General features: G+C 36.5%; 41 protein-coding genes and 3 riboswitches (1 of these 44 running past the window's edge). Of the genes, 21 read left to right on the top strand and 20 right to left on the bottom strand.

Features of this window, described 5'->3' with window-relative positions; translation table 11 throughout:
- The 8 genes from GUB10_RS13455 to GUB10_RS13490 all read left to right on the top strand — a co-directional run.
- Positions 1-1158: hypothetical protein (locus GUB10_RS13455; RefSeq protein ID WP_193711982.1), on the top strand; the 1158-nt coding region annotated here is incomplete at its 5' end.
- Between the two features lie 89 nt (positions 1159-1247).
- Positions 1248-3845: a DUF11 domain-containing protein gene (locus tag GUB10_RS13460; RefSeq protein WP_193711983.1), complete on the top strand. Its 2598-nt coding sequence runs from the start codon at positions 1248-1250 to the stop codon at positions 3843-3845.
- Positions 3846-4224: 379 nt separating this feature from the next.
- A complete protein-coding gene (locus tag GUB10_RS13465) occupies positions 4225-5460 on the top strand; it encodes a gliding motility-associated C-terminal domain-containing protein (RefSeq protein WP_193711984.1) in 1236 nt (411 codons plus the stop codon).
- A gap of 110 nt (positions 5461-5570) precedes the next feature.
- A complete protein-coding gene (locus GUB10_RS13470; protein ID WP_193711985.1) occupies positions 5571-6500 on the top strand; it encodes a type IX secretion system membrane protein PorP/SprF in 930 nt (309 codons plus the stop codon).
- 19 nt (positions 6501-6519) lie between these two features.
- Positions 6520-8451, top strand: coding sequence for an OmpA family protein (locus tag GUB10_RS13475; RefSeq protein ID WP_193711986.1), 1932 nt, complete (start codon positions 6520-6522; stop codon positions 8449-8451).
- Between the two features lie 143 nt (positions 8452-8594).
- Positions 8595-8788: riboswitch (TPP riboswitch) on the top strand.
- A 58-nt stretch (positions 8789-8846) separates the two neighbouring features.
- Positions 8847-9446 (top strand): nicotinamide riboside transporter PnuC, encoded by a 600-nt coding sequence (gene pnuC / locus GUB10_RS13480; protein WP_193711987.1) that lies wholly within the window; start codon positions 8847-8849, stop codon positions 9444-9446.
- 66 nt (positions 9447-9512) lie between these two features.
- Entirely contained in the window at positions 9513-10520 is a 1008-nt protein-coding gene (locus GUB10_RS13485) for an acyl-CoA dehydrogenase (RefSeq protein WP_193711988.1), read from the top strand.
- Between the two features lie 145 nt (positions 10521-10665).
- A complete protein-coding gene (locus GUB10_RS13490; RefSeq protein ID WP_193711989.1) occupies positions 10666-10926 on the top strand; it encodes a hypothetical protein in 261 nt (86 codons plus the stop codon).
- 313 nt (positions 10927-11239) lie between these two features.
- Here the strand turns inward: GUB10_RS13490 and GUB10_RS13495 are convergent, their stop codons facing one another.
- The 3 genes from GUB10_RS13495 to GUB10_RS13505 form a co-directional block, all read right to left on the bottom strand.
- The gene (locus GUB10_RS13495; protein WP_227740416.1) at positions 11240-12469 is read right to left on the bottom strand and encodes a hypothetical protein; all 1230 of its coding nucleotides are present in this window, start codon (positions 12467-12469) and stop codon (positions 11240-11242) included.
- A gap of 201 nt (positions 12470-12670) precedes the next feature.
- Positions 12671-16261, bottom strand: coding sequence for a metallophosphatase (locus tag GUB10_RS13500; RefSeq protein ID WP_193711990.1), 3591 nt, complete (start codon positions 16259-16261; stop codon positions 12671-12673).
- Positions 16262-16386: 125 nt separating this feature from the next.
- Positions 16387-16836, bottom strand: a complete 450-nt coding sequence (locus GUB10_RS13505; protein WP_193711991.1) for a nucleoside deaminase — start codon at positions 16834-16836, stop codon at positions 16387-16389.
- 97 nt (positions 16837-16933) lie between these two features.
- Between GUB10_RS13505 and dxs the strand changes: the two genes are divergently transcribed.
- Together dxs and GUB10_RS13515 are read left to right on the top strand one after the other, a co-directional pair.
- Positions 16934-18712, top strand: a complete 1779-nt coding sequence (gene dxs, locus GUB10_RS13510) for a 1-deoxy-D-xylulose-5-phosphate synthase (protein ID WP_193711992.1) — start codon at positions 16934-16936, stop codon at positions 18710-18712.
- Positions 18713-18744: 32 nt separating this feature from the next.
- The gene (locus tag GUB10_RS13515; protein ID WP_193711993.1) at positions 18745-19767 is read left to right on the top strand and encodes a DUF3078 domain-containing protein; all 1023 of its coding nucleotides are present in this window, start codon (positions 18745-18747) and stop codon (positions 19765-19767) included.
- 78 nt (positions 19768-19845) lie between these two features.
- Here GUB10_RS13515 and GUB10_RS13520 read toward each other — a convergent pair whose 3' ends face one another.
- The 5 genes from GUB10_RS13520 to GUB10_RS13540 form a co-directional block, all read right to left on the bottom strand.
- Complete coding sequence (locus GUB10_RS13520; RefSeq protein ID WP_193712036.1) at positions 19846-21192, bottom strand: deoxyguanosinetriphosphate triphosphohydrolase; 1347 nt, start codon at positions 21190-21192, stop codon at positions 19846-19848.
- Positions 21193-21487: 295 nt separating this feature from the next.
- On the bottom strand, positions 21488-22420 hold the full coding sequence (locus GUB10_RS13525) for a ribonucleotide-diphosphate reductase subunit beta (protein WP_193711994.1): 933 nt from the start codon (positions 22418-22420) through the stop codon (positions 21488-21490).
- A 557-nt stretch (positions 22421-22977) separates the two neighbouring features.
- A complete protein-coding gene (locus GUB10_RS13530; protein WP_193711995.1) occupies positions 22978-23331 on the bottom strand; it encodes a DUF4870 domain-containing protein in 354 nt (117 codons plus the stop codon).
- Between the two features lie 8 nt (positions 23332-23339).
- Entirely contained in the window at positions 23340-24164 is an 825-nt protein-coding gene (locus tag GUB10_RS13535) for a DUF4412 domain-containing protein (RefSeq protein WP_193711996.1), read from the bottom strand.
- A 216-nt stretch (positions 24165-24380) separates the two neighbouring features.
- Complete coding sequence (locus tag GUB10_RS13540; protein WP_193711997.1) at positions 24381-24944, bottom strand: DUF3109 family protein; 564 nt, start codon at positions 24942-24944, stop codon at positions 24381-24383.
- 134 nt (positions 24945-25078) lie between these two features.
- On the opposite strand from GUB10_RS13540, the gene GUB10_RS13545 reads away from it, so the two are divergent.
- Genes GUB10_RS13545 through GUB10_RS13555 form a run of 3 tightly spaced genes read left to right on the top strand, consistent with a single transcriptional unit; the run spans position 25079 to position 26461 of the window.
- Positions 25079-25660 (top strand): MarC family protein, encoded by a 582-nt coding sequence (locus GUB10_RS13545; protein WP_193711998.1) that lies wholly within the window; start codon positions 25079-25081, stop codon positions 25658-25660.
- Positions 25657-25854 carry a hypothetical protein gene (locus GUB10_RS13550; RefSeq protein WP_193711999.1) on the top strand — a complete coding sequence of 66 codons (198 nt, stop codon included), beginning with the start codon at positions 25657-25659 and terminating at the stop codon, positions 25852-25854. Before GUB10_RS13545 ends, GUB10_RS13550 begins: the two co-directional genes overlap by 4 nt.
- 1 nt (position 25855) lies before the next feature.
- On the top strand, positions 25856-26461 hold the full coding sequence (locus GUB10_RS13555) for an FAD-dependent oxidoreductase (RefSeq protein ID WP_193712000.1): 606 nt from the start codon (positions 25856-25858) through the stop codon (positions 26459-26461).
- A gap of 306 nt (positions 26462-26767) precedes the next feature.
- Here GUB10_RS13555 and GUB10_RS13560 read toward each other — a convergent pair whose 3' ends face one another.
- Genes GUB10_RS13560 through GUB10_RS13570 form a run of 3 tightly spaced genes read right to left on the bottom strand, consistent with a single transcriptional unit; the run spans position 26768 to position 29433 of the window.
- Positions 26768-28357 carry a S41 family peptidase gene (locus GUB10_RS13560; RefSeq protein ID WP_193712001.1) on the bottom strand — a complete coding sequence of 530 codons (1590 nt, stop codon included), beginning with the start codon at positions 28355-28357 and terminating at the stop codon, positions 26768-26770.
- Complete coding sequence (locus GUB10_RS13565) at positions 28354-28785, bottom strand: dCMP deaminase family protein (RefSeq protein WP_193712002.1); 432 nt, start codon at positions 28783-28785, stop codon at positions 28354-28356. The genes GUB10_RS13560 and GUB10_RS13565 overlap by 4 nt, the downstream gene beginning before the upstream one ends.
- Before the next feature lie 57 nt (positions 28786-28842).
- Positions 28843-29433: a HupE/UreJ family protein gene (locus tag GUB10_RS13570; RefSeq protein ID WP_193712003.1), complete on the bottom strand. Its 591-nt coding sequence runs from the start codon at positions 29431-29433 to the stop codon at positions 28843-28845.
- A 551-nt stretch (positions 29434-29984) separates the two neighbouring features.
- Here GUB10_RS13570 and GUB10_RS13575 point away from each other — a divergent pair.
- On the top strand, positions 29985-30551 hold the full coding sequence (locus GUB10_RS13575; protein WP_193712004.1) for a PAS domain-containing protein: 567 nt from the start codon (positions 29985-29987) through the stop codon (positions 30549-30551).
- A 10-nt stretch (positions 30552-30561) separates the two neighbouring features.
- Here GUB10_RS13575 and GUB10_RS13580 read toward each other — a convergent pair whose 3' ends face one another.
- The 9 genes from GUB10_RS13580 to nrfH form a co-directional block, all read right to left on the bottom strand.
- A complete protein-coding gene (locus tag GUB10_RS13580; protein WP_193712005.1) occupies positions 30562-31848 on the bottom strand; it encodes a hypothetical protein in 1287 nt (428 codons plus the stop codon).
- A gap of 292 nt (positions 31849-32140) precedes the next feature.
- Positions 32141-32944, bottom strand: coding sequence for a hypothetical protein (locus GUB10_RS13585; protein ID WP_193712006.1), 804 nt, complete (start codon positions 32942-32944; stop codon positions 32141-32143).
- Between the two features lie 117 nt (positions 32945-33061).
- A complete protein-coding gene (locus GUB10_RS13590) occupies positions 33062-33826 on the bottom strand; it encodes a LytTR family DNA-binding domain-containing protein (protein WP_193712007.1) in 765 nt (254 codons plus the stop codon).
- An 11-nt stretch (positions 33827-33837) separates the two neighbouring features.
- Positions 33838-35556 carry a histidine kinase gene (locus GUB10_RS13595; RefSeq protein ID WP_193712008.1) on the bottom strand — a complete coding sequence of 573 codons (1719 nt, stop codon included), beginning with the start codon at positions 35554-35556 and terminating at the stop codon, positions 33838-33840.
- Positions 35557-35964: 408 nt separating this feature from the next.
- Positions 35965-37110 carry a PKD domain-containing protein gene (locus GUB10_RS13600; RefSeq protein ID WP_193712009.1) on the bottom strand — a complete coding sequence of 382 codons (1146 nt, stop codon included), beginning with the start codon at positions 37108-37110 and terminating at the stop codon, positions 35965-35967.
- Positions 37111-37218: 108 nt separating this feature from the next.
- A riboswitch (cobalamin riboswitch) is annotated at positions 37219-37422 on the bottom strand.
- A gap of 335 nt (positions 37423-37757) precedes the next feature.
- Positions 37758-39032 carry an alginate export family protein gene (locus GUB10_RS13605; protein WP_193712010.1) on the bottom strand — a complete coding sequence of 425 codons (1275 nt, stop codon included), beginning with the start codon at positions 39030-39032 and terminating at the stop codon, positions 37758-37760.
- A 162-nt stretch (positions 39033-39194) separates the two neighbouring features.
- Complete coding sequence (gene ccsA / locus GUB10_RS13610) at positions 39195-42341, bottom strand: cytochrome c biogenesis protein (protein WP_227740418.1); 3147 nt, start codon at positions 42339-42341, stop codon at positions 39195-39197.
- Positions 42342-42612: 271 nt separating this feature from the next.
- Positions 42613-44115 carry an ammonia-forming cytochrome c nitrite reductase gene (gene nrfA, locus GUB10_RS13615; RefSeq protein ID WP_193712011.1) on the bottom strand — a complete coding sequence of 501 codons (1503 nt, stop codon included), beginning with the start codon at positions 44113-44115 and terminating at the stop codon, positions 42613-42615.
- The gene (nrfH, locus tag GUB10_RS13620; RefSeq protein WP_193712012.1) at positions 44112-44720 is read right to left on the bottom strand and encodes a cytochrome c nitrite reductase small subunit; all 609 of its coding nucleotides are present in this window, start codon (positions 44718-44720) and stop codon (positions 44112-44114) included. Before nrfH ends, nrfA begins: the two co-directional genes overlap by 4 nt.
- Positions 44721-45241: 521 nt before the next feature.
- Positions 45242-45429, top strand: a riboswitch (cobalamin riboswitch).
- Positions 45430-45606: 177 nt separating this feature from the next.
- Between nrfH and metE the strand changes: the two genes are divergently transcribed.
- From metE to GUB10_RS13655, 7 genes are all read left to right on the top strand, one after another.
- Positions 45607-47913, top strand: a complete 2307-nt coding sequence (metE, locus tag GUB10_RS13625) for a 5-methyltetrahydropteroyltriglutamate--homocysteine S-methyltransferase (protein WP_193712013.1) — start codon at positions 45607-45609, stop codon at positions 47911-47913.
- A gap of 24 nt (positions 47914-47937) precedes the next feature.
- Positions 47938-48198, top strand: a complete 261-nt coding sequence (locus GUB10_RS13630; protein WP_193712014.1) for a cysteine-rich CWC family protein — start codon at positions 47938-47940, stop codon at positions 48196-48198.
- Between the two features lie 568 nt (positions 48199-48766).
- Positions 48767-49303, top strand: coding sequence for an RNA polymerase sigma factor (locus GUB10_RS13635; RefSeq protein ID WP_193712015.1), 537 nt, complete (start codon positions 48767-48769; stop codon positions 49301-49303).
- Positions 49304-49380: 77 nt separating this feature from the next.
- The gene (locus tag GUB10_RS13640) at positions 49381-50502 is read left to right on the top strand and encodes a FecR family protein (protein WP_193712016.1); all 1122 of its coding nucleotides are present in this window, start codon (positions 49381-49383) and stop codon (positions 50500-50502) included.
- Between the two features lie 109 nt (positions 50503-50611).
- A complete protein-coding gene (locus GUB10_RS13645) occupies positions 50612-54046 on the top strand; it encodes a TonB-dependent receptor (RefSeq protein WP_193712017.1) in 3435 nt (1144 codons plus the stop codon).
- 10 nt (positions 54047-54056) lie between these two features.
- Positions 54057-55397 (top strand): RagB/SusD family nutrient uptake outer membrane protein, encoded by a 1341-nt coding sequence (locus tag GUB10_RS13650; RefSeq protein WP_193712018.1) that lies wholly within the window; start codon positions 54057-54059, stop codon positions 55395-55397.
- Positions 55398-55495: 98 nt separating this feature from the next.
- Positions 55496-57671, top strand: the 5' portion of a protein-coding gene (locus GUB10_RS13655; RefSeq protein WP_193712019.1) for a pitrilysin family protein. Its footprint extends 638 nt past the window's final position; 2176 of the gene's 2814 nt are visible here — the first part of the coding sequence; its start codon is at positions 55496-55498; its stop codon lies beyond the right edge, outside the window.

The raw sequence follows: 57671 nt of genomic DNA on the forward strand, positions 1-57671 counted from the left end.
ACTTCAGTAAGTGTAACCGATGGGGTGTATACTTTTACAAATGGTAATGGTGATGTAATTACGACTATCGATACCAATGCAAGTGCTTCCGGTTATGACAATACCAATTCAGGTTTAACCTCTACTAATGTACAGGATGCTTTAGATGAAATTCAGTCTAACCTGGATAATACTACCGATGTTTTAGTTGATAATGGCAACGGCACCTATACGCATACCGCTGTAGACGGTACGGAGGTGATTATTGATGCCAATACTACTTCAGTAAGTGTAACCGATGGAGTTTATACTTTTACTGATGCTTCTGGGAATACTATTACAACTATCGATACCAATGCAAGTGCAGTTTCCTTCGATAATACGACCAATATATTGACAGCAACAAATGTTCAGACTGCAATTGAGGAGTTGTTGGCCACAGTAAATACCAGTGAAGGAGATTTAAGTCTTGATGGAGGTCTGGAGTTTATAAGCGGGACAGACGGACTTTCGAAATTGTTGGCAGATGCCGGAATACAAGTAGCAGATGCTGGGATTTCTACAGCTAAACTAGCCGATGGAGCGGTTACTACAAATAAAATACAAGGCGTAGGTAATGATCAAATAATGGCTACCGATGCTACAGGAAATGTAACCTGGATAGATAAATCTGGAGTGGGTGAAATCCTGGAAGCCAAAAATGGATTGACGAAATCTGCCTTAGATATTAAATTAGGAGGAGCTTTAATTGAGCCTACAAGCATTACGACCGATGCAACAAACACATTGGCAGTAGCAGGCTTGCAACCGGGTACTGCTAACGATCAATTGGTAGTTGCAGAAGCTGATGGTACTTTAAGGCAAGTGAAGTCTGCAATGCCAAAGTTTTTCTATATGCCAAGTGTAGTTTTTGATACTTCGACTCAAGGTACAAGCTTTACACGTAATCTACACCAGGAATATGTGAATCAATTTGGCTCGCCAATGGTTAGCAGTGCAGGTGCTTCAGCAGCAATCCCAACTTTACCGGCTAACGAGTTGGAATATCATATTACTTATTACGATACTACTGTGTTTGCAAATGTAAGTGTAGATGGCAATGGTGTACTAACTTATGATATTATAAGCTCTACAAACAGTGCAGCATCCTTTATGAACATTGTATTTGTGGTGAAATAGTAGTACAAGATAGAGCCTACAAGGTTTTTGGAAGCCTTGTAGGTTTGTTTGAAACCAGAAATTTAAAGTCAAATTTTAAAATTAACAATTTGAAAAACATAATACATATACTAATTACTGGTATTGTTTTTTTGCTCGCCACTTTTAAGGTTTCAGCACAGTTTACCATTACAGATGACTTTAAGGGCAGTGGTTCCCCCGATGTCATCCTGGGTGATGAAGCTTATCTAACATCAGGTGTGTCTGACCCTGTAAATGCTGGTTGGTTGCGTTTAACGGAAGCTTCGGAAAGCCAAAAAGGTTATGCCTATGTCAATAAATCCTTTCCGTCAACTTTGGGTGTGTTGGTGGATTTTGAATTTACAATGTGGCGAGACCAGGATGATAATACCTATAATGGAGCAGATGGGTTTAGTGTCTTTTTATTCGACGCCAATTACGGCCCTGGAAATTTTGCTTTAGGTGCCTATGGAAGTTCTTTGGGATATGCAAACAATACTGCTACCAACCCTAGAACTCCTGGTCTTACTGGAGGTTATGTGGGCATTGGTTTTGATGCTTATGGAAACTATGTAAGAAATTCTGAAGGAAAAAACGGAGGGTCATCACAGCTGAGTCCCAATTCTGTAGCACTTAGAGGGCCAACTACTTCTGCGAATCCAGATGATCCTAACACTAATAAATATTTAGATGGAGTAACAATTTTAGGTAATGGCAATATTGTCGATGCTCTTAATGAGCAAGGAAATGCTCAAGATGATGTAGTTGACTATAATACTACGGTAGGCTCTCGACCAAGCTATGCCAACTTTTATCGTCGAATTCAAGTTGAAATAACTCCTACTGGAAATAGTACTTATAACATTACCGTACGCTGGGCAACAACTCAAGGAGATGTTTTTACAGAATTGATTAATTATACTACTTCAGATATTCCACCAGAGTTATTAAAATTGGGCTTCGCAGCTTCTACTGGCGGTGGGTTCAACTATCACGAAATTCGAAACCTTTTGGTTACAACCCCAGGGAATTTGAGGGTGAATAAATTGGCAGATAAGAATGTGTTGCGTTCTGTTGCCGGTTCGGGTAATGAGAATGAAATTACCTATATAATAGAGGTGAACAATGATACCCCAGCAGCAATTTCAAATATTGATATAGAAGACCAACTTACTGATGGGGAAGGAAATCCTATTCCCAACGGGATGCTTAATATTACAGACATTAGCCATAATGGTTTCACCAATGCTAATTTACCTACACCTACTCCTGGAGCACCTATAACTTCCGGGAATTTTAATGGAACCGTAGGTTTGCCGGCAAACAGCACCGGAACTATTACGGTAAAAGCCATTTTGAACGAAATTCCCACTGGGAACTTACTACAAAACACGGTCAATATTGGTAATAATGAAGTTACCGATCCCGATTTGGGTAATAATACTTCTACTGTAAACACCCCTGTTATAGCAGAGGGTGTGGACTTAACCATCAAAAAAGATACCGATCAGCAGTGTTTGGATGCCACCAATGGTAATGATTTTATTATAAGGGTTTCTAACTTAGGAACGGAAGATTTGAACTACAGTAGTACCAACGATGTGGTAGTGACTGATGAAATACCGGCAGGTGCAACACTTACCAATAACAGTACCGGTTGGACGCATAGTAGTAATGGTAATATTCATACATTTACTTTAAATGGTACTGGTACTTTAGGCTCAGGAAGGTCTGCACCGCCAATTATGTTTACCATAGATGGGGTTTCTTCCGGTTATACCAATACAGCACAAGTAGAATTTAATGGTTCAGGGAGTAATATAGAGCCTCCAGAAAACCTTGGGAACAATAGTTCTTCAATAAATATAGCCTCACAGCCTAATGCTCCTAGTGTGCCGGAAGCCGGTTATATTGAAGTTTGTCAGGGGGAAACCATTCCAACAAGTAATATTGCTGATCCCGGATATACCCTTACCTGGTATCTGAACGAAGGAGGTTCACCAATAATTCCTGATACCTCCACACCGGGTTACAATACCTATTATTTAAGTCAGAGCGAAGGGGGTTGTGAAAGTGAATTAACCGAAATATTGGTCCTGGTTAAAGATGCTTCTCTTCCCGAAAGTATGGGGGGATGTGATACGGGATGGTGCGTGGAAGATGTTGAAGGGGAAAGTTTTAGTTTATCGGATGGAGAATCGGTAACTTTTAATCAACCAGCTACTAATTATGGTTTCCAGTTTGATATTTATACTCTAGACAATTCATTTAACCTGGAGATTAACGATACCAAATTGGCTGTAAACGAACTTGAGTTTCAATCGGAAAACACAAACGGAATCAACGTTCGTTTTGCCGATGGTGATGAATTTGAAACGGACACAGAAGGAGATATATGGCAAATGACAGGAAGTGCATCAGCCCCTCTTATACGGGTGGTTATAGGTCCTACTGGCTCGGTAGCCCTCTATGCAAGTAAAGTTTCGGGAGGGCCGTTGTTTCCTTTGGTTTTAATCAATGATAACGAATTTAATAATATTCCATGGAACTCCACAGGTACAAATACGATTACTGGAACACAAAACGTAGTGGGAGCTACTACTATGACGGGCTATGGTAGTGGGAAAAATAAGACATCCTGTTTAATAATCACCAATCCTATGTTGCCTTCAAAAGCAAGAAACTAATGAATATTCTAAAGCACATATGTATGGCTAAGGGTTTTTATGAATATCGGAAGAATATCTCTCTCTTAAGTAAGGTAAGAGATACCACATTTTTAATATCTGGAATAGCCGATTTTATATACATAGGCAATATGCTGCCCGTGGTAATAAAAAAACAACCTAGATATATCTATTGCTCCTGTTCTCTATAAATTATGAATATAAATGTAGAGATCAACCCGCCTGGACTTAGAATGAAGCTAATGGGGACCGGAGCTTTTGGATGCTGAATGTTTTTTCAAACAATGAAAAATAGAATAGCAAAAAATAAAGAATTTGAATATCTAATGTGCCTGGTATCAATGGCAGGCATATTTTTAATATTAATCTACCTTAAATTATGCGCTTATTAATACTTATAATACTTGTCTTTCCTTTGGCGGTTATTGCTCAAACAAGCAACAAAGGAACACTCTACGTAAGTGAGGGTACTGAGTTTTCAACAGTAGAGCGTTTTAACAACTTAGAATATGCTGAGTTTTATAACGATGGCGAATCATTTATCTACAGTCATTTTAACAATGATGGTGTTGTAGATTTTTATGGTGAAACCGGTACAACCCGGTTTACCGGGAATAATCTGCAGCAAATTTCTGGAGGGGAAGCAAGTTACTTTTACAATGTCATTTTTGAGAATAACAGTGAGGCTGCTCCCTTCCAATTATCTGGCGATATACACATAGCCGGGGAGTCCAATTTTTTTCAGGGGGTTGTAGATAATGATAATTACGGTGGAAGCTTCACTTTTGGCGAAACTGCAGGCCATACCAATACCTCTAATGCCAGTCATGTAGATGGTCATGTAATTCATTATGGAACCGAAGATTTTAAGTTTCCAATTGGGGATGGAGGCTTTTACCGGTTTGCAGGTACAGCCGAAATGGAAAACACCAACAGTATTGTAGAAGCTAAATACTACCTGGAGAATAGCGATGCTTTATATCCACACGATTTACGTTCAGAATTCGTGGAAATAATTAATAAGAACGAGTATTGGGCTATAGAGAATATTGGCGATTCAGAAGAAACATTCATCAGTCTTTCGTGGAACGATGAAACCACGCCTTCAGAGATTCTGGCCACACCCCGGGAAGAAGCAATTCATATTGTAAGATGGGATGAAATGGAGAATAGATGGGTAGATGAAGGAGGAATAGTTAATAATGCCAATCAAACTGTTTCTACCATGGTAGATAAATTTGGCGTTTTTACCCTGGCAAGAATCAATGAAGTAAGTGTAATTCCGTGTCAAATTGCAGTTTATAATGCAGTTACTCCAAATGGCGATGGAGTTAACGATTATTTCTCTATAACCTCTGGAGCTTCTAATACATGTACAGAGAATATTACAGTAGAAGTTTATAACAGATGGGGTGTGAAGGTTTTTGAAACTGATAATTATGGGGAACAGGGAGATTTGTTTGATGGCTACTCCCGCGGAAGACTTAATGTTAATGGAAATGAACAATTGCCTTCAGGTACTTATTTCTACATACTCAAATTTGATTATTCAGTAGGGAACCAAGAAATAGACACCTTTAAAAAGGCAGGTTATTTATACCTAAATGCTAATTAATTAATGGATATCCCGGGAGAAGTTTCCGGGAGATTGGCCAGGAAATTATTTGTGGTTTCGAGGCAGGCTTCGAAACAATTAAACCTCAATTATCGAGTAAAAAAAATAGAATGGGAATAAATATTAAAAGAATACTTTTTTTCTTACTGTGTAGTATTGTTGTTTGCCTCCAGGAGGTAAATGCCCAGCAAGATTCTCAATATAGCCAGTATATGTATAATACGGTTAGTATTAATCCGGGTTATGCAGGTAGCAGGGGTATGTTGAGTACATTTGGGATGTACCGTAACCAATGGGTAGGGCTTGAAGGAGCTCCTGAAACTCTTAACTTTTCTGTTAATTCCCCAATTGGAATTAAACGAGTAGGGGTAGGGCTAAGTTTTATTAGTGATCGTATTGGGCCTTCTTCGGAAGATATTCTAACCGCCGATTTCTCTTATTCAATTCCCGTTTTTAATCCGGAAACAAAACTTTCTTTCGGCTTAAAAGCAGGTATCAATATGTTTAGCCTTGATGTTAACAAATTGGATATCGAAAATCCAAACGACGTGAACCTTATAAATAGAAACCTTACTTCTCCGGTAGTAGGAATTGGTTTTTACCTACACTCAAAGAAGTGGTATTTTGGAGTTTCAACCCCAAATATGCTTGAAACCGAGCATTATGATGAAATCGCTGTTTCAACAGCTACAGAGAAATTACATTTTTATGCCATTGGAGGCTATGTTTTTAACTTAAATAAGGATTTAAAATTAAAACCTGCTTTTTTGGTTAAAGCGGTTTCAGGGGCGCCTTTGGCCGTAGATGTTTCAGCCAATTTCCAACTTTATAATCGTTTTAGCCTGGGAGCTTCCTACCGCTGGGATGCTGCTATAGGTGCTCTTGCCGGATTTAATGTTTCAGATAATATTATGATTGGTTATGCTTACGATTATGACACTACGCCTTTACAAAGGTATAACTCCGGCTCTCATGAGATCTTTCTAAGATTTGAATTAGGAACACGCGTGCGTAATAGTGTTAACCCAAGATTCTTTTAATTAGTTAATAGCCCACTTTATGATTAAGAATTTTCAATACCTGTATATATTTTTCTTTTTGTGTTCAACTTCCACGGTAATGGCCCAGGAGGCGAAACTGGATAAGGCTAATGAAGCTTTTAATGAATATGAATATATTAATGCCCGCGACATTTATTTGGAGGTTGCTGAAAAGGGGTTTGAGTCTGAAGAACTTTTTCAAAGACTGGGGGACTCTTATTATTTCAATGCAGCCTACGATGATGCCGTTAGCTGGTATGAAAGGTTGTTTGATTTTGAAGAAGATCAGGAAACATCCTATCTAAGGCGGTATGCCCAGGCTTTAAAAGCAACCGGGAATGATGAGAAAGCGAAGCATTATTATAATTTGTTTAAAAGTAAAAATGGCGGGACACAGTCTTCTAGCGTCGAACTTAGTGCTGAAGATTATTTAGAATTAATAGATAAGAATTCTGATAGGTATCGTATCAAAAAATTAAACAAAATTAATTCTGGTGGAATTGAGTTTGGGCATTTCTATCAGGATGGAGATTTAATCTATGCCTCTACCAGGGATACCGGGATTTTTGTAAAGAGAAAAAGTGCCTGGGACGGACTTAGCTTTCTTAATCTTTACTCGGTAGCGATTAACAAAGATTCGGTATTAAATAAGCCCAAAAAATTAAAAAGAGGTATTTCCGGGAAATTCCATGAATCTTCTGCAGTGATAAGTAAAGATGGCGAAACCATGTACTTCACAAAAAACAATGCAGATGCCAAAAATAAATCCGAGAGCAAATATTTAAAGATTTATAGAACAAGAAAAAAGGATGGCAAATGGCAGGAGCCCGAAGATTTGGCTATAAATAGTGATGCCTTTTCTACGGCGCATCCGGCACTGGATAGTGAGGAAAAATACCTTTATTTCTCATCTAATCGTCCCGGAGGTTTTGGCAATTCAGATTTATATAGGGTTGCAATCCTAAAAACAGGTGAGTTGGGAGAGCCCGAGAATTTAGGTGCAAAAATTAATACAGAAGGTAAAGAGACTTTTCCTTTTGTGTCTAAAAACAACGAGTTATATTTTTCATCTGACGGGCATTTCGGATTGGGAGGATTGGACGTTTTCTATATTAAGATAGAAAACCCCGGCTTTGGAGATTTATTGAATGTTGGGGAACCAATTAATTCTTATGCCGATGACTTTTCGTTTGGTGTTGATACCCAAACCAAAAACGGTTTCTTTAGTTCCAATCGTACAAATAATGGAGATTTTGCTTATGCTGATATCTATTTTCTTAAGGAAAACTCAGAAATAGTAAATTTCTATAAAGCTACTATTACAGGGCAGGTAAAGGAAGAAGGAACAATGAAGCCTATTCCCCATACTACCATCACCCTATATAAAGATGATGATAGTGTCTATAAATTGGTAGAAACCGATAGTGAAGGGAATTATAGTGTGGTAGCTAATTATTTTAATTCTTATAGGCTTCGTGCCGAAAAGGAAAACTTTGATGCCAGGGATCATATAAGTGAAAGAAAAAAAGAAGCACAAAAAATCGATTTTCAGTTGAAGCGTAACAGCTTAGCTTTAGTCCCGGGAACCGATATTAGCAAAGTGCTAAACATTAAGCATATTTTATTCGATTTTGATAAATGGGATATAAGAAAAGATGCCCGGGTAGAACTGGAGAAGCTTCTTGCCGTTATGCAAAAGTATCCAAAGTTAAAAATTGAGATTAGATCGCATACTGATAGTAGGGGCTCTGATGCCTATAATAAAAAGCTGTCTGAGAGAAGGGCGAAGTCTACCATGGAATATCTTATAGAAAACAATATTGATGCAAATAGGTTAAAGGCAAAAGGATATGGAGAAGAGAGGCTTTTAAATGAATGTAAAAACGGAGTGAACTGTAGTAAAGAAAAGCATCAGGAAAACCGCCGATCGGAATTTATTATACTCGAATAGGAAACGAGCCTTCCGGGTGTATAAATTAAGAAGCTTGGAAGGCTATTTAATAAGCTATTTATTGTCTGTATAAACTCTGACGAAATTCTATATTTATTTAAACCACAAATACTACTAAATCTTCATAAATAAGCTATAGCTTTGTGCCTGAAATGGGGTGCTTGCTTTAAGGCAGGCTGAGATGATACCCAGGGAGTTTTACTCGACATTTGAGATTAATTTTTTTCTCGAATCAAGATTCATTTTCTAAAATGTTTCTTTGGGCTTTGTCCCAGATGTATTATACTCTGAACCTGATCTGGATAATGCCAGCGAAGGGATTTTTCAATGCTGATATTGTATTTCTGCAATTTTAGTTATCTCACCACCTCATTTCATTGTAAAATTAAATTACCATGATAGAGGATTTCTTTACAAAAATTGTTTGGTTGCAAGCTTTGGGGACTACTTTTGGAGTGGTGCAGGTACTGTTGGCAAGAAAAAACAATATCCATAATTATTTATTCGGAATTGCCTCTATCCTAATAGGCCTCTATGTTCTTTACCAGTCAAAATTATATGCCGATATTCTTTTAAGCCTTTATTATTTGGTGATGAGTATCTATGGCTGGTTTTTTTGGAAATTTGGTCGCCAAAAGGAGGAAACCCCAATTTCTTACGCCAGTAAATTAGAATATGTAAAAGCCATAGGAATTGTTATAGGCTGTTTTAGCTTAATGAGTTATTGGCTGCGTTTTTATACCAATTCTGATGTTCCTTTTTGGGACGCCTGGGTGAGTGCATTTGCCTGGGCAGGCATGTGGCTCATGGCCAAAAGAAAAATGGAGAACTGGATTTTCCTGAATATTAGCAATATTATTTCTATCCCATTGCTTATTTATAAAGATTTATATGTGTATGCAGCATTAACAGTTTTCTTGTTTATTGTAGGAACTTCGGGCTATTTTAAATGGCGAAAAATTGTTAAAACCAAGCAGGCGCAATTAGCAGCATAATAAACAACCCTATAATTTGCAATCCATTTTAAAGAATATGAATTTAATTTTCTAAATTTTTGTTTCATGATACAACCGCACCAAGAGCTTACCAAATTGTGTTTAGGGAAAGACATTTTTCCGGAAAAAGTTTTAAACTGGCTGGCCAAAGAGAATCTTTGGAACATTTGGGTACCCAAAAATTACGGAGGACTTGAACTTTTGCTTTCTGAAGGACTTTCCAGGCTTCAGGAACTGGCAAGAATTGATGGTAGCCTGGGTTGGACACTTACACTTTGTAGTGGTGCCAATTATTTTATTGGAAACCTAAAACCGCAAGCGGCAGGCGAAATATTTCAAGGTTCTAAAGCTCCTGTTTTAGGAGGTAGCGGAGGTGTTTTTGGCAAAGCTGTAAAAATTGGGGATATGTATAAAGTATCTGGTACCTGGCGTTATGCTACCGGTGCAGAGTACCTAAGCCATTTTACTTTAAATGCCGAAATTCACGAACATGGTAAAGCTGTAAAGAATGAGGATGGTTCACCAAAAGTTCTGTCTTTTGTGATTCCCCGGGAAAAAGTTAGCATAGTGAAAGATTGGAATAGTATGGGTTTAAAAGCTTCAAGCACTCACTCCTTTATCGTTGAGGATGTTTTGGTCTCTAAGCGGTTCAGTTTTATCTATAATGAGTTTCACCAGCCGCAGGATATTTTTAAAATTCCTTTTTCGGTATTTGCCGACCTAACACTTTGGGTGAATTATATTGGTATGGCAGAACATTTCCTGGCTGAAGCACATAAAATTAAAATGAATAAAAGCCTGGAGTCTTTGGCCAATATACTCTCTGTATCTAATTCAAAAGTTGCCGGGTTTGCAAAAACAATAGAGTCTAATATTAGATGTGAGGTGGAGATTCATCAAAAATATAGGGAAGAAGTACATATTTCGGCGTCAGATTCGGTAAAAAACCTGTCAAAAAGTATAATTGAAATATATCCCTATTTGGGAGTTAAAGCAAGTAGGAATAACGAGCCTTTAAATCAGGTGTTTTGCGATTATTTTACCGCCACACAACACCATATTTTTACCAGGTAAGCTCAGAGTTTTGTCCTGGGGTAATTTGCTTGAAATTCAACTTAACACTCACTTAAAAATCAGGTGCTAAGGTTTAATTTTTAATTAACCTATACCAGTTTGTTTGCGATTAATTTTGCTTAAAATAATAGTAAAAAAAATACTCATGAATTTAAGTGAAAAAAACAATTTAGCGTTAGATACCTTGAAATTTCCGGTTAATTATGACCATAGAAATCAAACTATTTGGGATGCCAAGGGAATGATGGTTTGCGATATTCGCGGATGGGGAAAGATTCAGTTTATGAGCAAATCTGAAGACCGTCAGGATGCCATAGGAGAATTAATAGCCAACTTACTCAATAAATACCATAGAAATATAAATGCAAAAATAGACGAGGAGCTTTTTAGAATGTTGGCTTCTTAATCTCAGGATTTTTAATTTTTCAGTAGAGTTTCAAGGAAATTTAACTCCTTGAAATTCAATGAACTTTTTAAAGCTTGTGAAAATCGTTGATGATTACCAATTTTGTTGTTATCAGCGGTAAGCCTGCTAATCTATTTATTTCTTTAAATGATACTGTGCCTAAACAATAAAAGCTTCGAGTCGTTTGGCAATAATAAAGAACAACTTCAGTATATTCAGCATCACAAGAACAGCTATTTTAGCTATAAAAAATGAACTTAAAGAATAATTAATAATCTTAGGTTCTTAAATTCCCTTCAAATCCATAGAAGCACTAAGCTGCTTTGGTTATGGTTTTTCTCCCGGTCACTTCTTGCTTTAATCTAAAAACAGTATCTTTTTCGTAAGCCATAAAATAATAGATTACAAAGAACAAGAAATACATAATCATTGATTTTTGCCTTAGGATGATTCCTAAATTAGACATTACAAAGGTCATGGCGAATGAGCTGGTGAAAAACAGGATTAAGCTCAATTTTACGTTTGCCGGAGCGGTTTTTAGAAACCCAAAGAAACTCTTTTTAAATAGTTTACCAAACAATATCAAATAGATTAAATTCTCTATTGATACAATTATGCCAAGAATTCCCGGCGCATCAAAAAATAGGGGCCTAAACCAGAAGGTAAAGAATTTTTCTACTATTGAGTATTCGGTCATGGGTACGCCCGAAGTGGCATTGTCTAAATCTTTTGCCCTATTTTCGGTAAAAGAAAGAAAATCGGCGATTAAGTTTTGAGAATTTCCAAGGTTCATTACCCCAAGAATTTGTTTGTGGAATAGCAGTAAAACACCGGTAATTGCTCCTACAAAAATGGCTTTTTGTTTTAAGCTGATTTGATTTTTATTTAAAAAAATACTTAACATTCCTGCTCCGGCTAATAATAGGAACATATGTGGCCTAATAGCAAAGACCAATAGCGACCCCAAACTTAGACTAAAAAATCTTGTTTTTGGTTCTTTAAGTGCATAAGCAAATAACATTAAACCCAGAAAAATAGGTGCTCCCTTACCTAAAGAAGCTGTCCAGAAATGCATGTTGGGCAGAAACAGAATAAGCGTGAGAAAATCTATTCTTTTAAACAATTTTATATTTAAAGTAATATTTTCTTTAAAAAACAGGTATGCGTAAACAAAGCCCAGAAAACCAATCCAGCTAAATAGTAGCATCATCATCTCATAGCTAAATCCGAAGAAATTTATAAAAGGATAGGATAGAAAATCTATAAAAGATGTTCCGGTATCCAGAAAGCCGCCCCAGGTTTTGCCTTCTGTGCCGGGCACACGAAAATACCTTTTAGAATCTGAAGGATTAAAAAAGGCATAACTATAGTAAATTCCGGCAAAGACTAAGTGATAAAAGAAAAGCTTGTTCATTAATCCTGTAGAGAAAAACTCGTGCTTTCTGTTTAGCTTTTTAAAAATTTCCTGATTTAAAAGATGCAAAAATGGGATTAGCATTAATGCTTGAAGTAGGTTAAGTATCAAATTGGTTTCTGGGGCCATGATAAAACTGTTTATCTTCTTGAAACCAATATTCTTACCTAAATACTCAAATTAAGATAGCTTTAAGCTTTGTGTTAATAATTAACTGAATTTTAGGTGTTTGTGCTTAATTATATTTAGATGTGCTATTGTTCTAATTTTAGAACCTGTTGTTTTCTACATTTTTATTTCCACAGGTTTGTGGAAATAAGGAATATGTTTTTAGAATTTGAACCCAAAAGTAAAGGTTAACCTTCCTCCATCATCACCATAATAATAACCGGTATTCGCGGTAAATGCGTTAAAGCCATTAATCCAGATAGAGCCTCCATAGTTGTTTCGCCATTTATCTGAATTTGAACTTTCGGTCCAAACCCTACCGTAATCAAAACCTGCGCTTACACCAATTTGCAATGGAATAAAATTAGTCTTAAATCGGCTTACACCAACTCTAAGATCGGTAGAGTGGTAGAAAGATTGTTTTCCGTTAAAACGTTCCCAGCGATAGGCTCTAAGATTATTGTTTCCGCCCAAAATTGCAGCATCATAATATTCGTAATCATTTCCAATAATTACTTTTCCGCCAATTTTGGTGGCCAATACGGCAATACCGCTTTCGTGCAGGGGGTAATCAATAGCTAAAGACGGACTTATATAAGCAAATTCGTTATTATGTTCATCAATATTGGTTTTATAACCTGTAGTAAGATCAGCTTCAAATCCGCGGGAAGGATATGCCGGGTTATCCCTGTTTTCATAACGATAGTTTAATTCAGCACCGGCATAAAGTTGCTGATTAAAAAGATCGTTTTCTTTAGAAAAAGCGTCGGCAATAAAACGTTCTTCGTCATAAGACACTTCTTTAGATTGCAGCATTGGTTTAAAATAAAAGCTTCCACCAAATTTTCCACGCCATATAAGCGATGGGGCAAATTCCCATTGTTCAATTCTCACCCTGTTATAATCGCGTCCAAAGCGGTCTCGCATATTTTGCGATTCTATACCTTTTCCAAAATAGTTTAATGCGAAATTAGGACTGGTATAGCGTGCCTCTATTCCCAGGTTCCAGTTGTAAAAAATATGTGCAAACTCTCCTTTATAGCCTATTTCAAAACCCCTGGTTGCAAAATAATAGGAAGCATCAAAACTATGTTCTGTATTAAAGGGATTATTGGTTAGCCCATAGGTGGTGTAGGTGTTTTTTAAGCCTAAAGAAAGTCCCTCATCACCATTATAGTCTATTTGCGGCAAAATTTTATTTTCAGTCTTTAACCGCTTGTCGGGATTGTATGTGTTGATCTCGTAATCATCTACCAGCCATTTTTTAGATTTTGGATTTTTTATGGTGTTTTCCTTGCTTTTATGATCGTAGAGTTTAACTTTTTTGGTGTTCTTAAAATCGTAAATGTCATTTTCTTCCCCACCAATAACATTGATTCTAATTGGGTTTTCTTCATCACCGGTAACTTTAAAAGTATCTTCTCCATCAAGGCCGTAGATCCAAATCTCATCGGTAGCTTCAGAATTATAAGATTTACTGAAGACTTTTTTTCCGTCTTCATTAATCATCTCTATCGCAGTAATACCGTTTTCTTTTCTTTCAATATGAAATATGTCATCTTCCTCGGTTCCTGTTAATACCTGGAATTCCTGGAGGTAGTTGTAATACCGCTTAGCAATATCGCCTAAATTATCTCTCCTGGCCTTAAGCTGTGCTTTAATGTCTTTAATCGTTTCATCCTGAACTGCTTCGGGTAAAGCTTCAAAAGCAGTTTCTATTTCTTCGTTGGTAAGCCGGGATTGAATAAAGTTCACCTGCTCCTGCCAATCTTCCCAATCTAAAGTTTTCAATAGTCGCTGGTCTAAAGGATATCCAGAAAGGTTAAACCATTTTACATTATCTACATTCTCATCGTAGGTTTCCATTTTGCGTACTATTGGCAGACCCAATTTTACCAGGTCTGGAATAAAACCATCGTAATTAGGAAATGCAAAGTCCCTATCTCTGGGAATTGGTTTATAAAGCTTAATGCCATTGGGTTGTGTATACAGGCCCCATCGCCATTGGTCGTAATGTCTATCCCAGTCACCAATTAACATATCTACCAACCTATTTTTTATAAATGCATCTTCATCTGCCTGCATATTTTTAGACTCTTTTAACTCTGCCAGAAGATCTCGGGTACTAATAATATCTTCAGGAGAGCCAAATTTTTTAAAGCCTTTGTTTTCATCGCCCACGTGGGCTTCAAACATATACAATTCGTCTCCATAATCGTCGTTATTTAGCCCCAGTGCTTTTTGCTTTGGGATATAGAATATTTGAGGTTTTCCGGCATTTATTTCAAGTAAATCATTAATATGCTTTAAAGAGTATCGTGCATAAGGGTGTGCTGTGGTAAAAAGATCTTGCGCATAGCGCTGCGCCACCGTATTATCTATATAATCTTTAATATAGTGATCTTTTATAGCAGCCGATTGCAAAAAGCGGGTAGCACTTTTTTTAAGCGCGCGAATGGTAAATTCGTTTTTATCATCGGCTATAAAACGCAGAGATCTAGACTGCATGCCGCCGCCCTCTTTTGAAGGCTCAAGATTTCCATCCAGGGTGTCAAGAAACAGTACGGGAGCCTTAATTTTCTTGCTGTAAACTTCCCGGTAAAAATCCCCAAAAAGAGATTTGTAAAGCCCAGATTTATCGGTTTCTTCCCTGGTGTAAATAGAAGCACTTATGCTATCCCCAATTTCCTCTTTGGTCTTAAAGTTAATTTCATTCCAGTTGGGTTCGTCGCTTTTAATAATTTTGCTGAAAATAGGGTTTTCTGTATCTTCTATGGAAAAGAATTCAACTAGGGTTTCGTTGTTTTTATAGAGTTTTAATTTTGCATATCCGGGCTTAGTTGTTCCGAAGTGTTCATTTTCCTTTCTAATACTAAGCTTTTTAGGTTTTCCAATGCTTCCACTTATAATTTGTGGAATACCATCATCTTCTAGATATTGAAGGTTTTCATCTTTCCCGGAAACAAAAATCACATTATCAAACTGGCTAGCAAGGGTTTCTAATCTTCCCCGTAAATAACTATGCGCATCGTTTTGATAATCTTGTGGCGTAAAACCACCAATTTTTTCGGCAAAAGATTTTTTTGAATTACTCATTACAGGATGCTGCATAGAAACTATAATTGTTTTTCCATGAGCATCTTTAATATCATCTTTAAACTCGGCAAAAAAGCGTTCTCTGGTTTTAATATCACATTTTGTGTTCATATTAGGATGTTCGTTCCAGTTTTCCAGGTACCATTGTGTATCTACTGTTACAAGAACTACTTTGGGTGCAATTTTTTCACTTTCAATAGGGCAGCCGTCATCTGGCCAAACTTCTACATTAGATTGGTTATCCTGAAGAAAAGACTCTAAATCGTCTATGGCATCCTGGCCTTGTTTGGTCCATTCATTTTGCCCGGGAGTAAAAACCACGGTGCCATTAAATTCTTGAACCCTATTTAATAACTGTTGCTTTAGAAATTGCTTTTGAGCTTTACGTTTAGCATCGTTTTTTTGAAATCCTTTGGGCGGAAGAAAATTCCCGGGAACTAAAAGTGTTGCTTCTTTGTCTTTTTTTGAAGCTCTTATAATTGCTTTGAGTATTTTTTGGGCCTCATCGGTAAGATTATTGCCCAGGTTTGCTGTAACATAAAAAGTATGCTCTAAAGATTTAGGTTCTTCTTTATTGGGAGTAACCTGAGCATTTGCTGTTATTCCTAAAAACGAAAAAAATAGTAATAATTTAAAAATTGTATTGTAATTCCCCATAAATGCGTAAAACGAAAATTATTGTTATAGAATCACAAATTTTTAGAAAAAATGCAACTTAACAATAGTTTTTAACGCATTATAACACTTGGTGTTAGCAAGTCTTTAACGTAAATGTTGTCCACTTAATTTAAATTTCTTTTCTCAATAAAGAAGCGTTTTAATAAAGTAGAAGCTTCTGTTGCTAGGATTCCCGATTTTACCTGGGTTTTAGGATGAAGTTTTACGCCGTTTTTGCGATAACCGCGTTGCTTGTCTTCTGCAGCGAAAATAAGTTTTGAAATCTGACTCCAATACAAAGCACCCGCACACATTTGGCAGGGTTCCAAACTAACATACATACTGCAATCTTTTAGATATTTTCCACCAAGAAAACTAGCGGCAGCTGTTATGGCTTGCATTTCGGCATGGGCAGTAACATCGTTAAGGGTTTCGGTTAGATTGTGACCGCGTGCAATAATTTTATTGTTGATAACTACAACAACGCCCACAGGAATCTCGCCTTTTTCAAAAGCTTTTTCAGCTTCCTCCAGGGCTTTTCGCATAAAATATTCGTCGTTGTAGGGTTGTAACATCTTACTTTTATATTTCTTTGGAAAGATAAAATTATAAAATTAGCTTCTGAAGAAAACCTTATGAGAAATATATTTTCAAAGCTTAACTTTGCTTACTATGAATACCAATATTTTAGAAGATATATTTACTCCCGAAGACTTAAGGCAACTTCCGGCAGAAAGACTGCAGGAAGTTTCAGCTGCGCTTCGCAAGTTTATTATAGACATTGTAGCCACAAAAGAAGGGCATCTTGGCGCCAGCCTTGGGGTGGTAGAATTAACTATTGCGCTACATTATGCCTTTAATACCCCTAAAGATCTTTTAGTTTGGGATGTAGGTCACCAGGCTTATGGTCATAAAATTTTAACGGGTAGACGACTGCAATTTCATACAAACAGAAGGCTTAATGGCATTAGTGGATTTCCAAAGCGGGAAGAAAGTGAGTACGATACTTTTGGGGTAGGGCATTCCTCAACCGCAATTTCTGCAGCGCTTGGGATGGCAATTGCTTCCAATTTAAAAGGAGACTTAGATAAACACCATATAGCGGTAGTGGGAGATGCTTCTATTGCAAGTGGGATGGCTTTTGAAGGATTGAACCATGCCGGAGTGACCAAAGCCAATTTATTGGTTATTCTTAATGATAATGCTATTGGTATAGATCCCAGTGTGGGAGCTTTAAAGCAATATTTAACCAAAGCAAGGGTAGGCTATAAGCCAAAGCAAAGCAATATTATAGAAGCTTTAAATTTTAAATACTTCGGACCCGTAGATGGGCATGACATTGGTGGATTATTAGAAGTTTTTGAACAAATGAAGCAAATTAGAGGGCCAAAGTTTCTTCATGTAATTACCACTAAAGGTAAAGGTTTAAAGAGAGCAGAAGAAGACCAGGTAAAGTATCACGCCCCGGGAAAATTTAAGCCCGAGACCGGAGAGCTTTTAACTTACGATACGGCCGGACTGCCGCTAAAATACCAGGATGTTTTTGGTCTTACTCTAGTGGAATTAGCCAAAAAAAATGAGAAAATTATAGGAATTACCCCTGCAATGCCCACGGGAAGCTCCCTTAAATTTATGATGCAGGCTTTTCCCGAAAGGGCTTTCGATGTTGGTATAGCCGAACAGCATGCAGTTACACTTTCTGCAGGAATGGCTACCCAGGACTTCGTGGTTTTTTGTGCTATTTATTCAACTTTCCTGCAACGCGCCTACGATCAGGTAATTCACGATGTAGCATTGCAAAAATTGCCTGTTATTTTTTGCCTGGATAGGGCAGGACTGGTTGGAGAAGATGGTGCTACCCACCACGGTGTTTTTGATATTGCTTATTTAAGATGTATACCAAATCTTATTATTGCTACCCCTAGCAATGAAACAGAACTTAGAAATTTGCTTTATACCGCTCAACTTGGTATAGAGTTACCTTTAGCCATAAGATATCCTCGTGGAAGAGGGATTCAAAAAGTTTGGGAGACTCCTTTTGAAGAGGTAGCAATTGGGAAAGCAAATTGTTTGCAGGAAGGTGATGATCTTGTTGTTTTGAGTATTGGGAATATGGTTTATAATGCCAATAAGGCGATAGAAAAGATAGAAAACAAAAGCATTGGTCATTACGATATGCGTTTTGTAAAACCTTTAGACGAAGAAGTACTGCATACTATATTTAAAAAGTATAAATATGTTGTTACGATAGAAGATGGGGTAGTGACGGGTGGCTTTGGTTCTGCAGTGACAGAATTTGCCGCAAAACACGATTATAAAGCTAAAATTAGAAGTTTAGGTGTGCCAGATGAGTTTATCCAACAAGGAAAAATAAAGGAGTTACAAGAAATAGCAAAAATTAACGTTGAATATATTGAGGAAGTGATAGTCTCTCTTCTTCAAAATCTTTAATTTTGCAATTCCGAAAAAATCTAAATTAACTAATGAAAATCAAAGTCTTATGTCTCCTGGCTTGCTTAATACATCTAAATTCAACCGCAAAAAATCTAAATTCCTATAATTACCCTCATTATTATAAGGATACGGTAAAACCTTCAGATTCTATTAAAGTAGAGCCGCCCGAGAAAAAGGTGGACTCTGTGGTTGTTACATTTTGGACACAGAAAAATGAAGTTGGGGTTAACCTTAGCGAAGTGGCCTTTGTAAATTGGAATGCCGGTGGAAATAATTCAGTCTCGGCCCTTGTTTATGGTAACCTGGAGAGAAATTATAAAAAAGATGATCTTTATTGGCGCAATAAGATTGTGACACGTTACGGTATTAACTCTCAGGAAGGCCAGAAGCTTAGGAAAACCGAGGATGAACTGCGTTTAACTTCCTCTTTTGGATATAGAAGGGATTCTACCTCCAACTGGTTTTATTCAGCAAAACTCAATTTTAATACACAATTTACCAATGGATATAAGTACCCCGATACTAATAGCCCTATCTCGAAGTTTATGGCACCCGGTTATTTCTTTTTAGGTATTGGTACCGAATATTCTGATCCTATAGAAGATTTTAAAGTATATATTTCACCACTTACACAAAAATCAACTTTTGTTTTAGACCAAAGATTGGCAAACGAAGGTATGTTTGGTGTTACCGGCGCAGTTCGCGATACACTTGGTAATATTGTGGAAGAAGGAGAGAAAGTACGAACAGAAATAGGGTTTCTTGTTACCAGTGATTTTTCAAAACAAATCTTTGAGAATGTTGAGTTAGATAGTCAGTTGAGCTTGTATTCAGATTACCTGAATAAATTCGGAAATATTGATGTGGAATGGCAACTAAGGGTAGATTTAAAAGTAAACGATTTTATAAAAGCCAATGTGGGCTCCCACTTGCGATATGATGATGATGTGAAGTTTAAAGAAGATACAAACGGGGATGGTAAACTGGAAACTACCGGTCCCAGGGTGCAATTTAAGCAAATGTTAGGTGTAGGGCTCGTCTATGAATTTTAAAAATGCCGGCTGTCTAAGCCGGCATTTTTGTTAAAGATGGTAGCCGGTAAGCATAATTGTTTAACTTTTTTTAAGGTCCTATAGTTTTATGCCTTTATATTTTTCAAAAGAAGCCACGGTAAAGCCATCGGTTAATGAAGCGGTATGAGAACAAATTTCCAGCAAACGTTTATAAACAGACGAGTTTTCCTGTAAGCCATATAAGTTTGGTACAGATTTTAAAACCAGTTTATTAAAATTGGAATTATGCTGATCTTCTTCTGGAAGCAAGGCCTCGGTATAGGTGTCTAACAGGTGTGATAGCATTTTATAGCCTGCAATCTCTTTATTGATTACTTCTTCGCTTTGGTAAATTTTTTCAACACTAATTTTAATAATATCGTCTATTTGGGCTTCATATTTGCTCTTGTCCAGTAAGCTCTGATGAAAATTTCCGGCAAGAATGGCATCTTCGTTTTCCAGGAAAATTTCTACTGCCTCTGTAATAAGTCTATTAATGGCTAGTGCCCTTAAATAGCTAAGCCTATCGGCAGTATTGGTAAGGCTATTGTATTTGTTGGTGTTTATATTGTCTTTAACTAGTTTTATAAGATATTCAAGGGCATAATCTTCATCTATAAGGCCAAGGTTAATGCCGTCTTCAAAATCGATAATAGTATAACATATATCATCTGCTGCTTCCACTAAAAACGCAAGGGGATGTCTATAATAACTTATATCGTTATCTTTTCCTGTTTTTAAAAGGCCAAGCTCTACGGCTACTTCTTCAAAGATTTCCTTTTCGGTTTGAAAAAAGCCAAATTTTTTGTCGGCTATATTCGATGTGGGTTTGTGTGGCAGAGATTCTTTTGGGTATTTGATAAAAGCACCTAAAGTGGCATAAGATAGCCGAAGGCCACCATAGATTCCGGGTTTGTTTTGGGTTAGTATTTTAAAGCCATTGGCATTCCCTTCAAACTTAACCAGGTCCTGATATTCTTTGTTAGAGAGTTTAGTTTTAAAGCGTTTTCCGTTTCCGTGGCTAAAATACTCTCCAATTGCTTTTTCTCCCGAATGTCCAAAAGGCGGGTTTCCAATATCGTGAGCAAGAGCAGCCGCAGCTACAATGGCACCAAAATCGTTCATTTTATAAGCGTGTATGTTAGCCAGGTGTGGATGTTTTTCCAGGATTTTCTGGCCTGCCAGCCTACCTAAAGAACGTCCTACTACCGATACTTCTAAACTATGTGTTAGCCGGGTATGTACAAAATCGGTTTTAGAAAGAGGTATTACCTGGGTTTTGTCCTGTAGACTTCTAAAAGCCGAAGAGAAAATAATACGATCGTAATCTACTTCAAAGCCCAGTCGGGTTTCGTTTTGCTCTTTCCTTAGCCTTTTATTCGTGTCTCCAAAACGTTTTAGCGAGAGGAGTTGCTCCCAGTTCATCATAATTTTATCCTTAGTTAAAAGCTGAGTTTGAATTTAGTCCCAAAAATAGAAAAAGCCTTAAGATTACAAGCTAGTTCCTAATGAATTGCTGAAAGTAAATTTTAAAGAAAGACGCATGCGGTTTAGAGAGTAGTAGTTTCGGCAGCAGCTTTACTTAAAAAAGCTGAACCAGTACCACATTGGGGAATATGGTACTGGTTTCAGTTTTACTCGATCCTCGAGATTTAAAAGTTTCTGTTTTAACCAAAACTAAAATATATAATACCGTTTTCGTTAGTTATGGATAATTTTCTTAATCTGTTTTCTTTCTAAGATTATTATAATCTTTGTTTTTTTCTAAGTTTTTTGAAAGGTCTTGTGCTCTTTTTTTCAAAAGTTTTTCGTTGCTAAATGCCTTTTCGTTTAAACTTTTATTCACCATTAAATCTGTAAAAAGCCTATTGCTTTCATAATCCAGGTATTCGTCTAAAGCTTTTGTGGTAAGGCCAATTAAATTTAACGGAAGAAAATTATAAATAACTTCTTTTTCTATAGCCACAGCTTCCTCAATTATTTGGTGAACTTTTTCATCTGAAATATCTTCTAATAGATGATCTTTAAATAGGAGCGTTGCAAAATCGCGGTGAATAGCTTTATCGCGATAAATCACCTCATAGGTGTAACCTAAACCAGGCATTGATCCACAGTTTTTAATCCAAAAAAGGGCTGCAAAGCAACTATAGTTAAAAATACTTTTCACGGTAGCCAGTGCAACCAGTTTTTCGGCAAAAGACGAGCTGTTGGTCCATTTTTTAATCCATTTTTCTCTTGCCAGAGTAGCTGGAAATGCTTCAATTTCTTTAAAAACCAGGTCTTGTTCTGCTGCGCTTAAAAATGTGTTTAAAAAGATACCGTAAGATTCAGTATGTGTATTTTCCATTACTGTTTGAAGGTCCAGGAAAGACTTTACTTCCGGTAACTCTATATTTTTATTAAGACTAGCTATAATTTTTCCATTTAGTTTATGTTCTGAATGAAGAATTAGCCCAATTACCTTATGGAGGAGTGAACGCTTTTCTTCACTTAGGTTTTTCCAATCCTCCAAATCCTGATTGATATCTATCTTATCTGCGGTCCAGAAATTAGCCTCAATTGCCTTGTAAGCATCCCAAATATCGTTATGTTTTACAGGAAATATTATAAACCTGTCTTTATTGTCTCGAAGCCTGGGGTTCTGTTTATCCATAAAAACGATATTGTTAATGTATAAATGATAATTATTTAATAAATATCGATAATTATTAACAATATTTTATTGGTTTATTGTTTAATGTTTCCACAAAGTTTTCAACATAAAAAGTTTATAATTAGGGTGTTACGTCTATATTTTTTGCATTTTATCGATATTTTTGAAACTTATGAAGAAAACATTCCTTTTTATATACTAATAAAATTTCCCGGTACCGTGAAAGGGTATATTACCCCGAAGCTTACCTCGAGGTAGTTTGCTGAAAGGTCTGGATTTAATGCTCTAAGATGGCTACCAATTGAAAAGTCATTTAATTTCTGTTCAAAGCATGTCCAGATAGCTCCCGGAGTAGATAAAGATGTAATCTGTTGTATGTAGGGCTCTTTTTCTATATTAAAAACTCTCTTAGTCTTTATCCTCGCTTTTTAAAAAGTGTTTAAAATTTTCGTAAAACAATATCTATGGGACTTTTCCCCTTTCTAATTCCTTAATTTTATTTCAATAAATTATTTAAATTAAATATTAGCTCTGGAAGGGAAGTGAGGATATATTGATTATATATTGGCAAACCACTTCTCGAATTGCTGGCCAAAAATTGGTACGGCTTTGGTTTTATGGTTAATTGCATTAATAAGCCCCATTATCCATAAATACAATAGGAAAATAGAACCCAGAAAGCTTAATATCCATCCTAAAATTGGAATCATACCTATAATAAAAAGTCCGAGGCTAATTAATATCAATCCCAGAGATTGTTTTATATGAAAAGCTGCAAATTCATCTTTTTTCTCGTTGTTTAAAACAAAAGCTACTACCAGGCCAATTACGGTTAAATAAGCAATGATAGCTATGGTTTTAGGATCGAATGTACTTTTAGATTCGTTGGTGTGCGTGTTTGAATTTTCCATGATATTTATTAGTTAGGTGAGCCTAATGCGGCATAATCTTTTTTATTTATTGAAAAGGATTTTTTCTCCAAACCGGTACAACGCATATTGGCATTGCGATTAGAATTATTTTTATCTATCATTTGCATCTCCATCATCAAAGCATCGCCTTCTTCCAGCCAATCTGCATTCCAGCCTTTCGGAATATTACTTTTTTCATCACTATACATATTGGCGAAAGTTATAGGTGCCTCACGTGTAATATAGAATGTAAATTTATGTTCTTCGGTTTCGGCTTCATAGCCCTGGCATTCATATCCCATGATATTTTTAGTTCCAATTTTTTTAAGCTCTGTATCCTTATAAGGGTTGGAATCTTCCTGGGTATTGTTAAGGTCGCTTATTTTGGTGGCGGTAATAAAGTTATTTTCACCGGAAGAAAAATACATAATACTAAGTTGTTTGGTCATATCCATCACCATAAACATGTTTTCTACCTGGGGCATTCGTATACCAAAATATGGAGCATCTTCTTTTAAAAAGTACGTCATGTCCATGTTCCCTTCTTTGGTCTCCAAATATAATTGGTATTCCCAATTAAAATTATAAGCTTCCGGCACTTCGCTAATATCCACTCTATTGGCCCCCATGGGAATTGGGCTGTTTTTAAGTTGTGTGTCCCACATTTTATCTAGAGACTTATTAGCTTCGCGCGCAGCTTTGTTCGATATGTTTTCGGTTACCGCATGTTCCACTTTTTTTTCGACTTTTTCTTTTAATTTTTTGAGAAATTGAGCCTCCATCGTGGAAATACAGAATAGGAGTGCAAACCCCATTAAGATTGGTTTTTTCATAATGTTTGAGTTTTAAGATTATCAAATAAGCTGTAAGCCTAAAAATTAAACTATGGGGCAGAATTAATTAAAAATGTAGGGGATTGTTTAAATACCGATGTAAGGGTTAAATCAGTATTATAGGGTATGAAAATTGAAGGTTAAATATACAAATTAATTTAGAATATTAAAAAATATAATTCTGAAAGTCAGTTGCTTGAATTTGGTTGGGGTGAATTATAAATCTTTTGCAGCTTCTTCTAATTGGTTATACCAATCTTCACCAAATTTCCTTATAAGCGCGTCTTTGGTAAATTTATAAACAGGTACCTGAAGTTCGGCTCCAAGGCTGCAGGCATCATCGCAAATTTGCCATTTGTGGTAATTCACTGCTGAAAACTCTGAATATTCCTGAATTCTTATTGGATATAGATGGCAGGAAATAGGTTTTTTAAAGTCTATTTCACCCTGGTTGTAAGCTTCTTCAATAGCACAAAGCGCTGTACCTTTCTCATCAAAAGTTACATAGGCGCAATCGGCACCATTTATTAAAGGTGTTTCAATTTCATCAAGATCTGTGGTTATATAGGTGCCCTGTTCCTCTATGGCATCTATTCCCTTTTGGCGTAAGTATGGTTTTACTTTTGGGTATATTTCATCGAGAATTTCCCGCTCTTGAGGGGTTACCGGAGCCCCAGCATCGCCATCTACACAACAGGCTCCTTTACAGGCTGAAAGGTTACAAACAAAATCTTTGGTCAAGATTTCTTCCGAAACTATGGTTTTTCCTATTTGAAACATTTGGCAAATATAGCTCTATCGGTATTTTTACTGAAAAAAAACAGGCTTAATTTTAATAAAATTTTTACCTGCTAATTCCTTGATACTGTGTTTTTAAAAATTACTTTTGCGCAATATTTTTTAAAATGGTAGTTATGTGGGAATTACTAGATGTAAAACAGATTTTTACAGCCGGAATGATTCTTTTTGCGGTAATTGATATTATTGGAAATATCCCAATTATTATAGACCTGCGTAAAAAAGTTGGGCATATTCAAAGTGAAAAGGCTTCGGTTGTTGCAGGTATTATCATGATTGTGTTCTTATTTGTAGGGAAAGAGATTTTAAACCTTATTGGGATAGATGTAAATTCGTTTGCCGTGGCCGGCGCATTTATTCTATTTTTTCTAGCCCTTGAAATGATTTTGGGAATAACGCTTTATAAGGACGATGAGCCGGAAACAGCTTCTATTGTTCCGTTGGCATTCCCACTAATTGCGGGTGCGGGTACGCTTACTACCTTGGTATCGCTACAAGCAGAATATGAAGCGATAAATATTATTGTCGCTATCCTAATCAATATTATCTTTGTATATATGGTGCTAAAATCCTCTAATAGAATAGAGCGGGTTTTAGGAAGCCAGGGGATTAGTGTTATAAGAAAAGTATTTGGTGTAATTTTACTGGCTATTGCTGTAAAATTATTTGCCACTAACATTCAGAGTTTATTTACATGAAGTTATTTATTTATACCGTAATTTTTTTAGCTGTAGTTATTATGGGCTACAGTACAACCGCGTTAGATTTTGACGATCTCTTAAAGGGAGATAGTGGAACAGCTGTACTTGTAATAGTAGGAAGCCTTTGTCTTATTGTGCTTATGGGCATTTTGTTGACCTCAAGGAGTATTGCTGAAAAGCATAATTCGTAAGATGAAATTTGACACTATTATTATAGGCGGTGGTGCTGCAGGAATGTCTTGCGCGCTAATTTTGGGTTCAGCTATCCAAAAAGGTGTAGTTCCGGGTAGGCAAGTGGGAATAGTTATGCATCAAAAAGCCTCTCATCTAAACTCGGCTATGCTGAATAATGCTTTGGGTGTGGTTCCGGGAACTACAGGGAAGCAAATTATGGAAGAAGGTGTTGTTCATTTAAAGGAGCAATATCCCGATATTGAACAAATAGAGGGAGAAAAAGTTAAGGAAATTGTTACTTTAGACAAGGGTTTTAGGGTAGTTACCAATAAAAATAATTATCAAACTGAAATTGTAGTTGTAGCCACCGGTTATACCAGCCCGTTTAGAATTCAAGGATTGGAAAGTGAAGTGATACCGCATCAAAAAGCAAAGGTGTCCAAAAATCGTATTCAGCTTAAAAATAAAGATCATTTGGTAAAACCGGGTATTTATGTAGCAGGTAGCCTTGCCGGTTGGAGAAGTCAATTTGCTATAGCCTGTGGAAGTGGCGCAAGTGTAGCAACAGATATTTTAAGTTTATGGACGGGAGAGCAAACTAAGGTACACGATAAAATACTATAACATATAATATCCTGTAAACATAAGTGGTATAGAAAAAAGCATTAAAATTAGACACGTGTGGTGTACTCTTCTGTAGAGCAGGGCCAGTTTTAATTTATTTCTAAATTCTTTATCGTCTGTAATTTGTATTTGACTTTTTATACAACTTATTGAAACATTAGAGGAGTTAACGAGAATTTCTTTCTGTAAAAATAGCCAAGCGCTGTTATCCAATAACCTAAAGCTTACCGCTATAATGAAGAAAAATAGCGGCGAAATTGTAAAGAAAATTATAAGATTCTCATTAATTGCAATCACAACTGCAATCTATTGATTTTTTTTCGATAATTCAAGCACTTTTTTTATTCCTGGGTCATTTTTGTTGATTAATTTTTCAAAAGCATTGGTGCCGTATAATTGCTGGGCAATTACAGCTTTTAAATATTGTTTTACCAGGCTTTTTTGATTCTGTACATCAAGTCTAATATTTGCATTGTTTACAAAATCAATGAAATCCTGTACCATTTTATCTGAGATAATTACTTCACTCTCAAAATTCTTTCGTTGCACATTGTTATAAAAACTTCTATTTTTCTCCAGTACATTAAAGATAAACCTACTCATATACCCACCTTGCAGAAGAAGCTTAATGTTATTCTTTTCGTTATCGCTATCTAGCGGAATAAAAATATCTGGAATAATTCCACCCCCTCCATACACTACTTTGCCTTTAGGGGTTTCATACCTAAGGGAATCGTCTACATTTATACTATCGGCGCTGTTGAGTTCGCCATTCTTGTAACGGCGCATATAATCCTTAAAGTAACTTTCGTTTCCGTTATTGTAAGGTTTTTGGATAGAGCGGCCTGTTGGAGTATAGTAACGTGCAATGGTTAACCTAACTGCGCTACCGTCTCCTAATTCCATTTCACGTTGTACAAGGCCTTTCCCATAAGACCTACGACCTACAATGGTGCCACGATCGTTGTCTTGTAAGGCGCCGGCTACAACCTCACTGGCAGAGGCTGAACTTTCATTAATAAGTACATACAAATCTCCATTCTCCAGAAGTCCTTTTTGTCTTGAAAAAGTTTCTTCAATTGCACCATTTTTGTTTTTTGTATAGAGTATAAGCTTTTCGTCTTCCAGGAATTCATCTACAATTTTAATAGCTTCAGAAAGATAACCTCCGGGGTTGTCTCTAAGGTCTAAGGCAATTTTATTAGCTCCTTTTTTCTTAAGGTCCCTTAGTGCATCTTTAAACTCTTTATAAGTAGTTTCAGAAAATCTATTTATTTTAATATAGCCCAGCTCAGGCGGTAACATATAGGCCGCGTCTACACTTTTTAATGGAACCCTTCCTCTTTTAACTTTAAAGGTTAGTAGATCTTTAATTCCTTTTCTTTTAATTTTAAGGGTTACCTGAGAATTTTCTTCACCTTTTAAGTGTTTAGTTAGTGAATCGTTACTAATGTTTTTATTGAAGAGTGGTGTGCCGTTGGCATAAAGGATGCGATCTCCACCACGTATACCTATTTTTTCGCTAGGTCCGCCTTCCAGGGCCTGAATTACCACAACCGTATCGTTTACATTATAAAAGCTAACACCAATTCCTACAAAATCCCCTTGCATATTTTCTATGACCCCTGCATATTCTTCTTTAGGTATGTATACCGAATGTGGATCTAGATTTTCAAGAATTCTATTCACTGTGAGATCAACTATACTGTCGGTATTCACATCATCTACATATTCATAGTCTATGTAGTCTATAAGTCGGTTGAGCTTTTGCTTTTTTGGGTTGGAAGAGAAAAGTGCGTCAGAAGAAGAGAAATCCAGTTTGGCGCCTAGCAATACGCCCAGGGCGCAGGCTGAAGCAAGAAAAATAGGAATCAATATTTTTTGCCTGGTATTCAATCTTCTAAATCATTTATTTGTTCAAGGCTTACCCCGGCTTTTCTTAGAAATTCCAGGCCTGAGTTATCTTTATAGTCTACATGGTAAACCAATCTGGTAATACCCGCTTGATGGATTAATTTACTGCATTCTTTGCAGGGTGACATGGTAATATATAATGTAGCACCATTACAAGATTGAGTAGAGCTTGCAACTTTTAAAATAGCATTGGCCTCAGCGTGGAGTACATACCATTTGGTGTAGCCTTCATCATCTTCGCAATAATTTTCAAAACCGGTAGGGGTGCCGTTAAAACCGTCAGAAATTATCATTCTATCTTTTACAATAACTGCGCCAACCTGTTTTCTTTTACATTGCGATAATTTACTCCATTCGCGAGCAATTCTCAAGTAGGCCTTATCGTATTTTAATTGTTTTCTTTTATTCATTATTAATATTTTCCGGCTTTTTAAGGTGCCATTTCGCTTTTGTTAGAGCGTTCTAATTTAAAAAATAGCCTGAAAATTCTTTTGAAGTATAGGCAAAATAATACCGATAACTATTGCCGAACTTATTAATACCCAGTCTCTTTTAGATACCGAAAAGATGTTTTGGGCAATAAAACCAAGAATCATAACAGCAATTACAACTATAACCTGGGCTGTTTCTATTCCGAGGGCAAACTCTAGAAGTGGTAAAAATTTATTTTCAATATTGGCAGAAGCCATTTTGAAATAGCTGGAAAAACCAAGACCATGGATTAAGCCAAAGAAAATGGTAGTAAAATATAGAGGATTATGGTTTTTGTTACGATCTTTTTTGCTGGCAGTTACTAAATTGTATAAAGCTGTCAGAATTATAGTCACCGGAATTAGGAGTTCTACCCAGGCAGCGTCTACTTTAACAATACCGTAAACCGATAAAAATAATGCAAGAGTATGACCCAGCGTGAACAGGGTTACCAACCAAAGAATTCGTTTCCAACTGCTAAAGGTGTAAGCTGTAACCAAAACAATTAAAAACAGAATATGATCGTAAGCCTGCCAGTCTAGAACGTGTTCTAAACCCAATCTAAAATACAGCCAAAATTGAGACATATCTAATTATTTAGAAAGACCCGAAAGTACAACTTATTCAGAAATTCGCAAAAGCTTTAGAAAGGCCTAATTAAAGCCATTTCTAGCTTTCTTTTTACCTTCAAAAGCTTGCCGTAAATACTAGATTTTAAAAGTATTTGCTCCTTTATTGACACCGCCAAATGGTGTAATATCCCGAGGTAGTTTACTCTATTTTCTGTACTTCTTTAAATTATCTGGTAATCGGTCTCCTTTTATATTATGTCTAATATTTCAGCTAAAAAATCAAACATTAACGTTGGTTTAAAGAATGTTTAGTGGATTTTTGGTTAATATTGCCTGTTATATTGATTTTGAAATTTACTCAGTTATCGGGTTTTAGTGCTCCAGGCCTTGCTTTTACGTCCAGGTGTTTCCACCTAAGAATATGCAGGCTTGTCGTGTGTTTATTGGCACCGCCAGAGGGTATAACTCCGAGATAGTTTATTTGTCTAATAAAATTATTGTAAACTATTTTTTAACCATTTTAAAAAACTGTAGCAAGAGCGTATTTGTTGTTAAAAGAAAAGATAATGAAGAAAAACTTTATGAATATGCAGTCTCTGGATATTTACCTTTCCTCTCTTAGTTTGGAGGAATCCAGGGCAATAGAAAATGAGATTAGGGCTTCTGAAATTAAACTGATGCCGCTAAGAAGTTGGGATATTTATAATGATTATTACTCGAGGCAGTTAGTAATTATAAGGCAACAGAATAGTATTAATACTTTTAAAGAATTGGCGGAGAAGTTTGAATGGACGAACGATTTAGATGCTATTTTTAAGGGAAAATCTTTTGATGCCTTAGTGGTAACCAATAAAAAGGCTAAGATTGAATGGGTGAGTGAAGGATTTACTGAAATGACGGGATATAGCAGTACATATGCAATTAATAGAACTCCACATTTTTTACAGGGAGAAGAAACCGATCCGGCTGCTTTAGAGAGAATAAGATATAAATTGGCTAAGGATGAACCTTTTACTGAGGTTTTGGTTAATTATAAGAAGGATAAAAGCACTTATAAATGCGAGATTAATGTTATTCCTTTAAAAACTCAAAACACAACCCATTATTTGGCCCTGGAAAGGAAGGCAGGTTAGTATGGTGCTTTTATAAGTTTTCCAGGCTCTCGTATTTCATTTGGACAAGCGAAGGTTCTGCATCATTTACTTCCATTATGGCGTTTTTATAGCTCTGGGAAGAGTTGATCACCACCCCGTTTTGATGTTTCTTTAGCGTAGAGAAAAATTTTACTTCAAACCAAACTTTATTTAATAAACCCTGCTCTGTTGTAGTAAGTTCTTGATCACCACTAATCAAATTATTCATATGCTTTTGGGCAACTTTTTTAATCTCATTAGCAGCTTCGTTTTGTGTAGGTAAGTTGCGAATAGCCCCAATGATAAAAAACATTTTTCCATACCCCAGCTTGGCTACATACTCATTTCCGTATTTAAGCTTATAAAGTTCCGGGTTTTCATTATAGATCTTCCTAAGTGAATCTCTTACCTGCCAATTATTTTGAAAATGCTGGTAGCCATCCTGGTATGATCCGCCGCCAATTAAAACGCCTTTTTCAGTTATTGGGTATTGCTCAATAACCGATTGGTATAATTCGGTGCTAACAGCAAATTTGGTGGCAAAGTAATCTCCGGGATTGTAGAACTCATCAAATAACCTAAACGGATACATAAATTCTATAGGGTTGGCAGTGGTTTGCCAGGTTGGGCTTTGAGAAAAGGATTGATTTAGGGTGTAATATGAAGCTTCAGTTGTACCAAATGGATTGGCCACCGGGACATGGTTCCCTGTGTAAATTCCCGAACCAACTTGTTCTTGATAAGGGTAGGTTTTGTTCAATATATCCTGTCCGCTAAGACTAATAGAGACATTACGTGTTCCGGCTGCTTTGTTATAGGTTGTTTTGGTGGTGTTACTATTGTCTGCTGAGGTAAATTCAACAGAGGTTAACTCAGCATTGGTATAGGAATGTATGGCAGTACCTTTATCGCTATAAATCTTTTTAACCAAAGGAAATCCGTTTTCATATTTGGTTTCAAACCATAGATTTCCTTCCGGCGTATAATATTTAGACCAAAGTGGTTTATTGGTTTCACTTCGGCCCACCTCCATATAAAGATGCTGCTTTGGATAACTCGCATATACTTTAGCAGTTTTTATATAGCCGTTTGCGTAATACTCAAATTCAGCCGAAGGTTCCCCAGAACGTTCATATTGCCCTTGCTTTATCCATCCATTTTCGTGCTTACTGGTTAGCTCAAAGTTTGAATTAGACTGGATAGAATAATCAGTTTTTGGAGTATCATTCTCTTTTTCGCAGGAAGAAAGCAAAGTTATAATTGCCAGTAGGATAAATAGTTGTTGAGCTATACGCATTTTAAGGGCTAAAAATTGTTGATTGTAAAAATTATGCAGCCAAATTAAAGATTTATTATTAATTTTTTGGTAATAAACATGATTGATATAGGGGTAGCCGAAATTTTTTACACTCCCTTCTAATGGCTCTTAGTGTGCCGCTAGAGCCGTGAATATAGAATAATAATTAAAGCCGGCTTATTTTAGTTTAAGCCCCGAGCCGAACTAATAGTAATTTTAGTAATAATTGAGGTTTAATACTACGCGGTTTATCTAAGAGTAATTTGCCTGCATAAACCGGGTGGGAAGCATTTTATTTATAGGTTTTTACAACAAAATTGCTGAATAAAACCCTGGCTCCATGATTTTGTCTTAATGGGCTACTAATGTAAAAGTGTTTGGCTTTTTCATTATTAAAAAGTTCGGTATCGGCAATTTTTGTCTTGTCTAAATATATTTTAACCCTATTTTGGTTTACCTCTATGGCTATATGCATTACCTGGTTGGCGTAAGTTTCCAGATCGAATGAAGAAGACTGGTAAAGGTCATTTGCCCTACTGGAAATGTTTATGTCGTTGTTATTCATATACTCCAGTTTTCCGGCCCAGATATTTTCGTTAGAAATCCAACCTCTAATACTATTATCTTTAGTGAAGCCAAAGTATAAGGAAGATAAATCGTTAACTTTATCGGCGGCTACCAGAATATCAAATTCCAGGGTAAAGTTGGTAGGGTAATAGATGTTTTTGTTGAGCTTATAGGTTGTTCTTTCCCCCATTTTAAGCCATTTGCCTCCTATTTCATTTATACTAACTACTTCACCGGTACTTGTGGTTTTCCAGTCTAATGGCATAGCTCCACTAGGTATAGAGTTGAAATTGGAAGCGAAAATTGTAGAGTCCCCTGGTTTGAAGTCATAAACTTCTTCTAGTGTTATTTTACTTTTGCTTTGAGTTTTACCTTCTTTGTTATCTTCCTTTTTACCATTTAGCTTCTCTTCAACTATTTCGGCTGCTTTGTTTTCAAGCTTATCCTTAATTTTTCCGAATAATTGTGCCTGAACAGGCTTGGCAAATAAAAATAAACTTAAAATTATAAGAAATTTAGAAGCTTTCATGATACGTCTATTTAGAGTAATTTATGAGCAAATGTAAGTATCAGCTCAATAAGCAAATCCAATTGAAATAAAGAATTATTATTCTATAAGCTTCGTTTAGAATTCCACCTCCCTGGATTAGTATTCGTTGAATAGTTCCAGTAGTGATTGCCTTTTTGATTGCGCTACTGGTACTGCAATATTATTTGCCAGTTGAACGCAGTGTCTTTTCTTTTGATAGGATAAGATATGCATAGTGTTTATGAGATGCGACTGATGTACCCTCATGAAATTAAATTTTTGTAGCTCTTCTTCAAAATTCTTCAAAGATTTAGAGACTAAGATTTGGCGACCGTCACATAGAAAAAAAATAGTATAATTATTATCGGCTTGTGCCTGAATAATATCTTTTAAAGGAATGATATGAATATCTTCAAGAGTTTTTAAAACTATTTTTTTCTCGGCTTTCATTTGTTGGTTGCTAAAGAGAGTCTCTAGTTTTAAACTATAACGATGGTCTTTAAGTGATTTTATAGTCTTTTCAATGGCGGAAATAAGATCTTGAGGGGAAATTGGCTTTAGAAGAAAATCCAGGGCACTTAGGCGAAAAGCTTTTACCGCATAATTTGAATAAGCTGTGGTAAAAATAACCTTAATGTTTTTATAGCCTTTTTGGAATAAATTCTCCAAGAAATCCATAGAATTTCCGTCTGGGAGGTTGATATCCAGGATAAGAATATCGGGAAGGAAATTTTCAAAGGCTACCTGGGCTTCTTTGATAGTTTTCGTAGTTTCTACCAAACAATCCTTAAAGTTAACCCTAATTAAGCCGCTAATCATATCTAAAGAAGCATGATCATCTTCCAGGATTAAAATTTTTACATCGTTATTTATTTCTTTCATAACCTGCAAATTTAGAATTCAAGATAGGGTACTGTCAAGGTCACTTTGGTACCGGGAAAAGCTTTGTCATTGCATGCCCTTTCTACATTTAGTACAATATGTGACTTGTTCATTTTATTAAATTCTTCTACTCTATTTTTTAAAATTTCCCTTCCCATAGAGCGATGAAGTTTTTTATGGTCTTGAGACCTGTCTGTCTGAATGCCTTTTCCATTATCTACAATTTCTATGTAGAGGACTTTTTTCTTAACATCTTGCCTGAACAGAAGTTTTACCTTACCATTTTCGCTATTCTGTCTCGCACCGTGAATTACGGCATTTTCAACAAAAGGTTGCAGTAGCATTACCGGTATTTTAATAGTTTCCGGGTCATGAACATCCTTATAAATAATGCGATATGAAATTCCTTGATTTTCAGGGGTTTTTTGAAGTTCAAGGTAGTTGGATAAAATTTCCAGTTCGTCTGTTAAATTTATATATTCTTCGTCTGAATGTTCTAAAATAAGCCTTATTAATTTGCTGAAATTATCTAAATACTGCATAGAAGTATTAGGTTCATTTTTATAGATGTAATACTGAACCTGTTGGAGCGCATTAAAAAGAAAATGCGGATTTAATTGAAGTCTAAGGAATTTACTACGAAGTTGCGACTGCTGTAAGGCTTGTTTTGTTTTAAGATGGTTTATTCTAAAGAAAATGATTATCAATATTAGAAGAAAGAAGATACCGCCCCCAAAAATTAGCCAGGTAATTTTTTTGTTATGAGCTTTTTTTTCGGCCTCTAGATTGGCAATTTTTCTTTCTTTTTCAGCAGTATCATAAAATGTTTTAATGGCAGCTATTTTTTCTTCATACCTTTTTTCTGCTATTTGATCTTTAATGCTATCATACCGGTTATAATAATCTATACCTTTTTCATAATCTTTTATATTGATATAGGCATTTTGTAAGTTATAGAATAATTGTTGTAGTTCTTGGGAAGAAGCCTTTGCCAGGGCTTTCTCATAATAATTGATTCCCTCCGGTACTTTGCCCGAATTTACTAATGCATAGCCTAGATTGTTATAAGTAATAACAGATAGAGGCATTTGTAAACTATCCCTTATCCTTAAACTTTTATTAGCAGTGTTAATGGCCAATTGCCATTGTGATTCTTTGATGTATTGATTACTAAGATTCGTTAAAATAACGGCTTCAACTTTAGGTTGCTCAATTTCTTTAGCCAACTGCAAAGCCTCTTTGTAGACCTTTATTACTTTGGGGTCATTCTTTTCCATATAAACCCCGCCGAGGTTAACCAAAGTTTTAAGGCACCAAAAATCATTGTTTTTATAGCCCAATAATGCTTTTTTGAAGCTTTCTTCGGCGCTGTTAAAGTTTTTGGATCTTGAGTACACTATTCCAATACCTGAGAATAGTTCTACGCGATCTATTTCAGATAACAGTTCCAGGTGCTTTTTGGCATCCATATAATTAGACAGCGCAATATCCAGTTCGCCCTGCAATAGGTTTATTTTCCCCAAATAGATGTGTGCTCTGCCAACAGTTTGAAAATTCTTAGGTTGTTTCCTGATAATTTGAAAGCTTTCTTCTTTAGCTTTTTCCAGGGCTCTATTCTGAATTAGGGAGTCAATACTTTTAAAGTCCTTGGGGTTTTGTTGTATTCCATAACTAAAAGTAAAAAGCAGGTTGAAAAAGAGTACTATTGTAAATTTTGTAAAATAATGCATGAAGTTTAATTGGGGGGTAATGCTGTGGGATTCTGCTAGATTGGCGCTGTTTAGTGCGACAAAAGTATTACATTCTTAAAGGATAAAAAATGTTATTTTACTCGATAATCTAGATTTAAAAAATCTATGGCTTGTTACAAGGTAATTACTTTTCTAAGCCAATACGTTTGCAAAAGTATAGTATTAATCTTGTTTTTGCTTTTAGCAGAAATCAATTTAAGGTTTAAGGCATCCTAGTCTACCGGTTTTTGATTTTTAGAAGTATTTTTAGTTTGGCAGATGGACGCGGGAAGTTTACAAATGAGCTTAAGCTTATAGGTTTATCCTTATATAAAAACAATACTATTTGGAGCTGGAAAAATAGTGAAGTTCTTATATAAGGATAAATAAAGGATATTATTAGAGGCTTTACTCGGTCATAGATAGATCTGAAGCTCCTTTGATTTCCGTTGATATCTCACCAAGCCAACCAACATTTCCCTGCGCCCCTGTGTAGACGCTTATAAAATCTACACCTCTTAATGCTACGGGGTTCATATTATCATCTACTGCCCAATCCAAATCCATGGCGTTTCCGGCATAAGTATTATAATCAGCATCAAAATTGTCTACATACCCCCATTCAAGTGCATCTATAGAGGCAAATCCTTCCAGGCTCACCTTAGGGTAAACCCGGGTTCCGTTAAAACTCATTTTATCCTTTTCTTCAATAAAGAGTGGATAGTAATTTTGGGAGTGGTAGGGATTAACCATTACACTGTCCTGGTTTTCCTGGTTATCTTCCCAGGGTACATTGGCGTACTCTTTTGGATTGGTGTAGGTTAATTGATAATTCAATATAGTTTCTTCTTTTTGATGTGCACTTCCTGCTAGTTCATACCAGGTGTCATCTGGTAAGCCATTACCATTCTCATCAAAAGAAACCTTTACAATACCGGGTTCAGAAAGTCCGCCCATTGCATTACCATAAACTACAAAGTCTTTAGCATCTTCTCTATTTTCAATGGTATGATCAAAAGTGAACGTTACGTAGCCTCCCCATGCTCCTAAAGATAGAATGGCCGATTTTCCACCCACTAATTTTTCTGCGCTTTCCAAAGAACCGTAGGTTTTATTAATATATTGGCCGGGTGCAGGTTTATATTCAATAATTTCAGAAATATATTTACTGCTGTTTTCTGTTTTTGGGCGGAAATAAAGCTGATAAGGATCATTTACGGTAACTTCATAAGAGCGCAGCAGAGAGTCGTTATTCGCCAATGCTTTAAATTGTAGTGCAAATGTGCCAAATTGCTTGGGGGCGTAATGAAGGTTTTGAGCTTCAGAAACTTTATCATCACCTAGTTTCCAGCTAAAACCTGTCCCTTCCGGTAAATTTAGAATTTCAGGATTAATAGATAAAGTATCTCCCAGGGTTAATTCGTAATCTTTCTGGTAATTTAGATCCGCAAACTCCATAGGAATTATGCCTGGGCCGTCATCTTTGCTACAAGATGAAAAAAGTAAAATACCTCCAATAAGGATTAATGATTTAAAAAATGATTTTTGTTGCATTTGATTTGTATAAAGGTTAATAATTGGAATTAACTTATTTTACAAAACAAAACAGCAGGGGATATAGTTAGAATAGAAGACCTACCCAAAGCAATAACTCCCGAAAGCTTTGTTCCTTATGTTTCCGGCAGGTTTTCTGACTTCTCCCTCTTTTTAAACCTTCCCGTCCCAAAAGACAGTGGTATCCATAAAAAGATTTTCCTAAAAATTAAGGAAGGGATTTACAGCAGCGGGAACTGTTCAGGATTTACACCTGATTCCCTTTTAATACAATACCTTAAAAGCATTGTAACCGAAAATCCCGGCAATATTAAGTTAAATTTCTGGTTTGAGAATCTTAAAAACTGAATTTATCTTTACCGTTTTTTTGGTTATAAATTGAATAAAGCAAATTGCTATTTCTAAAGATTATGCTAAACGGCTGTCTAAGAGAAATCATACTAATGCATTTGGAGTAAAAAATTGAGGATTTAGATAATTAAAATCAAAAGCTTTAAAGCTGGAGAAAAAAGGAAAAGATTCATTGGTGACTCCAGATTATTCTTGATTAAAATTACTTGATTCGGAAATCGCTAGTAAATGTTTGCCAGAATTGTTGCGATGAAATTTACTTTCTGAATTTTTTAGGTGTATTAAGTACATTGTTTCTAAAAATCTAAAGAAAATAATTTAGGGTTTACATTAAGCTGAACCCAGGCCCAATTATTAGTATTGTCGCTAGGTTTTCCTCCTTTTACCAGGCTCATACTATCTGATGCAAACATGTGTGAATAACCAACATTAAGATTTACATATTTCATTAATTTATTAGAATAAACAAGGTCTATTTCTGTACCTAAATACTTGTCTGCGTTATTTTGCAATTTTGCATTGGCCATAAAATAATGAGCTTTTAGCAAAAGATTTGATTTTTCACCGGTTCTGAAATTAGCCTTGGCATATAGATCGTTTAAACCTACACTGTTGGCGTGGTTGCCCACATAGAAATAGTCCATAAACCCATTAAATTTATGATTGGTGCCATATAAAGGGAAAAACGATTTATTTTTAGATGCTCCTTCCTGGTCGGTTCCGCTTAACATTTCTATTCCTAACCCAAAAAGAGTACTACCGGGTTTATAAGTGGCTTCCAGGGATAGCTGGTATGCTGAGAGATCGGTGGTATTGTTGGCTTTTCCAAACTGGTAGTAAGCCGAACCCTCCATCTTTACTTTTTGTATTGGAAATTGGAAATAACTACCCATGGTTTGACGATAATAAACATCGTCTGGAGTGGCGTTATTGGGGCCAGTAAAGCCTTGAAACCCGTTGTTTAGAAATAAAAAACTTGCAGAACTTTTATCCCAGGCTTTCTTTAGATAAGCATATTGCATTGTTTTATATGTAAAAAAACCGGTAATCCTATATGTGTTTCCTTCGTTTTTAGGTTGTTCCTGGCTAAAAGCAGTTCCTAAATCCAAATTAAAGCCATTTTTCTGATATTTCAATAATGCGGCATCATGAAAACGACCCTGCATAGCCCAGTCCAATCCGCCAAATATGCGCTGATTATCGTAACTTATTACCTGCCTTCCTACTTTAGTAGACCAATTTTCATTGAAGTTTAGTAGCGCATAGGCCTGAAACAGGGAAAAGGAGTCATTCCCATCTACAGGTAAAATTTGGCGGGTATCCCCCCAGGTGCTCACATCCTGTACGGCAATAAATAATTGTAGTTTTTCAGCACTATAGCCTAAGTTCAGGCGGGTTCGTTGCTGTACAAATACGCCGGGATCGGCATCATTTGAAAAAAGATCGTTATAACCGTGCCGGTATTCAAAACGGGCTCTTAGGTCGGCTTCTGCTTCAAAAGTCTGTGCTACGACTTCATTTACTAAAAATAGTAAGAATAATGCAAGTTTAAAAGAAGATCTGTTAGTCATGAGCGGTAGAATTATACTTTGCTATATAAATATCGATGATTGTTTACTGCTTAAATATGGCTTTAAAACTTTTTTCATTGAATATCTCTTTCCCTTTTTGCGGTGTTGTTTGTTTTTAATGTGCTTTGATTTAATAATTTCACAAACCAATAATTATATGTATCATGCCGAAACTTTCGATTTTCTATATTTTTTGTCCCTAAAAAATGCCAGTATTGCTATAAATATTAAGGCAGCTAAAACTACATAAATGAAAGAAGGTATCGGTAGTGGGTCGCCCCCGGCGTAGCTATGCAAACCTGATAGGTAATAATTTACACCAAAAGATGTCATAATTATAGAGCCAAAGGCAAAAACACTCACTGCATTTAGCACATACCTGCCTCGTAAAGCAGGAATAAATCGAAGATGCAGTACCACTGTATACACTATAATACTTATTAGTGCCCAGGTTTCTTTTGGGTCCCATGCCCAGTATCTACCCCAGGATTCGTTGGCCCAAATACCTCCTAAGAAGGTGCCTACGGCCAGTACGAATAAACCTATGGTCATAGAGATCTCGTTTATATAAGTAATTTCCCTAATTTTTATGTTGATCTTTTTTTGTGAACCTGGAGTTCTAAAAATAATAAGAAGTAAAGCCATTAGGCCTAAAATTGCCGAAAGTGCTAAAGGTGCATAACTACTTACAATGGTTGCTACATGTACTTTTAACCAAAATGACGATTTGAGTACCGGCATTAAATTGGTGATTTCAGGATTTAGCCAATCCAGGTAACTTACAAATAAAAGTGTACCTGTAAACAAGGTGGCCAGCGGCAGGGCAAAGTCAGATTTTCTAAAAGTGAGCAAGCCGCATAAAAGAAGTGTCCAGGCTACAAAAACCAACATTTCATATCCATTACTCCAGGGAGCATGTTGCGCCACATACCATCGCAAAATTATATTCCCTGTAAAAGCTAGAAAGCTGACTAAGGTTACCAGAATTAAAGCATTCCACGCAATTTCTATTGCTTTATTCTTAGCAAAAATTTTCACAATAGCCAGTAATAGGAGTAGAGCGCCTACAGTAAAGTAAATTTGGAACAACCAAAAATTGAGATTTAATTCATTATACCATAGTTCTGCTTCAATTCTCTTTTTACTGGGTATTATTTCGGCCCCCAAAACTTCCTGAAATTTTTTAATGTAAGCTAGTTTCTCGCTGGCAGCAGCCCAATCCTTATTTTTTATATCATTAAAATACCCCGGAATGATGCCCTTCGCAAAACGCGCATCTTCTTTCGGAAAGTCGTTAAAATCGTGAGTGGGACTAAACCATTTATTGGTTTCATCATTACTATTAGGAAAAATTTTTAAATAGTGACCGGCAAAAACATTGTATAAAATATTAAAACGCTCATCTACTTTAATCACTTCTTTGTCCAGCTCACTGCGCTCTGCAGGCTTTTTCTGGTTGGCATCTTCTATAGCTTTAACCAACAAATAATTTCCTTTATCATCAAGTAGCTGGGTAAAAGAAACCATTTCGTCTTCGTTGAATTCCAGCGAAGAAAATGCTCCTCCCGCCTTTTCCTTATCTATTTTAATTAAAGGAATATATTGCCAAACATTAGGAGAGGTATGCATAGCTAAAAATGCCTGATTAGCATCTAAATTAATCGATTCTCCTTTCTTGCTGAATTTAAAATATGGCTTTAAAGTGAGTTTTCTAAGAAATTCTGAAGCCAGGGTATTAACAGGTTTTATACGGCCGTCAAGATCCTGAACCAGGAGTCTTCCAAACATCTCGGCATGCTGTTGGTTTATTTCTTGCTGTTTAATAAGGTCTATTGTAATCTCAGGGTCTGATTCTTGTGCCTGCAAGCCACTAAAACTACTTAAAAATATTGCGAGTAAGATGCTTAGGCTTTTCATCTTTTTTAACTTCTTATTTATTTGGGTAAATCTGGAGGCCTTGCCAAAGAGGGTGAAGAACATTCCAACCATCATTAGGTAGTATCCGGCATAGGTTACGTAAGTTCCGGTGGCATCGTGATTTACGGCGAGTACCGTTCCCTTTTCATCGGTATCGTAACTTGCCTGAAAAAAGCGATACCCACCATAATCCAGTACATTGTTCATATAAATGCGGTGCGGTATTTCTTTGCCATTATCAATAACTTTCACTTCGCTAGCGTAAGAAGAGGGACTTGTCGATCCGGGGTAACGCTCTAATTGGAAATCTTCCAGTTGTATGGCAAAAGGCGTATTGAGGGCTTTAGCTCCATAAGATAGCGTTACTTTTGTATCTCCCAGTTCTATCTCGTGTTGTGAGGGCAAAAAACCCTCTCTGTATAATAAATTTACTTCCTCCTCCTTTTCTCCAATTTTTACATTTACAATAAGCGCATCATCCTTTAGTTCGTCGTTGTCTTTAGGTTTTTCAGACCCGCTAACTAGCTTTATGGCTGCTTTAGGATGGTAAGACAAAGGCACAAATGAAGCGTCCCCATCGCGATATAATGTTCTCAAAGGCATTGGATGCAAACTGTCTTTGGCCAGGGTGCCTGCTTTCTCGCTAGCCATTGCAAAGGTTCCAAGGCTTCGGGGAGATTTAATCTTAAACCTACCATTTTCTTCAATAATATTTATAACTCCTTCCCCTTCAGCTTCAAAACCAACCAAATGATTATGCTCTCCAATACTTTCTATCTCTCCTTTTTGAAGAAAAATAGTTTGGCGTCGGCTTCCTGCAGAAACTACCATTTGCAACATAGGTTTTCCTTCATCAACGTCATCTACGATTTCCGGAACAGCATCGGCTACAAATTCATTATAACTAACGCTTACTGGTACATTATTGAATTCGGATTCTATAGAAAAGTCATTATCTCCAATTGGCGAAAAGCTTATTCTTTTTTCCAATGTTTTCGATTTATTTTGATCGCTTACGGTAAACTTTAAAAAATTAGTATCTGAAATAATTGTGTTTGAAGTTGCACCCTCACGAATTCGCATAATTCCTCCGTAAGAAGTATACCTGGTAATTCCCGCACCAATAAGTATTACAATAAATGCCAAATGAAATAGTAGGATGGCCCATTTTTCCTTTCTCCAGAGGTTATATTTAAAAGTATTGGCTAAAAAGCTTAACCCCAGCCCAAGCATGATGAGCTCAAACCATAGGGAGTCGTAAATTAATTGCCAGGCAGTTGCGGTGCCAAAATCATTTTCTACAAAGGTAGCGACGGCCATTGCTATAGCGTAGGCAAACAATAAGATGATAGCTAAAACCGGTGATGCAAAGAGCTTGTATAATTTCTTCATTTAATTTCTTTTTTCTCTATAAAATATGGGAGGTTGTCTAAAAGTTAGATATGGTCAAGCTAAATTTTTTGTAGAATTCACCCCGAATTTATTTCGAGGTTCTAATAAGTTTTCAGCCTTTTAAACGCTGAAAAATAAACCTAAAATGACGATTTTTAGAACTTTTTGAGACATCCTCCCATATAAATCAATCCTTAATTATACTCCGAAACTTGTTTCGAAATCAAAAAATCTATTTGTTTGGTGCTTCGTTGACTTATAGGGAATTAATTTATTCTTCTGTTGAGGTTACTGCTTTTTTTGTATCCATTTTTGCTTCTCGCTCTTCGGCTTGTTCCATCCATTTAGGAAGAAGGTTTTCTTTGAAGCGCTCTTTTTCAGCCTCAAGCTTCTCTATATCCAGGCCAATATATTTTTGAGCTTTTTCTTTGGTGTTAATGTCGGGCATTTCAATAGGCTTGTTATGGCCAAGGTCGGCCAACAAACGACTTAACTTAAGTCGGGCATCCTGAGCTTTTACAAGGCCTCCACCTATAACTCTAGCAATCTCTACCGGTGCATGGAATGAAGCTCCGTGAGCTGCAGCCGAAAAATCCCATCGCCATTGTGCGTGGCGAATATCTGTAAGTATATCTTTCATTTGCTCTTCTGTTGCACCTAAATCCCAACATTTTTTAGCTTCTAAATGGGCTCTTACCAATAAATCTTCAAGTTTTAACCTGTTCTCAGTAGATTTTGCCTGTCTTTCATAAACATTTTCAATCAACTTTTTTGATTCTTCTCTATGGCATACCTGGCAGGCATTTGAGGTATTGTTAAGTGGAGACTGGATATGGTGATCGGTAAATTTCTGGCCGCCTTCGCTTTTATACGGCATATGGCAATCTGCACAAGAAACCCCTCTATCTGCGTGTACACCGGTTTTAAAGGTTTCATATCCGGGGTGTTGTGCTTTCAGCATGGGTGCTTTACTTAACTGGTGGGTCCAGTCTGAAAATTCTATATTATCATAGTATTTTTCCATGTCTTCCACACTCATACCTTCTTTCCAGGGGAAAACAAGATAAGGCACTCCTTCTTTACCGGGAAGATCTTTATTAAAATAGTATTCCACGTGACATTGCGCGCAAACAAGGGAACGCATCTCGTTATGGGTAGCATCGTTGATATCTTTGCCCATAGCGTCAAAGGCCTCAACTAGGGCAGGTCTTGTAATACGAAGTTTCATGCTTTTGGGATCGTGACAATCGGCACAGCCAATTGGGTTTACCACCTGGTCTCCTTTATCGGCCCATTTACCACTGTAAAATTCAGTTACGCCAATCTCATCCATAAGGCGGGGAACATCGGGGCTTTTACAGGTCCAGCAGGTAGAGGGCATTGGGCCATCTCCTTCTCCTTCGGGGCCACCGGTTCTTAAGGTGTTATGAATATCTTCTATAGCATAGGCGTGTCCGCGTCCCTGATTATAGTCTTTAGAGAATCCGTAACCGGCAAAAAGAATTACCAGGTTGGGGTCTTCCTCTAAAACATCAATCATAGACGAGCCTCCTTGAAAAGATCTAAATGTGGTATCTTTTGTTTGAAGATAAGACTGGTATTCCTTTGGGTAATTCTCCCCCCAAACTTCATTTCTGGGTTCATTTTCACTAATTTCCACTTTGGGCACAAACTCATATTTTGCCTCAGATTTTCTGTTGATGATACTCGAGGCTAATAGCCCCAAAAGAAACACAACAATAATAGTAACAATAAAAAGAACTTTGTTTTTCATTCTTGTAATTTTTTGGAGGTTTGTTCTGCCAACCAATCGGGGATAACCATTTCTTCTTTATCGGTTGGAATTGGTGCTAAATTATATTTAATGCTATGTAAGCCGTGAATTTTTCCGTGAGGAACCTGTTGGTGGCAACTCCAGCATTGCCTGCCGGTGCGTTTCTCCCTATGATCTTCAATCCAACCATCATATTTAACCTGGGTAACCTGTTGCACATGGCACCTAATGCAGTTTTGTTGAACCACTTCCTGTGAAGCTTCTCTCATTTCTATTACATCTGGCTCGGCCCGGGCAGTAAAAACCGAGGCATGGTATAAACCATCTTTGGCTTTGAAGTAGTATTTATTTACAAAATTATCATGAGGAACATGGCAATCATTACAATTAGCCCACTCTCGGTGAGAACTGTTCATCCAGCTATTGTATACCGGAGTCATTACATGGCAGTTTACACAGGCCTGTGGATCGTCGGAAAGATATGAAGTGACCCTGGCTTCTCTCATCATAAAAAGTCCCAAACCAATAATAACGGCTATAAAAAATAAAGCAATTTGGCGCCAGTTGGAGCCACGTTCAGGTAGAATTTTGAAGGATGGTTTCATCGGGTCGGGGCGGTAATAAATTGATTATTCTTTATTAATTTTATGTAAATTCTACAAAACTTAGCACAATTTAAAAACTCTGTTCTTATAAAAATATGACCTTAATCAGGTTCCAATAAAATATTAAGGAATCAGTTTATTGTTTTATAATGATTGTTATTTTAACCTAAATATTGTTATAAAAGGTTTTTGTTGATGATTAAAACCCGAAGTTAGTCTTTTTTTAACATATTTCATAATGTTTAGGGTTTCGAAAGCTTCAACATTTCTTAATAGGAAATCCTGAGATTTTATTGGCACCTCTAAAAGGTATAATGCTTTGAGGCTTGGCTCGAAATTAAAAAAATGTTTCCATCAAATGCCTTGTGGGCTTGTACCGAGGTAGTGTACCCTTAAAAGGTTTAAGGCTTATAATCAATTTCTTTCGGGTGTTAAGTGACAAGAACCCTATTTAAGCTCAATGAAAGTCTTGAAATTAAATAAATAATCCCTAGTTTTATCCCGCATAAGTTCTTTAGCATACTTCATCAAACAGAAAAGGTTTTACTTAAGGTAGATTAATAGGGAATCGTGTGAGAATCACGAACTGTCGCGCAACTGTAAGTAACATAATAAAGCTACTGTCCAAAGAATTATCCACTGCATAACGCGGGAAGGATGACAGCAGCCGTTACAAGTCAGGAGACCTGCCTATTCTGATTGGACAATGCTTTCGCGGTTTGAAGCTTAGGTCTTAGAGATGTACCCGTTATAATACTTTTTATTTTACAGGAGAAGTATGTCTTTTTGGGTGTATCTTCTTTCTCCTTTTTTTTCTTATCGCCTGGCATTACGAAGCATTTATAAAGACTTTTAAAACAAATTGTTTAATTATTAAAAGTTAGAAATGCAAACGCACATTCTTGGCTATCCGCGAATTGGTAGCAACAGAGAACTCAAAAAAGCCTGCGAGCAATATTGGTCAGGCAAAAGTGAACTTCAGGATCTTCTTCAGGTAGGAAAAAAAAGCCGCCATGAAAACTGGAAGCTTCAAAAAGACGAAGGAATTGATCTAATTCCCTGTAACGATTTTTCTTATTATGACCAGGTTTTGGATATGAGCCTTACCGTAGGAGCTATTCCTGAACGTTATAGGGAGATTGAAAGTAGAAGTGATTTAACCAATCTTGATTTATATTTTGCGATGGCCAGAGGCTATCAAAAAGATGGCTTAGATATTACCGCCATGGAAATGACCAAATGGTTCGATACCAATTATCATTATATCGTTCCTGAATTTTCCAAAAATCAGCATTTTAAGCTTAACTCCAATAAGATTCTCAACGAATTTAAGGAGGCAAAGGAAACTGGGGTTCAGCCTAAACCTGTAATTATTGGACTGGTTACATACCTTCTTTTGGGAAAAGAAAAAGAGGGAGGTTTTGATAAAATAGACCTTGCAGAAAAACTATTGCCGGTTTATCAGGAGCTTTTAACTCAATTACAGGAAGAAGGAGCACAATGGATTCAGTTTGACGAGCCTTTTCTAGCTTTAGATCTAGATGAGAAAGCCAGGGATGCCTACTCTTTTGTATATAATGAGCTTAGAAAAAAATTCCCTAAACTTAGATTTGTTCTCAGCACTTATTTTGAAGGCCTTAACGACAATCTTGCCCTGGCTCTAAAGCTTCCGGTAGATGTGTTACACCTGGATTTGGTGCGATGCCCATCACAATTAGACAGGGTGCTTGAAGAAATTCCTGCTAGCTTAAATTTATCGCTCGGGATAGTAGATGGACGTAATATTTGGAAAAATGATTTTGAAAATTCCCTTCATCTTATTCAAAAGGCACAGGATAAAATAGGTTCTGATAGATTGCTACTGGCTCCTTCCTGTTCGTTGTTACATGTTCCATACGATCTTGATTTGGAGACTGAAATAAACCCTGAAATTAAGAACTGGATGGCCTTTGCCCGGCAAAAAGTAAGAGAATTAAAAACTCTTCGGGCTTTGGCTACCGGTAGTACTGAAGCGCCCCTTTTAAAGGAGTTTAAAGAGAATTTAGAGGCTGTTAAGAGTAGAAAAACTTCAGAGGTAATTCACAACAAAAAGGTGAAAGATGCGGTGAGTCAAATTTCAGAAAAAGACTCACAAAGATCCAACTCCTTCAGCATAAGAAAGATTGAGCAGCAGAGAGTATTGGATTTGCCTTTGTTTGCTACCACCACCATTGGTTCGTTTCCGCAAACCAAAGAAGTGAGGAGTTGGAGGGCTCAATTAAAAAAAGGAAAATTATCAGCAGAAGAATATGATAGTTTACTAAAAAAAGAAACCCAAAATGCCATAAAATGGCAGGAAGAAATAGGTCTAGATGTTCTTGTACATGGAGAATATGAGCGTAACGACATGGTAGAATATTTTGGAGAGCAATTAGATGGTTTTCTGTTTACCAAAAAAGCCTGGGTACAAAGTTACGGTAGCCGATGTGTTAAGCCTCCTATTATATATGGAGATGTCTCCAGGCCAGAAGCCATGACGGTTTATTGGTCTCAATATGCGCAATCTTTAACCGATAAATGGGTTAAAGGAATGTTGACGGGGCCTGTAACAATCTTGCAATGGTCCTTTGTTAGAGACGATCAACCAAGATCTGCCACTTGTAAACAAATAGCTTTGGCTATTCGTGAAGAAGTAAAAGATTTAGAGCAGGCCGGGATTCAAATAATTCAAATTGACGAACCTGCCATTAGAGAAGGATTACCGCTACGGATATCCGGCTGGAAAGAATATTTAAATTGGGCGGTTACTTGTTTTAAATTAGCATCGGCAGGGGTAAAAGATTCTACTCAAATTCATACACACATGTGCTATTCTGAGTTTAATGATATTATGGAGAGTATAGCAAATATGGATGCAGATGTGATTACCATTGAGTGCTCCCGATCGCAAATGGAGTTGCTGGAAATTTTTTCTGATTTTGAGTATCCCAATGAAATTGGTCCGGGGGTTTATGATATACATTCCCCCAGGGTTCCTGCCGCCGAAGAAATGCTTACTTTGCTAAAAAAAGCAGAAAAAGTAATCCCTGCAGAACAACTTTGGGTAAATCCAGATTGTGGTTTAAAAACCAGGAAATGGGAAGAAACTGAAGCTGCATTAAAAGCAATGGTTAATGCCGCAAAAATGGCAAGAACTGCTTTGGTGGAGAATTAAAACCAACTTTTTTTATAAATATCCATGAAGCACGAAGAAAAATACTGCCCAAGATGTAAAACAGCCTTTGAATGTAAAGTTGGCTCTATAGAACTTTGCCAATGCTCTCAAGTGGTACTGGATAATGAAGAACTGGAATACATACATAAACTTTATGAAAGTTGCCTTTGCGCTAAATGTATGAAGGCTTTAAAAACAGAGTATCGCAACCAAAATTTACAGGAAAAATTAAAGGCTATCCTGGGTGTATTTTATAGGCCGCCAAAAAATAATAAAGGCGGTTGAAGAGGCTTAGTTGGAATTTTATTGACACTGCCAAAGGGTGTAACACCCCGAGGTAGTTAACTGAAAAAGTATTTTTGGTTAACAATAACAAATTAAGGCTGTCTGAAAGGCTAATTTTCACCAAACTGGATTTATTTCAGTTTAAAAAGCTCAAGGTGAATTTTTAAGGCTTTTCAGGCAGTCTTTTTATATCATGGTATCTCAATCTGCCAGGTTTATTTTTCAGTCCGGAAATTTTAACCGGTTACTTACAACCCACTTTAGCCGATATTAATAGCTGTTGATTAAAATGAGTAAAATTTGTTCAAGTAAAAAAAATGATTCTTTCCAGTTTACATCTCTTGTTCTTTTTATGACTTTTTTACTTAAGTGGGTTTACGCATTGTTAGCAGGGTCTTCTTTAAAGAAAATATAAATAGGTTCTATAAAACTATTTATAAGCCATATAAATTTTCCTCAATTTATAGCTTTTAGAAAAATAAAATAAAACTTTGGAAATAGTATATTAGCATTTTGTTAACTATTGCAAACATTATGAGTGCCTATACCTGGCGTAAAAGGTTTAAAAATGCTGCAAAAAAAACTGAAGAACGGAGATTCAAAAGCATTAGAGGAAATTTACAACCTGTATTTTTCTAAAGTATATGCCGTTGCCATAAAGTTCGTGAAAAATGAAAGTGTTGCCCTGGACCTGGTGCAGGACTCCTTTTTAAAAATATGGAAAAACCGTAGTAGCATTAACCTGGAACTCCCTTTAGATCAGCAGTTGTATGTTATTACCAAGAATGTTGTTTTTGACCATTTTCGAAAAAAAGTAAACGAAGAAAAGCTATTGAGGGAATACAAATTACACCAGGAGCAAGCCAGGAACCCTACAACTTCTAGTGAAAATGATCAGCTAAAAAAATTGAATGGCCTATTAGAGCAACTCCCTAAACGACAGCAAGAAATTTTTAAATTAATTAAATTTCAGGGATATACTTATAATGAAGTTGCTTCTAAGTTAGGTATTTCTAAACATACCGTTTCCAGCCACTTTTCAACAGCCATGAAGTTTTTAAAAAAGAATAGTAGGCTGTTCGGCTTTTTCTTTCCAATACTATAAAAACTTAAAATTTTAACATTTGGAACTAGTGATTTTCTAGATGGGCATCGTAAACCTTATAGAAACACTTGTAACCAATGTCTCAAAATATTCACATTTTATTAGAAAAATTCTTTGAAGGTAATTGTACTCGTCATGAAATTAATGTTTTAAAGAATTACTTCGAAAAGGATTCTTTTGAAGAGCTTGAGGCTTTTTTGCTGGATGAATGGAATGATCCTAAGCCTAATGATTTACCCCGTGAAAAAAGGGAATTGGTTCTGAAAGAGATTATGAAACAGGTGAGTGTTGAAAAACAGTCACGTTTTAAATTGACTGCATTTTTAAAATATGCAGCCATCTTTATTGGAATACTTGGCGTGTCAATCTGGTTTTTTAACCTGCCCGCTGATACGCAAGATAGTCCTGAAATAACCATTGAGTTGGAAGATGGGAGTATAAGAACATTAGATTCACAAGAAGACCTGGTAGAACATTCAGATTTTACTTATAAAAAGGGGAAATTGTTGTATACACCAAAAAGCAAGCCTTCAAATGAAAAGTTGGAATTTAATACCATACGTGTGCCTTTTGGAAAATCGGTAACATTGGTTTTATCTGATGGTTCCACGACTATAATTAATGCGGGGTCTTCTTTAAAGTATCCAAAAACTTTTCTAAAAGGGAAAGGCCGTGAGGTTTACCTTGAGGGGGAAGCGTATTTTGAAGTGGTCTCAAACCCCGACGAACCATTTATAGTAAATTCAAATCATACCAGAACACAGGTTTTAGGGACAAAGTTTAATGTTTCGGCTTATCCTGGCGATAAGGATGAAAATATTGCATTGCTGGAAGGTTCAGTGCAGGTTTCTACAGAGGGATTACAGCATACAAGTGTGCTTAAGCCTAATGAAATGGCTGTATTTCAAAAATCCAAGAATTCTTTGCACAGTGTTAATACCAATGCCACCGACCATATCGCATGGACTAAAGGAATTATGCTTTTTAGAAACGAAAAGTTTAGCACAATTCAACGTAAACTTGAAAGACACTACAATGTTAGTATAGATTGTAAAAATAAGGATCTATTACAGCAAAGCTTTACCGGGCGTTTTAGAAATGAGTCTATAGAAGAAGTTTTTAAAACCTTTCAGAGAGCCGCCTCCTTCAATTTTAGTATAAACAACGATAAAGTTACCATTAATCCAAAAAATAATTAATATGACATAAGGCTACAAAAAGAGAAAATCGGAAAATGCTGGAACATTTCCCGATTTAAAATACAAATTATTTAAAAATTTCCTCAATTCTTAAACTAAAAACAAAATTATGAAAAAAATATTAGCTTTGTTCGGAGCTACCGAACCAAAGTGTAAAAGGTTATCGCTTAAACTTTCCTTTTTATTTTTCATGCTTTCTCTTTTCCCAATTAATGCCAATACTTATGGGCAGGAAAAAGTTTCAATACATCTGGAAAAAGTCTCTCTGGCACAGGTGTTTGAAGAGATAGAAGCAAAGACTTCTTATAATATCTTTTATGAAAACTCTATAATTGATTTAGAGCGAAAAGTTTCCTTAGATGTTTCAAATCAAGAAGTTAAAACCGTTCTGGAGATGCTGTTCAAGAATACAGCTATTAATTTCGAAATTTTAAAGGAGCAAATAATTCTAACCAAAAAAGATATTCCGTTAAAGTCTAGCTCCCGGGAGCCCCAATCGCAACAAAGGGAAATTAGCGGAAAGGTTTTAGATGAAAAGGGAGTTCCGCTATTGGGCGCTACAATTACTGTTAAGGGTATGAACCGCGGTACTACCGCTAATTTCGACGGTGAATTTAGCCTGGCAGTACCAAATGAGGCTGTTTTAAATATTTCTTTTGTAGGTTATAAAAGTAAAGAAGTTGAGATAACCGATAAGAATTTCTATGAAATAACCCTACAAGCAGATCTTGGTAATCTTAATGAAGTGGTGGTAGTAGGATATGGTACTACAGAACGACAGAATTTAACCGGTGCGGTGAGTACGGTAAATATGGAGAATATTCGAATGCAATCTCCCAACATAAATCTAGACCATGCTTTGCAAGGTCAAATTCCCGGAGTTTATGTTTCTGGAGCTACCGGGCAACCCGGGGCACCTGCCAGGATTAGAATTAGGGGAACAACTTCCTTACAGGGCTCAAATCAACCGCTTTATGTAATTGATGGTATTCCGGTGGTTCCTAATAGTAATATCCCGGTAGGTGGTAGAGAAGGCCAGGGACTGGGTGGTGTGCTGGAGGCGCAAGGCCTAAATACACCCATTGGAAATATTAATGCGAACGATATTGCTTCTATTACTGTATTAAAAGATGCATCTGCCGGGGCCATTTACGGTTCTCGTGCAGCCAATGGGGTAATAATAATTGAAACCAAATCAGGGAATTTCTCCCAGGCTCCCCGATTTAATATAGACTATTCTTTAAGCTCGCAGGAAGCCAAAACCCTTGATGTTTTAAATGCTGAACAATTTAAAGCAATTACTACTACCGCAGTAGAAAACGGTATCTTAGATAATTCTTACACTAGAAATGTTTTAGATGGTTCTTATTTTGGAAATGCCAATACCAATTGGGAAGAAGTACTTTCTCCTTCTAGTTCGGTAATCTCGAATTTTAATTTAAGTGTGCAGGGTGGTAGTGAAAATACCCGATATTTTTCAGCAATAGGAGCCAATACACAGGAGGGGGCTTTTGAAGGATCAAACTTCGATAGATATTCGTTTAAGCTTAATCTGGATACTAAAGTTAACAATGCATTGAGTATTGGAGTTCAGTCTAGCATTTCATATACAAACCAGGATGCGCTTGATAGATCATTAATTGATAGAATGTACACCTTTAGACCAGATTTGCCAATTTTTGATACTGATGGAAACTATTCTTTTTCCAGTGGTTATGCAAGCGAAAGCCCGGCAGCTTTAGCCCAGGCTACCAATAATAACCAAACCCTATTACTGCTTACTTCTTTATTTGCAGAATTGGAAATTACCGATGGTTTAACTGCAAAATCCCTTATTGCATTAAACTACAACGATGGTTCGCAAGCAAGTTTCTATCCAAAATTCACCTTTAGAGGTGGGTGGAGTAGTTTTACAGGAGAAGGCGATGGATATGCCCAACAGAGCTCCAGTAAGTTTTCTAACCTTATGTGGGAAAATACATTAAGATATGATAAAGTTTTTAATGAAGTTCACCAAATAAATACAGTAATTGGTGCTTCATTTGAGCAAAATAAAACTTCTTTGCTTAAAGGCTGGGGAACCGGTTATTTTAACGATGTGCTTACCAACATCTCTAGCGCTACAGTAAGTAGGGACGCTTCCTCTAATAAAACGGCTTATGGTTTGGAGTCTTATTTTGGAAGATTCAATTATAATTTTGATTCCAGATATTTACTAAGCTTATCGGCCAGGGTAGATGGTTCTTCCAAATTTGCCAAAGAAAATACCCACGCTTTTTTCCCTGCGGCTGCAGTGGGATGGAGACTTTCAGAAGAAGCTTTCCTTAAAAACTCTAATACAGTTAATGAACTTAAGTTAAGGACTAGTTGGGGTGTTACGGGGCAACAGGACTTTTCTCCTTACCAGTGGAGAACGCTTTATGCAACAGATGATTATGGAGATATGCCCGCTATTGTACTTAACCAGTTAGGAAATGATCGCTTAAAATGGGAACGCAGTAAACAATTTGACCTTGGAGTTGATTACTCCCTTTTTGATGATAGGCTTAGCGGTACTATTGGTTATTATGAAAAGAATACCGAGGATGCTATTTTTACAGCCATTAGCCCGGGTAGTACAGGTTTTTCTTCTGTAAAGGCCAATGTAGGTAATACCAGTAACAAGGGTGTTGAGTTTGAAATAAATGCCGATATAATTAGATCAGGTAGTTTTAACTGGCGCCTTGGCTTAAATGCCAATAAAAACACGAATAAATTAACCGAAATTTCTGATGACTTTAAAGATGAAGATGGTTTTGTATCTGGCTTTGGCGGTGGAGGTTTACTTAGGGAAGGAAGCCCAATAGGACTTATCTACGGTTATGTGTCAGAAGGTATTTTTCAGGAACAAAGCGAGATTGATGGGCTAAATGCTAATTCTCCTACCGGAATTTACCAAGAGGCCGGGACGTCTCCAGGTGACCTTCAATTTGCAGATCTTAACAATGATGGGGTGGTGAATGCCCAGGACCAGGAGGTTATTGGTGATACCCAACCCGATTTCTTTGGAGGGTTTACCAATACCTTTAGCTATAAAGGCTTCTCACTTACTACCTTATTCAATTTTTCAGTAGGGAATGATTTACATTGGTTTAACCAGGCAAGGTCTATAAATTTTGCCAATTCATATTTTGGTGAAAATAAGACTACTGAAGTGCTTAATGCCTGGACCCCAGAAAACCCAACCAACCAGCCAAGGGCAGTTTATGGAGATCCAAATAATAACGATCGTATTTCAAGCTATTATGTATATGATGCTTCTTTCCTACGTTTAAAAACCGTAAACCTTCAATATGTGTTTTCTAAGGAAGCTTTGAACAAGTTTGGGTTTGTAAATAGTGCCACTATATACGTTACCGGACAAAACTTGTTAACCTTTACCAACTACCCTGGTGCAGATCCTGAAGCTTCTAACTTGTATAATAACGATATAAGTGCAGGAAGAGACAATAACAGGTATCCTATATCTAGAGTATTTACGGCAGGAGTGAAAATTGGATTTTAAAAACTATATGATGAAAAAAATAATAATACCTATATTATCAATATTCCTAATGGCATCCTGTGAACTAACCGATGTCTTAGATCAGGACCCACCAAATAATTTGGTTCCCGAGAATGTAGTGAAAAATGAGAATGACGCAAAAGCATTATTGAATGGTGTTTACAGTACAATAATTTCTTTCTCAAGTGCGCATTATTATATGTACTCAGAATTAGTTCCCGCTGGCCTTAGCGGATCTATGAGCTACATTGGTTTTGGTGACGGAAATTCAGCTTTTGTGACCAACAGCGTTCTTTTTGACAATAGTGAATTAAAAAGTTTCTGGCAAATTAAGTACAAAGTACTGGATGCAGCTAATAATACCATAGCTCTTGTAGAGGAATTGCCCGATGAAGAATTTTCGGGGAATACCAAGTCTGAAATTATTGGCGAAGCTCATTTTTTAAGGGCAATGAGTAGCTTTGATTTATTAAGGTATTTCGGTGAGTTCTACGATTTAGATAGTGAATATGGAATTATTATTCGTACAGAACCGGTAAACTTTGTTACCCGTAATAAAGCTAGAAGCAGCGTGGCCGCTACCTACGAGCAGATATTGTCAGATTTAGATTATGCCATCGCTAATGCTCCAGATTTTTCGGTAAACCATAGAGCTTCTAAAACTGCGGCTAAGGCATTAAAAGCTCGTGTGCTTTTGTTCATGGGGAACTATAGTGGTGCAGCCAGTATGGCAAACGAGGTTATAGAAAGCCAGGTTAGGCAATTGGAGCCAGATTTTCCTACAGTGTTTAATAATGGATTAAATTCTTCTGAAATTATTCTTCTTACCCATAGAAGTCCAGATTCAGACACTGAAGACAATAACCGAAAGCGATTTTATTCAGGAAAAACCGGTAACAGCTGGTATCCTGAAATGATGGAAGGAGACCCCAGGCAGGAGTTTACCTATGATGGGCTTAAAATTCTGAAGGTAAATAATGAGGAAACTTTTAGGCCTACTTACTTTCTTAGATTGGCTCAAATGTACTTAATTAAAGCTGAAGCCCTGGCATTTGAAAATGCTGCGCTTGAAGATATTCAGGAACCACTTAATGCAATTCGTTTAAGAGCAGGTTTGGCACCTTCTGAAGCAACTACTATCGAGGCTGTAAAAGAAGAGATCTTTCAGGAATATGTGAAAGAACTTGCTTTTGAAAATGGTACCGAATGGTTTGCTGCGATTAGATTTAATAAAATTATGGAGCTAAAGCCGGAAGTAACAAATAAAAACCAATTCATTTTACCAATACCGGAAGATGAAATTTTTGGAAATTCAGAATTAAACCTTTCAGACCAGAATCCTGGTTATTAATAATACAATGCCCAAAAAGTAAAAAAAAAGCCTCTAAATCAAAGGTATACATCTGCTTTTTGGGTGTTTATAAAAATCATTTTTTAAAGATAAACTATATGAGTAAATTAAAATTCCTTACGGGGATACTGCTTTTTTGTGCCCTAACCAATCTAGTTGCCCAGGACCTAACTAAAAAGGTTCCTATAGATCCTTCTATAACTACTGGAAAGCTTGATAACGGTTTAACTTACTATATTAAACATAATCCCAAAACAGAGAACAAAGCAGAATTACGCCTGGTTATAAATGCAGGTTCCTTACTGGAAACCGAAGAACAACAAGGTCTTGCCCACTTTCTTGAGCACATGGCATTTAATGGAACCCGTAATTTTGAAAAAAATGAACTTATTGACTACCTGGAAAATCTGGGAGTACTATTTGGTGCCGACCTTAATGCGCACACCAGTTTTGATGAGACCGTTTATAAGCTAACACTGCCAACAGATGATGAAGAGGTTTATGATAAAGGTATTGAGATTTTAAGAGACTGGAGTGATGGTATAACCCTGGCAGAAAAAGACATAGATGAGGAACGTGGCGTGATTGCAGAAGAATTGAGAAGCGGACTTATAGGTTCACGCCGACTTTTTAACAGTTATATACCTTTAATTACAAATAATGCCCGGCACGCCGAAAGGCTTCCTATTGGAAAATTAGACGTTATTCTTAATGCTGATTACGAAGAGCTTAGAAAATTTTATAGAGATTGGTATAGACCAGATCTAATGGCTTTAATGGTAGTTGGGGATATTGATGTAGAAGAAACCAAACAAAAAATAATACAAAATTTTGGGGACTTGAAGAACCCAACCAGTCCTAAGCCACGAACCCAATATGGTATACCTGATAATAAGGAATTAAAGGCCGGTATTTTTACAGATCCCGAGGTATCATCCCTTAAGTTTTTTGCTTATTATAAAAAACAGAAAAACAACACCGAAACTTTAGAAGATTACCGCAAAACCTTAGTGGGTAGGTTGTATACCGGTATGTTAAACCTGCGAATGGAAGAGGCCAGGGAAGAAGGAAGAGCTCCTGTTATTGAAATTAAAGGAGGAATGGGGAATTTTCTAGCCGATAAGAATTCATATTTTGTAAGTGCTACCCTTAAAGAAGACCAGATTAAAGAAGGTATTATTGCTACGCTTAAAGAAAGTGAACGGGCTAAACGTTATGGCTTTAACCAAAGTGAATTAGATCGCTATAAAAAACAACTTCTTAATCGTGCAAACCTGGTTAGAAAGGAAGAAGGAAAAATCAATTCTCGTAGTTATGTTGAAGATTATGTAGATCATTTTATAGAAGGTGATCCAATTCCGGGTAGTGAATTTACCTACAATTTTTACAAAGACCAGCTTCCTACAATTAGCCTGGAAGAAGTAAATGCCTTAAGTGAGAAATGGATAGGCGATGAGAATATAAGCTTAATCCTAGCAGGACCGGAAAAAGATGATTTAAAACTTCCGGGAGAGGAAACTTTGGTACAGTGGTTTGAATCTGTAAAAGATTTGAAATTAGAACCCTATGAAGACGATTTAAAAGTAGATGAATTAATGTCCTGGGAACCAAAACCGGGAAAGGTTAAAAGTACTTCTTACAATAAAGATATTAATGTTACCGAATGGGAATTATCAAACGGGGTAACAGTAGTTTTGAAACCTACAAAATTACAAAATGATGTTATAAGCATTAGTGCTGTTCGTCCCGGCGGTAGTTCTTTAGCTCCCGATGAAGACTATATTTCTGCACGTTTTGCAGCAGGTATAATCAATAAAAGCGGTTTAAATAATATTTCTGAAAGCGGATTGAGAAAACTGAATATGGGAAAGACAGTTTCAGTTAAAAATTATATAAACTTTTATGAAGAACTAATCTCTGGAGAGAGCTCTACTAAAGATTTAGAAACGATGTTAAAAATGATACATCTTTCTTTTACCAATCCTAATAAAGACGAAGCTGCCTTTTCAGTTTTTAAAGACAGAAGGGTTTCAGCCTATAAAAATAACGAAATCACCCCTTATAGCTATTTCCGTAAGAAAATCGCTATTGAAATGAGCGATAACCATCTTAGGGCTGTTCCGGTAGAATCGAAACAAATTAAAGATGGATTGAATTTAGATAAAGCTTTTGATTTTTATAAAGAACGCTTTGCTTCTGCCAAAGGCTTTACCTTCTTTATTTTAGGAAATTTTGAACTGGACTCTATAAAGCCTTATGTTGAAACTTATATTG

The organism is Salegentibacter sp. BLCTC (assembly GCF_015143665.1).
Taxonomy (GTDB): Bacteria; Bacteroidota; Bacteroidia; order Flavobacteriales; family Flavobacteriaceae; genus Salegentibacter; species Salegentibacter maritimus.

What these genes read in the sequence shown, in the direction of transcription:
- GUB10_RS13465 (WP_193711984.1), top strand. Translation starts at nt 4,225, where the DNA reads ATGCGCTTATTAATACTTATAATACTTGTCTTTCCTTTGGCGGTTATT.
- GUB10_RS13470 (WP_193711985.1), top strand. Translation starts at nt 5,571, where the DNA reads ATGGGAATAAATATTAAAAGAATACTTTTTTTCTTACTGTGTAGTATT.
- GUB10_RS13475 (WP_193711986.1), top strand. Translation starts at nt 6,520, where the DNA reads ATGATTAAGAATTTTCAATACCTGTATATATTTTTCTTTTTGTGTTCA.
- pnuC (WP_193711987.1), top strand. Translation starts at nt 8,847, where the DNA reads ATGATAGAGGATTTCTTTACAAAAATTGTTTGGTTGCAAGCTTTGGGG.
- GUB10_RS13485 (WP_193711988.1), top strand. Translation starts at nt 9,513, where the DNA reads ATGATACAACCGCACCAAGAGCTTACCAAATTGTGTTTAGGGAAAGAC.
- GUB10_RS13490 (WP_193711989.1), top strand. Translation starts at nt 10,666, where the DNA reads ATGAATTTAAGTGAAAAAAACAATTTAGCGTTAGATACCTTGAAATTT.
- GUB10_RS13495 (WP_227740416.1), bottom strand. Translation starts at nt 12,469, where the DNA reads ATGGCCCCAGAAACCAATTTGATACTTAACCTACTTCAAGCATTAATG.
- GUB10_RS13500 (WP_193711990.1), bottom strand. Translation starts at nt 16,261, where the DNA reads ATGGGGAATTACAATACAATTTTTAAATTATTACTATTTTTTTCGTTT.
- GUB10_RS13505 (WP_193711991.1), bottom strand. Translation starts at nt 16,836, where the DNA reads ATGTTACAACCCTACAACGACGAATATTTTATGCGAAAAGCCCTGGAG.
- dxs (WP_193711992.1), top strand. Translation starts at nt 16,934, where the DNA reads ATGAATACCAATATTTTAGAAGATATATTTACTCCCGAAGACTTAAGG.
- GUB10_RS13515 (WP_193711993.1), top strand. Translation starts at nt 18,745, where the DNA reads ATGAAAATCAAAGTCTTATGTCTCCTGGCTTGCTTAATACATCTAAAT.
- GUB10_RS13520 (WP_193712036.1), bottom strand. Translation starts at nt 21,192, where the DNA reads ATGAACTGGGAGCAACTCCTCTCGCTAAAACGTTTTGGAGACACGAAT.
- GUB10_RS13525 (WP_193711994.1), bottom strand. Translation starts at nt 22,420, where the DNA reads ATGGATAAACAGAACCCCAGGCTTCGAGACAATAAAGACAGGTTTATA.
- GUB10_RS13530 (WP_193711995.1), bottom strand. Translation starts at nt 23,331, where the DNA reads ATGGAAAATTCAAACACGCACACCAACGAATCTAAAAGTACATTCGAT.
- GUB10_RS13535 (WP_193711996.1), bottom strand. Translation starts at nt 24,164, where the DNA reads ATGAAAAAACCAATCTTAATGGGGTTTGCACTCCTATTCTGTATTTCC.
- GUB10_RS13540 (WP_193711997.1), bottom strand. Translation starts at nt 24,944, where the DNA reads ATGTTTCAAATAGGAAAAACCATAGTTTCGGAAGAAATCTTGACCAAA.
- GUB10_RS13545 (WP_193711998.1), top strand. Translation starts at nt 25,079, where the DNA reads ATGTGGGAATTACTAGATGTAAAACAGATTTTTACAGCCGGAATGATT.
- GUB10_RS13550 (WP_193711999.1), top strand. Translation starts at nt 25,657, where the DNA reads ATGAAGTTATTTATTTATACCGTAATTTTTTTAGCTGTAGTTATTATG.
- GUB10_RS13555 (WP_193712000.1), top strand. Translation starts at nt 25,856, where the DNA reads ATGAAATTTGACACTATTATTATAGGCGGTGGTGCTGCAGGAATGTCT.
- GUB10_RS13565 (WP_193712002.1), bottom strand. Translation starts at nt 28,785, where the DNA reads ATGAATAAAAGAAAACAATTAAAATACGATAAGGCCTACTTGAGAATT.
- GUB10_RS13570 (WP_193712003.1), bottom strand. Translation starts at nt 29,433, where the DNA reads ATGTCTCAATTTTGGCTGTATTTTAGATTGGGTTTAGAACACGTTCTA.
- GUB10_RS13575 (WP_193712004.1), top strand. Translation starts at nt 29,985, where the DNA reads ATGAAGAAAAACTTTATGAATATGCAGTCTCTGGATATTTACCTTTCC.
- GUB10_RS13580 (WP_193712005.1), bottom strand. Translation starts at nt 31,848, where the DNA reads ATGCGTATAGCTCAACAACTATTTATCCTACTGGCAATTATAACTTTG.
- GUB10_RS13585 (WP_193712006.1), bottom strand. Translation starts at nt 32,944, where the DNA reads ATGAAAGCTTCTAAATTTCTTATAATTTTAAGTTTATTTTTATTTGCC.
- GUB10_RS13590 (WP_193712007.1), bottom strand. Translation starts at nt 33,826, where the DNA reads ATGAAAGAAATAAATAACGATGTAAAAATTTTAATCCTGGAAGATGAT.
- GUB10_RS13595 (WP_193712008.1), bottom strand. Translation starts at nt 35,556, where the DNA reads ATGCATTATTTTACAAAATTTACAATAGTACTCTTTTTCAACCTGCTT.
- GUB10_RS13600 (WP_193712009.1), bottom strand. Translation starts at nt 37,110, where the DNA reads ATGCAACAAAAATCATTTTTTAAATCATTAATCCTTATTGGAGGTATT.
- GUB10_RS13605 (WP_193712010.1), bottom strand. Translation starts at nt 39,032, where the DNA reads ATGACTAACAGATCTTCTTTTAAACTTGCATTATTCTTACTATTTTTA.
- ccsA (WP_227740418.1), bottom strand. Translation starts at nt 42,341, where the DNA reads ATGAAGAAATTATACAAGCTCTTTGCATCACCGGTTTTAGCTATCATC.
- nrfA (WP_193712011.1), bottom strand. Translation starts at nt 44,115, where the DNA reads ATGAAAAACAAAGTTCTTTTTATTGTTACTATTATTGTTGTGTTTCTT.
- nrfH (WP_193712012.1), bottom strand. Translation starts at nt 44,720, where the DNA reads ATGAAACCATCCTTCAAAATTCTACCTGAACGTGGCTCCAACTGGCGC.
- metE (WP_193712013.1), top strand. Translation starts at nt 45,607, where the DNA reads ATGCAAACGCACATTCTTGGCTATCCGCGAATTGGTAGCAACAGAGAA.
- GUB10_RS13630 (WP_193712014.1), top strand. Translation starts at nt 47,938, where the DNA reads ATGAAGCACGAAGAAAAATACTGCCCAAGATGTAAAACAGCCTTTGAA.
- GUB10_RS13635 (WP_193712015.1), top strand. Translation starts at nt 48,767, where the DNA reads ATGCTGCAAAAAAAACTGAAGAACGGAGATTCAAAAGCATTAGAGGAA.
- GUB10_RS13640 (WP_193712016.1), top strand. Translation starts at nt 49,381, where the DNA reads ATGTCTCAAAATATTCACATTTTATTAGAAAAATTCTTTGAAGGTAAT.
- GUB10_RS13645 (WP_193712017.1), top strand. Translation starts at nt 50,612, where the DNA reads ATGAAAAAAATATTAGCTTTGTTCGGAGCTACCGAACCAAAGTGTAAA.
- GUB10_RS13650 (WP_193712018.1), top strand. Translation starts at nt 54,057, where the DNA reads ATGAAAAAAATAATAATACCTATATTATCAATATTCCTAATGGCATCC.